The 57,671-nt window shown below is 62.2% G+C and carries 50 protein-coding genes and 1 tRNA gene (1 of these 51 running past the window's edge); 20 read left to right on the plus strand and 31 right to left on the minus strand.

The features are described 5' to 3' along the window. Positions 1–263: 263 nt before the first annotated feature. The 3 genes from H7A13_10355 to H7A13_10365 all read right to left on the minus strand — a co-directional run bounded on the left by H7A13_10355 (position 264) and on the right by H7A13_10365 (position 2,204). Positions 264–653 (minus strand): hypothetical protein, encoded by a 390-nt coding sequence (locus tag H7A13_10355; GenBank protein MCP5333736.1) that lies wholly within the window; start codon positions 651–653, stop codon positions 264–266. 147 nt (positions 654–800) lie between these two features. Further along, a complete protein-coding gene (locus H7A13_10360) occupies positions 801–1,091 on the minus strand; it encodes a hypothetical protein (GenBank protein ID MCP5333737.1) in 291 nt (96 codons plus the stop codon). A gap of 414 nt (positions 1,092–1,505) precedes the next feature. Then, on the minus strand, positions 1,506–2,204 hold the full coding sequence (locus H7A13_10365) for a nucleotide-binding protein (GenBank protein MCP5333738.1): 699 nt from the start codon (positions 2,202–2,204) through the stop codon (positions 1,506–1,508). A 117-nt stretch (positions 2,205–2,321) separates the two neighbouring features. On the opposite strand from H7A13_10365, the gene H7A13_10370 reads away from it, so the two are divergent. Next, positions 2,322–3,332, plus strand: a complete 1,011-nt coding sequence (locus H7A13_10370; protein MCP5333739.1) for an integron integrase — start codon at positions 2,322–2,324, stop codon at positions 3,330–3,332. A gap of 217 nt (positions 3,333–3,549) precedes the next feature. Here the strand turns inward: H7A13_10370 and H7A13_10375 are convergent. Together H7A13_10375 and H7A13_10380 are read right to left on the minus strand one after the other, a co-directional pair. Continuing rightward, positions 3,550–3,640: transfer RNA gene (locus tag H7A13_10375), tRNA-Ser, on the minus strand. Between the two features lie 41 nt (positions 3,641–3,681). Continuing rightward, a complete protein-coding gene (locus tag H7A13_10380) occupies positions 3,682–4,272 on the minus strand; it encodes a nitroreductase (GenBank protein ID MCP5333740.1) in 591 nt (196 codons plus the stop codon). 141 nt (positions 4,273–4,413) lie between these two features. On the opposite strand from H7A13_10380, the gene H7A13_10385 reads away from it, so the two are divergent. Next, on the plus strand, positions 4,414–5,400 hold the full coding sequence (locus H7A13_10385; GenBank protein MCP5333741.1) for a hypothetical protein: 987 nt from the start codon (positions 4,414–4,416) through the stop codon (positions 5,398–5,400). A 30-nt stretch (positions 5,401–5,430) separates the two neighbouring features. Here H7A13_10385 and H7A13_10390 read toward each other — a convergent pair whose 3' ends face one another. From H7A13_10390 to H7A13_10415, 6 genes are all read right to left on the minus strand, one after another. Next, positions 5,431–6,399: a DUF58 domain-containing protein gene (locus H7A13_10390; protein ID MCP5333742.1), complete on the minus strand. Its 969-nt coding sequence runs from the start codon at positions 6,397–6,399 to the stop codon at positions 5,431–5,433. Between the two features lie 6 nt (positions 6,400–6,405). Continuing rightward, positions 6,406–7,341 (minus strand): AAA family ATPase, encoded by a 936-nt coding sequence (locus H7A13_10395; GenBank protein MCP5333743.1) that lies wholly within the window; start codon positions 7,339–7,341, stop codon positions 6,406–6,408. A 52-nt stretch (positions 7,342–7,393) separates the two neighbouring features. Then, on the minus strand, positions 7,394–8,608 hold the full coding sequence (locus tag H7A13_10400; protein MCP5333744.1) for an O-succinylhomoserine sulfhydrylase: 1,215 nt from the start codon (positions 8,606–8,608) through the stop codon (positions 7,394–7,396). A gap of 41 nt (positions 8,609–8,649) precedes the next feature. After that, positions 8,650–10,164: an amidophosphoribosyltransferase gene (gene purF, locus H7A13_10405; GenBank protein MCP5333745.1), complete on the minus strand. Its 1,515-nt coding sequence runs from the start codon at positions 10,162–10,164 to the stop codon at positions 8,650–8,652. An 80-nt stretch (positions 10,165–10,244) separates the two neighbouring features. Beyond that, positions 10,245–10,751 carry a CvpA family protein gene (locus H7A13_10410; protein ID MCP5333746.1) on the minus strand — a complete coding sequence of 169 codons (507 nt, stop codon included), beginning with the start codon at positions 10,749–10,751 and terminating at the stop codon, positions 10,245–10,247. A 76-nt stretch (positions 10,752–10,827) separates the two neighbouring features. Then, entirely contained in the window at positions 10,828–12,270 is a 1,443-nt protein-coding gene (locus tag H7A13_10415) for a glyceraldehyde-3-phosphate dehydrogenase (GenBank protein MCP5333747.1), read from the minus strand. A 336-nt stretch (positions 12,271–12,606) separates the two neighbouring features. Between H7A13_10415 and acnB the strand changes: the two genes are divergently transcribed. Continuing rightward, on the plus strand, positions 12,607–15,186 hold the full coding sequence (gene acnB / locus H7A13_10420) for a bifunctional aconitate hydratase 2/2-methylisocitrate dehydratase (GenBank protein MCP5333748.1): 2,580 nt from the start codon (positions 12,607–12,609) through the stop codon (positions 15,184–15,186). Positions 15,187–15,263: 77 nt separating this feature from the next. Here the strand turns inward: acnB and fnr are convergent, their stop codons facing one another. The 17 genes from fnr to H7A13_10505 form a co-directional block, all read right to left on the minus strand. Then, positions 15,264–16,049, minus strand: a complete 786-nt coding sequence (gene fnr, locus H7A13_10425) for a fumarate/nitrate reduction transcriptional regulator Fnr (GenBank protein ID MCP5333749.1) — start codon at positions 16,047–16,049, stop codon at positions 15,264–15,266. Between the two features lie 113 nt (positions 16,050–16,162). After that, positions 16,163–16,837: a sulfite exporter TauE/SafE family protein gene (locus H7A13_10430; protein ID MCP5333750.1), complete on the minus strand. Its 675-nt coding sequence runs from the start codon at positions 16,835–16,837 to the stop codon at positions 16,163–16,165. After that, complete coding sequence (gene ccoS / locus H7A13_10435) at positions 16,830–17,036, minus strand: cbb3-type cytochrome oxidase assembly protein CcoS (protein MCP5333751.1); 207 nt, start codon at positions 17,034–17,036, stop codon at positions 16,830–16,832. The genes H7A13_10430 and ccoS overlap by 8 nt, the downstream gene beginning before the upstream one ends. A 4-nt stretch (positions 17,037–17,040) precedes the next feature. Then, positions 17,041–19,542, minus strand: a complete 2,502-nt coding sequence (locus H7A13_10440) for a heavy metal translocating P-type ATPase (GenBank protein MCP5333752.1) — start codon at positions 19,540–19,542, stop codon at positions 17,041–17,043. Further along, entirely contained in the window at positions 19,539–20,063 is a 525-nt protein-coding gene (locus tag H7A13_10445) for a FixH family protein (GenBank protein ID MCP5333753.1), read from the minus strand. The genes H7A13_10440 and H7A13_10445 overlap by 4 nt, the downstream gene beginning before the upstream one ends. Positions 20,064–20,078: 15 nt before the next feature. Continuing rightward, complete coding sequence (gene ccoG, locus H7A13_10450; GenBank protein ID MCP5333754.1) at positions 20,079–21,503, minus strand: cytochrome c oxidase accessory protein CcoG; 1,425 nt, start codon at positions 21,501–21,503, stop codon at positions 20,079–20,081. A gap of 127 nt (positions 21,504–21,630) precedes the next feature. Next, a complete protein-coding gene (gene ccoP / locus H7A13_10455; protein ID MCP5333755.1) occupies positions 21,631–22,515 on the minus strand; it encodes a cytochrome-c oxidase, cbb3-type subunit III in 885 nt (294 codons plus the stop codon). Further along, a complete protein-coding gene (locus H7A13_10460) occupies positions 22,512–22,685 on the minus strand; it encodes a cbb3-type cytochrome c oxidase subunit 3 (GenBank protein MCP5333756.1) in 174 nt (57 codons plus the stop codon). Before H7A13_10460 ends, ccoP begins: the two co-directional genes overlap by 4 nt. 3 nt (positions 22,686–22,688) lie before the next feature. Next, positions 22,689–23,297, minus strand: coding sequence for a cytochrome-c oxidase, cbb3-type subunit II (gene ccoO / locus H7A13_10465; protein MCP5333757.1), 609 nt, complete (start codon positions 23,295–23,297; stop codon positions 22,689–22,691). A 13-nt stretch (positions 23,298–23,310) separates the two neighbouring features. Next, positions 23,311–24,744 (minus strand): cytochrome-c oxidase, cbb3-type subunit I, encoded by a 1,434-nt coding sequence (gene ccoN / locus H7A13_10470; GenBank protein MCP5333758.1) that lies wholly within the window; start codon positions 24,742–24,744, stop codon positions 23,311–23,313. 266 nt (positions 24,745–25,010) lie between these two features. After that, positions 25,011–26,276, minus strand: a complete 1,266-nt coding sequence (locus H7A13_10475; GenBank protein MCP5333759.1) for a cytochrome P450 — start codon at positions 26,274–26,276, stop codon at positions 25,011–25,013. A gap of 183 nt (positions 26,277–26,459) precedes the next feature. Then, positions 26,460–27,764 (minus strand): 2-oxo acid dehydrogenase subunit E2, encoded by a 1,305-nt coding sequence (locus H7A13_10480; protein ID MCP5333760.1) that lies wholly within the window; start codon positions 27,762–27,764, stop codon positions 26,460–26,462. A 41-nt stretch (positions 27,765–27,805) separates the two neighbouring features. Next, positions 27,806–30,466 (minus strand): pyruvate dehydrogenase (acetyl-transferring), homodimeric type, encoded by a 2,661-nt coding sequence (gene aceE / locus H7A13_10485; GenBank protein ID MCP5333761.1) that lies wholly within the window; start codon positions 30,464–30,466, stop codon positions 27,806–27,808. 73 nt (positions 30,467–30,539) lie between these two features. Further along, the gene (locus H7A13_10490) at positions 30,540–31,487 is read right to left on the minus strand and encodes an ROK family protein (protein ID MCP5333762.1); all 948 of its coding nucleotides are present in this window, start codon (positions 31,485–31,487) and stop codon (positions 30,540–30,542) included. Between the two features lie 32 nt (positions 31,488–31,519). Continuing rightward, complete coding sequence (ampE, locus tag H7A13_10495) at positions 31,520–32,425, minus strand: regulatory signaling modulator protein AmpE (GenBank protein ID MCP5333763.1); 906 nt, start codon at positions 32,423–32,425, stop codon at positions 31,520–31,522. Beyond that, the gene (gene ampD, locus H7A13_10500; protein ID MCP5333764.1) at positions 32,422–33,033 is read right to left on the minus strand and encodes a 1,6-anhydro-N-acetylmuramyl-L-alanine amidase AmpD; all 612 of its coding nucleotides are present in this window, start codon (positions 33,031–33,033) and stop codon (positions 32,422–32,424) included. Before ampD ends, ampE begins: the two co-directional genes overlap by 4 nt. An 81-nt stretch (positions 33,034–33,114) precedes the next feature. Then, entirely contained in the window at positions 33,115–35,406 is a 2,292-nt protein-coding gene (locus H7A13_10505; GenBank protein ID MCP5333765.1) for a DUF1631 domain-containing protein, read from the minus strand. Between the two features lie 266 nt (positions 35,407–35,672). Between H7A13_10505 and H7A13_10510 the strand changes: the two genes are divergently transcribed. Together H7A13_10510 and ppa are read left to right on the plus strand one after the other, a co-directional pair. Continuing rightward, the gene (locus H7A13_10510; GenBank protein ID MCP5333766.1) at positions 35,673–36,518 is read left to right on the plus strand and encodes a carboxylating nicotinate-nucleotide diphosphorylase; all 846 of its coding nucleotides are present in this window, start codon (positions 35,673–35,675) and stop codon (positions 36,516–36,518) included. Between the two features lie 71 nt (positions 36,519–36,589). Further along, a complete protein-coding gene (gene ppa, locus H7A13_10515; GenBank protein MCP5333767.1) occupies positions 36,590–37,120 on the plus strand; it encodes an inorganic diphosphatase in 531 nt (176 codons plus the stop codon). Positions 37,121–37,210: 90 nt separating this feature from the next. On the opposite strand, the gene H7A13_10520 is transcribed toward ppa, so the two are convergent. Continuing rightward, positions 37,211–37,975 carry a glucose 1-dehydrogenase gene (locus H7A13_10520; protein MCP5333768.1) on the minus strand — a complete coding sequence of 255 codons (765 nt, stop codon included), beginning with the start codon at positions 37,973–37,975 and terminating at the stop codon, positions 37,211–37,213. Positions 37,976–38,102: 127 nt separating this feature from the next. Between H7A13_10520 and H7A13_10525 the strand changes: the two genes are divergently transcribed. After that, positions 38,103–38,783 carry a dienelactone hydrolase family protein gene (locus H7A13_10525; GenBank protein ID MCP5333769.1) on the plus strand — a complete coding sequence of 227 codons (681 nt, stop codon included), beginning with the start codon at positions 38,103–38,105 and terminating at the stop codon, positions 38,781–38,783. A 2-nt stretch (positions 38,784–38,785) separates the two neighbouring features. On the opposite strand, the gene H7A13_10530 is transcribed toward H7A13_10525, so the two are convergent. Beyond that, on the minus strand, positions 38,786–39,682 hold the full coding sequence (locus H7A13_10530; protein MCP5333770.1) for an energy transducer TonB: 897 nt from the start codon (positions 39,680–39,682) through the stop codon (positions 38,786–38,788). A 2-nt stretch (positions 39,683–39,684) separates the two neighbouring features. After that, positions 39,685–40,641: a glutathione synthase gene (gshB, locus tag H7A13_10535; protein MCP5333771.1), complete on the minus strand. Its 957-nt coding sequence runs from the start codon at positions 40,639–40,641 to the stop codon at positions 39,685–39,687. A gap of 245 nt (positions 40,642–40,886) precedes the next feature. Between gshB and pilG the strand changes: the two genes are divergently transcribed. The 14 genes from pilG to H7A13_10605 form a co-directional block, all read left to right on the plus strand. After that, positions 40,887–41,276, plus strand: coding sequence for a twitching motility response regulator PilG (gene pilG, locus H7A13_10540; GenBank protein ID MCP5333772.1), 390 nt, complete (start codon positions 40,887–40,889; stop codon positions 41,274–41,276). Positions 41,277–41,287: 11 nt separating this feature from the next. Continuing rightward, positions 41,288–41,701, plus strand: a complete 414-nt coding sequence (locus H7A13_10545; protein ID MCP5333773.1) for a response regulator — start codon at positions 41,288–41,290, stop codon at positions 41,699–41,701. Positions 41,702–41,718: 17 nt separating this feature from the next. Beyond that, the gene (locus H7A13_10550; protein ID MCP5333774.1) at positions 41,719–42,267 is read left to right on the plus strand and encodes a chemotaxis protein CheW; all 549 of its coding nucleotides are present in this window, start codon (positions 41,719–41,721) and stop codon (positions 42,265–42,267) included. A 59-nt stretch (positions 42,268–42,326) separates the two neighbouring features. Beyond that, positions 42,327–43,610 carry a methyl-accepting chemotaxis protein gene (locus H7A13_10555; protein MCP5333775.1) on the plus strand — a complete coding sequence of 428 codons (1,284 nt, stop codon included), beginning with the start codon at positions 42,327–42,329 and terminating at the stop codon, positions 43,608–43,610. A 13-nt stretch (positions 43,611–43,623) separates the two neighbouring features. Further along, on the plus strand, positions 43,624–48,699 hold the full coding sequence (locus H7A13_10560) for an Hpt domain-containing protein (protein ID MCP5333776.1): 5,076 nt from the start codon (positions 43,624–43,626) through the stop codon (positions 48,697–48,699). Further along, complete coding sequence (locus H7A13_10565; protein MCP5333777.1) at positions 48,696–49,202, plus strand: chemotaxis protein CheW; 507 nt, start codon at positions 48,696–48,698, stop codon at positions 49,200–49,202. The genes H7A13_10560 and H7A13_10565 overlap by 4 nt, the downstream gene beginning before the upstream one ends. A gap of 75 nt (positions 49,203–49,277) precedes the next feature. After that, the gene (locus H7A13_10570; GenBank protein MCP5333778.1) at positions 49,278–50,528 is read left to right on the plus strand and encodes a flagellar hook-length control protein FliK; all 1,251 of its coding nucleotides are present in this window, start codon (positions 49,278–49,280) and stop codon (positions 50,526–50,528) included. Positions 50,529–50,909: 381 nt separating this feature from the next. Continuing rightward, a complete protein-coding gene (locus H7A13_10575) occupies positions 50,910–51,404 on the plus strand; it encodes an FMN-binding protein (GenBank protein MCP5333779.1) in 495 nt (164 codons plus the stop codon). After that, positions 51,401–52,321 carry an FAD:protein FMN transferase gene (locus H7A13_10580; protein MCP5333780.1) on the plus strand — a complete coding sequence of 307 codons (921 nt, stop codon included), beginning with the start codon at positions 51,401–51,403 and terminating at the stop codon, positions 52,319–52,321. Before H7A13_10575 ends, H7A13_10580 begins: the two co-directional genes overlap by 4 nt. A 12-nt stretch (positions 52,322–52,333) precedes the next feature. After that, positions 52,334–53,542 (plus strand): porin, encoded by a 1,209-nt coding sequence (locus H7A13_10585; GenBank protein MCP5333781.1) that lies wholly within the window; start codon positions 52,334–52,336, stop codon positions 53,540–53,542. A 29-nt stretch (positions 53,543–53,571) separates the two neighbouring features. Further along, a complete protein-coding gene (locus H7A13_10590) occupies positions 53,572–54,102 on the plus strand; it encodes a hypothetical protein (protein MCP5333782.1) in 531 nt (176 codons plus the stop codon). 278 nt (positions 54,103–54,380) lie between these two features. Further along, positions 54,381–55,289, plus strand: coding sequence for an outer membrane lipoprotein-sorting protein (locus tag H7A13_10595; GenBank protein MCP5333783.1), 909 nt, complete (start codon positions 54,381–54,383; stop codon positions 55,287–55,289). 22 nt (positions 55,290–55,311) lie between these two features. Further along, complete coding sequence (locus H7A13_10600; GenBank protein MCP5333784.1) at positions 55,312–56,637, plus strand: energy transducer TonB; 1,326 nt, start codon at positions 55,312–55,314, stop codon at positions 56,635–56,637. Between the two features lie 141 nt (positions 56,638–56,778). Continuing rightward, positions 56,779–57,671, plus strand: partial view of a thiolase gene (locus H7A13_10605; GenBank protein ID MCP5333785.1) — the 5' portion only. It continues 364 nt past the right edge of the window; 893 of the gene's 1,257 nt are visible here — the first part of the coding sequence; it begins with the start codon at positions 56,779–56,781; its stop codon lies beyond the right edge, outside the window.

The following is a 57,671-nucleotide window of genomic DNA, read 5'->3' on the forward strand; positions in this document are numbered from 1 at the left end:
CCCGCTTGATGAACGGGTGCGGCGTCCCTTGCCGACTGGCGATATCCCTCAGAGCGTTGTACGCGGCGGAGGCAAGCGTATGAGTTGCTATCGCGTTGTCCGACACGAAGTACATCTCGATAGCCGCGTCGAGTTGTGAGCGGATAGCGTCAAACTTGGTTACCGTAATCTTCGCCATGTCTACGTAGGGGTCCAACGTGCGAATTCAGCGGACGGCAAAAAGCGCAGCTTTTTGACGGTCCGCTGGAATGACTTGTTGGGCGTCATTTCTCGACCCTCTTACAAGCACCATCAAATGACCAAGCAGAAGTAGTAACGGCGAGCGTTTTACTTAAAGAAGAAAAATGCCCTTTGATGTTTCGTTGAGAGTCATAAATCTGAAGTTGATCGCCAACTTCAACAACGTGCTCAAAATATTCAAATGTTCTGTTTGGCACCTCCAGCCATACAGAGCCGTCAGAGTCACTCCACAAGCCTACCCACCACCTGTACTCGTGCAATTTCATGAAGACCGTGGCTTGCTGCGAATTGTTCTGAGCGGAAATTTCACCGGAGCATTGAAGGCGCGTTTCCACAGAAGAGAAATTAGCAACAAATAGAAATAGGCCGAGGGCTGCGACTAAGAATGCGCCCAAGTATTTCAGTAGCTTCATGATCGCTCCATTGACGCCCAACGCCAAGTTAACCGGCAGAACGGAGCCGGCTTGCCGGCGGAGTGGTTTGCAGTGGGGCGTAAAATTTTGCGGAGCAAAATGCCCCGCTGCAAACTGTCCGCGTTGAACGTATGGTTAGGTGCGGCGCTACAGAGTGCAATATGAGAACGCAATAGAGGCTCCCCGGTCAGTCTCGCAAATCATCTTCCCCGGCTGCGATACGCTATCGCATAGCATTTCTGACCATTTCTTGTGGCTCTCACAACCATCAAGATCCTTAAATCTTGCGGCGACAAAGCAGTTTGTTTCAGCGGCGCCGCATATCACATACTTGACCTGCGTCTCGCCTTTTGCGCCTTTAACACCTTCTGTATCGTCGCCAAGATTGCACCCACTGAAGAGCAGCAACAACGGAAGTATGAGAATGTAGCGATTCATCAAAGCACCTAACGTTTGCCATCAACCGGCCTGCCGAAGGCAGGTCCGGTTGATGGCGGGGTTGGGCAGCCCGCACTCGGCCGACCGGTGGGCGAGCGCACCGAACCGCCGAGTCGCCCGCGCCAGCGGGGACGGCTGGATGCATGGCCACACCGAGCGGTGCACCGAGCAGACGCCGCTGGCGCCCGGTGGAGCGGCACCGCGAGTGCGCCGCCCGCCAGCGGACGGGCGGCCCGCGCTGGCGGTCGTGCTGCACTTGTTCGATGCGCTCATGCGGTGGTTATCGACTTGGCGCTTCGATAGAAACCAGACACCGCGCATTACGCCCAACGTTCGCCATAACCGGCAGTGAAAAGCGGTGCGACGAAGGAGCGCCGCTTTTCACTGTCCGCGTTGATGGCGTTGTTATGTGGGTTACAGCTTGGCAACATCAATGTGATACCCCTGGGCTGCCATTTCTTTAGCGAGTAGAGTGCCTGCTTCTTTCTGAAGGTCGTCCTTGAATGGGATGTATATCAAGCCTTGGATATCTGAAGGCCGTTCCATATTGGCTTGTTGTTTGAGAAGGATGGCCACTCGACTTCGGCCTAACCGCGACAGAAGCATGCCCAGTTCAAGAACAACATTTTGACGGGCCCGGTATGCTTTCTCGTCGTCACGGCCTGCGCGATGGCCTTCGTCGTCAGGCGTTGCAAGGACCACAGCAAAGTGAATTTCTGCTGTGTACTTTTCCAGCTTCTCGATGATTGTTTGTCCTTCAGATGGGAGTTGATCAAGGATTAATGGTTCAAGCCCCCAACGACGCAACATAGCCTCAAGATGGTTCCGTGCAGTTTCGTCGTGGCCATAAACCACAAATACCTTTTTGTTCCCACCTGCCACAACAGGGGTGCCTGCTGTTGTTGCGGCGGTGGAAACAACTGGTGCGCCTAGAGCGGCTTTGATTTCAGGCTGGCACTTACCTTGAACATTGAAATTGCCTGTGTCGAAGATATTGACGATACCGCCATTCGCGAGCCTAAGCTGCCAACCCGTGTCGTTGTTCAATCGCTGTTCAGATGTAATCGCAAGGCCAGCAGCGGTAAGCAATCCCTTTGCTTGACTAATGTCCACGATGGCTATCTCCTGGAAAGCACATAACTATAAATGGACACCCCAAAAGGTGGCTTGTTTTACACCTTGCGGGTGTCTAATATTTTGCCGGGCAAGGCTATACCGAGGTTAAGCGTCATGTCAAACGTGGTAGTACACCCCAAAACGATTGTCGACCACGCCTCCGGCGGGGCATCCAAGCCGAAGCTGCTGGATGAGGTACGCGCCCACATCCAGCGGTTGAACTACAGCATCCGCACCGAGGATGCGTACGTCGATTGGGTACGCCGGTTCGTGCTGTTTCACGACAAACGCCACCCGCGGGAGATGGGTGCAGCCGAAATCGAGGCGTTTCTGACCCACCTCGCGGTGGTGGGCAAGGTGTCGGCGTCCACCCAGAACCAGGCCAAGAGCGCGCTGCTGTTTCTTTATCGGGCTGTATTGAATGTCGACTTGCCGTGGCTGGGCGACATCGCATCGGCCCGGCAGGGCAAGCGCTTGCCGGTGGTGCTGACAGTGGCCGAAGTACAGGCGACGCTGGCGCGGGTAACCGGCACGACCGGCCTGATGGTGCGGCTCTTGTACGGCAGCGGGCTGCGGTTGATGGAGTGCGCGCGGCTGCGGGTGAAGGATGTGGATTTCGGACAGATGCAGATCGTGGTGCGCGATGGCAAGGGCGACAAGGACCGCGTGACAATGCTGCCGCGATCCCTGGTGGAACCTCTGCAAGCGCATCTGGAGCGCGTGAAGGCGCTGCACGAGAGCGATATCGAAGCGGGCTACGGCGAGGTATACCTGCCCCATGCGCTCGATCGCAAATACCCCCGGGCCGGCCGGGAATGGGGCTGGCAGTATGTGTTTCCGTCCACCAGGCGGTCGGTCGATCCCCGCTCCGGGGCCATCCGGCGTCACCATGCGGATGAAAAAGTACTGCAGCGGGCGATGAAGCGAGCCGTGCGCGAGGCCGGCATCGTCAAACCCGCCACCCCGCACACGCTGCGCCACAGCTTCGCCACGCACTTGTTACAGGCCGGCTATGACATCCGCACCGTGCAGGAGCTGCTCGGTCACACCCACGTAGAAACCACGATGCTCTACACCCACGTCCTGAATCGGGGTGGGCGAGGAGTGGTCAGTCCGCTCGACTGAGCGGACTGAGGCGAAGCACTGCTTTGCCAGCGACGAGCGGGCGAGCGATGCCACGCGAGCCCTGGATCGAGGAGTGGTCAGTCCGCTCGATCAGTCAGTTGTAGACCGATCACCTGGTTGGCGGATGGAGACTCGTGTGGCGTTGCCGAGACACTCGGGCGCCCAGGACTGGCGGGATTCGGCCGATCAGAGCATGAGATCGCATCGGCATGGAATGTGGCGGAGAGGGAGGGATTCGAACCCTCGATACGCTATTAACGTATACACACTTTCCAGGCGTGCTCCTTCAACCACTCGGACACCTCTCCGCAAACCTGGCTGACCCTGCGGGGTCAAAAGGCCGGCAAATCTACCCTGCCGAGGCCGCAAAAGCAATCGTGCCGGGCAGCCATTCGGCAAAATGGGTCGCATGATCGATGGGTTGCAGCGGTTTTGGCGGGGTGGCCGCGGTGCCGAGGTAGATGAAACCGACGATCCGGTCGCTCTGCTGCAACCCCAGTCCGGCACGCACTTCCGGGTCATGGGCCATCTCGCCGGTGCGCCAGATGGCACCAAAGCCGAGTGCATGGGCCGCCAGCAGCAGGTTCTGCACCGCTGCCGCCGTGCTAAGCAGTTGCTCGATCTCGGGCACCTTGGGGTGTGGCTGAAGGTGGCTGTAGGCCACCATGATCAGTGGCGCCCGCAGCGGTGCCTGACGCAATTTCTCGATCTGTGCCGCGCTCGCTGCCGGATCGCGCCTCTGGCGGGCACGCACGAACAGCTCACCCAACTGCTGACGCGCCGTGCCGCGCACCAGCAGAAAGCGCCAGGGCCGCAAGCCGGCATGATCGGGCGCGCGCAGGGCGGCGGCAAAGAGTTCGGCCAGTGCGGCCTCATCGGGTGCCGGGTCGATCAGTCTGGCCGCCGACTGCCGGCCTTGTAGTGCTTTCAGTGCATCCATCGAGCCGCTCCAGTCACTGCTGCCTGGCGCAGGCCGTGCAGCAAGGAAAATATGATCCATACTTGATCCAATACCTTTTGCACTGTTTTGCGGAACCACCGCACGAAGTCCGGAGCAAAGCCCTTTTTTGCGAGCAGGAACATGCAGGTCACCCAACTTCAATTGATCTACGCCGCAGAACTGGTCGGGTTTCTGCTGGTGCTGATTCTGATTCTGTCGCTCTACGGACACAACATCCGCAAGCACTATTTCAAGGCGGTGGGGATGCTGACCGAATGGGTGGCGCAAGAGCAGCAGACAGCCGTCCAGAGCATCAGCTATGACGACTATCTCAATCAGGCCATCGAGGAGACCGAAGCACATCTGCGCAACGTCGTCGGCCAGTCCAATGAGCTGTCGATGCCCATCGACACCATGGAAATGAAGCAGTTTACCGCGTTGCTGCGTGCCAAATTCCTTCGGGGAGAGCGCAGCGCAATTCAATCCAGCGCCTTGCACAACGAGGCTGACTGGAAGCAGGTCGAAGAGAACATGCTGCTGCTGGTGGATGAGATCGAGGCCCATCTGGCCAAGCGACGTCGTCAACAGGCCGTCAGTCAGGCTGCCGAGCCACCGCCGCCGAATCACATTTCAGCCAGCGGACTGGGCGAGGTGGAATGGGTGCATGAGGAAAAGGAGCGCAGCCCTGCGGCAGGTTCCAGCGCTGAAACCGACGCGGTTGCCGAAGAGCTCCACACTGGCCTGATGGGGGAACTGACGCAGAAGTTCACTGCCCTGGAGGAGTCCAAAGAGCAGGCATTGTCACTGCAGGAGCGCATCATGGAGCAGCAGCGCAGCCTGTTGGATCCGGATTCAGCCAGCTCCTCCGAGGAGCTGTTGCAACTGCTGGCGCAGGATTCGCTCGACGGCCATCAGGCGCTGCTGCGCATGGAGCGGCAGATCGAGCAGGCCGAAAAGATCCTGTCGCGCGCCATTCTCGCGACCAAGGGGCGCGAGGAGATCGATGAACTGCAACAACGGCGTGACCGCCTCAACCGCGAGCGAATGGAGTTGAAGGAGCTGCAGAACTGCTTGGTCACGCTGGACCGGGAGACCGAGATGGCCAGCAAACGCAACGGCACTGCATAGTCGGCTGCGTCGGGCACCGGTTCCGAGAAATCAGCTGCTGTGCCGATAGAGCGCCAGCAGCGTCAGCGCTTCACGCTGCTGCTGCGCCCCCACTGCCGGTGGCAATGTGGCATTCGGCAGACGCAGGCCGTAGGGCACGCCTTCGGCTTCGCGTTGCAGCACCCAGCCGGCCAGCCGCGACAGCCGCCCTTCGATTGACCGATCGGGGCAGTGGTCGAAATCGAGCCACTGCGCCCCCTGCTCCGGCTGCTCCAGCCGCTTCACCAGCAACTCGCCGCGGCGGGCCCACTGCTTCCACGCCACCCTGCCCCAGCCATCGCCCAGGCGCCATGGGTCGAGTCCGGCAAAATCTTCATCGCCTGATTGCACGCCGTGCGGCAACGCCGCCGACGATTCGCCACTGACCGGCGGCATGGCATCGGCGGCAAAGGGGTGTGGATAGGCCAGCAGCTTCCAGTCGAGGCAGGGGTAGGACCAGACCCGGAACAGTCCCAGCGGAAAGCCTGACCTGACCTCCAGCCGGGGAATCGCCTGCCAACCGCGGCTTGCAAGCGGCAGCGTCAGGGTGATCGACCGCTCTTCACTGTCCGCGTCGCTCACCCACTCGCCGCCGCCCAGCCGCAGTTCGATGGCATGCCGCAGTGGCCGTTCGGCGCGCAGTTGCAGCCGCAGCTGTCCATGACCGCCGACGAAGCCTGCTGTGCTGCCCAGGGCGGTCAGTTCCAGTCCGAGCAGGTTGCGGTAGGCATGGATCAGCGCGATCGGCATCAGGCCAAGCAGCCAGAAACTGAGCGCAAAGGCGAGGCTGTTCTGGTAATTGATCGCCGCCAGCAGCATCGCAGCCAGCAGCAGCATGAAGAGTCCGCCGGAGAGCGACGGCACGATGAAGAGCTGCCGATGGCCCAGGCGGAGCCGTGACAGTGGCGGAAAGCGACGCGCCAGCCAGCGGTCGTAGCCTTTCTGCAGCCGGTCAGGCAGCCTGGGACGCCTCCAGCGCACGGCGCACTATGGCCTGAGCGCGCCACCGCGCTGCCGTGCCAGCGGGTCGACGGCTGCCACCATCAGCGCGCTGGGCAGTGCGGCGTCGCGCTCGATGGTCTGCAACCGGTGGTCGACCACGCTCGGCAGGATGGCCTGAATGTCTTCAGGCAGCAGATAGTCGCGTCCGGCCAGCAACGCCCAGGCGCGGGCGCTCTCCATCATGGCCTGGGCACCACGGGGCGACAGACCATTGACGAAATGGCCGGCATTGCGGCTGAAGGCGATCAGCGCCTGCACATAGTCCAGCAACGCATCACTGGCCTTGATCTGCCGCACCGCCTGACGCAATCGCAACAGGGTCGTCGCATCACCGAGTGGGGCCAGATGTTCCAGAAGCTGGCGCGGCATCTCGCCGGCCAGCATCCGGCGCTCGACCGCCGGGTGGGGATAGCCGATGTCGATGCGCATCAGGAAGCGGTCGAGCTGTGACTCCGGCAGGGCAAAGGTGCCAAGCTGGGTCACCGGATTCTGGGTGGCGATGACGAAGAACGGCTGCGGCAGCGGGTGACTCACACCATCGACGGTGGCCTGCTGCTCCTCCATCGCTTCGAGCAGCGCGCTCTGGGTCTTGGGTGTGGCGCGGTTGATCTCATCGGCCAGAACCAGCTGGGCAAACAGCGGACCCGGACGAAAGTTGAACTGCTGCGTCTGCGGCGAGAACAGCGAAACGCCCAGGATGTCCGCCGGCAACAGGTCACTGGTGAACTGGATGCGGGAGAACTCCAGCCCCAGCACCCGTGCCAGCGTCTGCGCCAGCGTGGTCTTGCCCATGCCGGGCAGATCCTCGATCAGCAGATGACCACCGGCGATCAGGCAGCCCAGTGCCAGACGCACCTGCCGCTCCTTGCCCAGCACCACCCGGCCGACCTCAGCGATGATCTGTTCCACCAACTTCTGCATGGTCGGACTGACTCCGGATCAGGACAGCGGAATGGGCGCGGTGGAGCGGTGGTCAGAGTGCGGCCAGGCCCCGCGCCAGATCGTCCTGCAGATCCTCGACCGCCTCCAGGCCGACCGCCAGACGGATCAGGTTGTCGCCAATGCCGGCGTTGGTGCGCTCCTCGGCACTCAGCCGCCCATGGGTGGTGGTGGCCGGGTGAATGATGGTGCTCTTGGCATCGCCGAGGTTGGCGGTGAGCGAGAAGATGCGGGTGGCATCGATGAAGCGCCACGCAGCCGCGCGGTCACCACTGACCGAAAAGGAGAAGACCCCGCCGAATCCGCGCTGCTGACGCAGCGCCAGCTGATGCTGCGGATGGGTCGGCAGACCACAGTGATAGACCTGCTCGATGCCGGGCTGGCTTTGCAGCCAGCGCGCCAGCGTCAGCGCGTTGGCACTGTGGGCATCCATGCGCAACCGCAGTGTCTCCAGACCCTTGAGAAAGACCCAGGCATTGAAGGGGCTCATGGTCGGTCCGGCAGTGCGCAGAAAGGCCACCACCTCGCTCATCACCGAGGCAGGACCGGCCACCACGCCGCCCACGCAACGCCCCTGACCATCCAGATATTTGGTGGCCGAATGCACCACGTAATCGGCGCCCAGTTCGAGCGGCCGTTGCAGTGCCGGAGAGCAGAAGCAGTTGTCCACCACCAGCTTGGCGCCGATCTGGCGTGCCAGCGTCGACAGCGCGGCCAGATCGGCCACCTCGCAGAGCGGGTTGGAGGGGGTTTCGAGAAACAGCAGCCGGGTGTTGGGCCGCACCGCCGCGCGCCAATCGTCGAGGTGGGTCAGGTGCACGAAGGTGGTCTCGACGCCGAACTTGCGCAGATAGCGGTTGAACAGCCCGACCGTGGTGCCGAACACGCTGGCCGAACAGATGACATGGTCACCGGCCTGCAACAGCGCCATCATCAGGCTCAGAATGGCCGCCATGCCAGAGGCCGTGCCGACCGCCTGCTCGGCTCCCTCCAGTGCCGCCAGCCGCTCCTCGAACATCCGCACCGTGGGATTGGTGTAGCGCGAATAGACGTTGCCAGGGGTGATGCCAGCAAAACGCTCCGCCGCATTTGAAGCGTTTTCAAAAAGATAGCTTGAAGTGGTGAAGATCGGCTCACCATGCTCGCCTTCGGCGGTGCGGGTCTGGCCCGCGCGCACCGCCAAGGTGTCGAAGCGGGTGCTCTCCAGTTGCACCGGGCCCTCGGCGCGTGAATGCAATTCATCGTTCATCGTGTCGGTTCCTGCTGGATCTGATCATGGTCGCATCGCCTTTACATCATTCTATCACCATAGGCCTGGCCGTTGGCCAATTCCGCCTCCATCCGGGCCTTCATGGCGTCGTTGCGGGTGGCCTGGATGCGGGCGAGATAGAGCTCATCGACATCGTCGGTCACATAGTTGCCGGTGAAGACCGCACACTCGAAGGTGTTGATCTTCGGATTGCCCTCTTCGGCGCAGGCGATCAGATCTTTCAGATCCTGATAGATCAACCGGTCGGCACCGATCAACCGCTGCACCTCGGCTTCGCTGCGGCCATGGGCAATCAGCTCGGTGGCGGCGGGCATGTCGATGCCATAGACATTGGGGTAGCGCACCGGCGGCGAGGCCGAGGCGAAATAGACCTTCCGCGCGCCGGCATCGCGTGCCATCTGCACGATCTGCTGGCAGGTGGTGCCACGCACGATGGAGTCATCGACCAGCAGCACATTCTTGCCGCGGAACTCCAGATCGATGGCGTTGAGTTTCTGCCTGACCGATTTCTTGCGCTGGCTCTGCCCCGGCATGATGAAGGTGCGACCGATGTAGCGGTTCTTGACGAACCCCTCGCGGAACTTGACGCCCAGGCGGTTGGCCAGCGGCAGCGCCGAAGTGCGGCTGGTGTCTGGAATCGGAATCACCACGTCGATGTCATGGTCGGGCCAGCTGCGCAGAATCTTTTCAGCCAGCTTCTCACCCATCCGCAGCCGTGCCTTGTAGACCGAGATGCCATCGATGATCGAATCGGGCCGGGCAAAGTAGACATGCTCGAAGATGCAGGGGCTGTAGTGGGTCTGGGTCGCACAGAGCTGACTGTGCAGTTCGCCATGCAGATCGATGAAGACCGCCTCGCCGGGCAGCACGTCGCGCAACAGCTTGAAGTCGAGCGCGTCGAGGGCGACGCTCTCGGAGGCGATCATGTGTTCGACCCCCTGCTCGGTCTCGCGCCGTCCCACCACCAGCGGCCGAATGCCGTTGGGGTCGCGAAAGCCGAGCACACCATGCCCCATCACCAGCGCCACCACGGCGAACCCCCCGCGACAGCGCCGCTGCACGCCGGCCACGGCACGAAAGAACACCTCGGGCGTCGGCGTGTGGGTGGCATGGGCCTGCAACTCATGGGCGAGCACATTGAGCAGCACCTCGGAGTCGGAATCGGTGTTGACGTGGCGCAGATCGTCCCGATAGAGCTCCTGACTCAGTTTGGCCGTGTTGGTCAGGTTGCCGTTGTGCGCCAGGCTGATGCCGTAGGGCGAGTTGACGTAGAACGGCTGCGCCAGCGCCACACTGGAGCTCCCCGCCGTGGGATAGCGGACATGACCGATGCCGACGTTGCCCAGCAGCATCTGCATGTCGCGCTCCTGGAACACATCACGCACCAGGCCATTGCCCTTGCGCAGGTGCATCCGGCCATCGGCGCTGGTCATGATGCCCGCTGCATCCTGACCACGGTGTTGCAGCACCGTCAGGGCATCGTAGAGCCCCTGGTTTACGTTGCTGTGTGCAACCATGCCAACTACGCCGCACATAGGACACCTCGGTCGTCGCCATCAGAGTTGAAGTTTGCTGTCGCTCGAACAGCCGTGTCGTCACGATCCATTCGGGTCGTTCAGCCGGTTGCGGCCGTTATCGTCCCTGTCACCAGGGGCAGCAGCGTATGACGCCCCCAATCGGCGAGCAACAGCAGATGGGGAAGCAGCCGGGAGCTGTGCCATGACTCGCTTGAGGTCGCTGGCGTCTGCTCGATGGCTGCCACCAGCAATACCACGATGATCAACCCGCGCACGACACCAAAGGCCATGCCCAACAGGCGATCGAACATACCCAATCCGCTGACCCGCAGCAAATGTCCCAGCAGGCGTCCCAGGATGCCACCCATCACCAGCACACCAAAGAACAGCAGCGCGAAGGCCGCGACGGTGCGCAGTGGCGCGGAGGCGATCCATCCGGCCAGCAGCAGCTCCATCTGCCCCGAAAAGAGCCGGGCGACCACCACGGCCACCAGCAGGGAGAGCAGCGAGACGGCCTCGCGCATGAAGCCACGGGTCAGGCTGAGCAGCGCGGAGAGAGTGATCACACCCAGGATTGTCCAATCGATCCAGACCAGGGCGCTCATCGATCATCCTCAGTCAGATCAGGGTGGCCGGCAGCAGCGAAGGCCATCCACTGCCACCGGACGCGCGCCAGCGCCGTCAATTCGACCCGGCTGGCAGAGTGATATAGGAGATGCCCGCCATGTGTTGCAGCACCCGCACCACCTGACAACTGTAACCGAACTCGTTGTCATACCAGACATAGAGCACACAGTGGTTGCCGCTGACGATCGTGGCCTTGGCATCGACCACACCGGCATGACGTGAACCGATGAAGTCGGTCGACACCACCTCCGATGAGTCGACATAGTCGATCTGCTTGCGCAGCGAAGAGTTGAGCGCGGCATCGTGCAACAGTGCGTTCACCGCTTCGACCGAACTCTCCTTGGCCAGGTTGAGGTTGATGACCGCCAGCGAGACGTTGGGCGTCGGCACGCGGATGGCGTTGCCGGTCAGCTTGCCGGCCAGCTCCGGCAATGCCTTGGCCACCGCCTTGGCGGCACCGGTTTCAGTGATCACCATGTTGACCGGCGCGCTGCGTCCACGGCGGCTGCCGCTGTGGTAGTTGTCGAGCAGATTCTGGTCGTTGGTGTAGGAGTGGACCGTCTCGATGTGACCACTTTCGACACCGAAGTTGTCGTTCATCACCTTCAGCACCGGCACGATCGCATTGGTGGTGCAGGAGGCGGCGGAGACGATCTGCTCCTTGCCGATCACATCCTGATTGATGCCAAAGACGACATTCTTGATCTCGCCCTTGCCGGGTGCCGTCAGCAGCACGCGGCCAACCCCGGGGCATTTGAGATGTTGCGACAGCCCCTCCTGGTCACGCCAGATACCGGTGTTGTCGACGACGATCGCGTTGCTAATGCCATAGGAAGCATAATCGACCTCGGCCGGCGAGCTGGCGTAGATCACCTGAATGAAGTTGCCGTTGACCAGCAGGCCACTGTTCTTTTCGTCGGGGACGATGCTGCCATTGAAAGGACCATGGATCGAATCACGGCGCAACAGGCTGGCGCGCTTCTCCAGATCGCCGCCCTTGCCCTTGCGCACCACGATCGCCCGCAACCGCAGCAGATCGCCACCGCCTGCCTTTTCGATCAGCAGCCTGGCCAGCAGTCGACCGATGCGACCAAAACCATAGAGCACCACATCCTGTGGCTGCGGAATCGGTGGCGCATTGCGCCCGATGATCGGTGCCATCTCGCGCCGTACGAACTGCTCCACCGGTTCGCTGCCGTTGTATTTGTCCAGCAGACGACCCAGGTCGATGCGGGCCGGGCCAAGGTCCAGCTCGGTCAGGACCTTCAGGATCGGAAAACTGTCGGCCACCGACAACGGGTTGCTGGTCACCCGCCGGGCAAAACGGTGCAGGCGCAAGACATCGATCACCGTCTTGTTGACCAGCGCCCGTCCATAGATCGACAGCACGATGTTGTTCTCGCGGTAGAGCCGGCCAATCAACGGAATCATCGCCTCGGCAATGGCCTCGCTGTTTTTCCATTCATCGAAGAGCGCTTCATGTTGGGGATTGATCACGGACGGACACCTGTTGGATGAAAATTGGGTTGGCACATCGCCACCTGGCTTGGCGACGCTGTCTGATTCGATCACGGCGGCGGCACAAAATTCCGTCCACCACACTCATTACCAGCATAGCCGGCAATTATCTTTGATCGACACCGACAGAGGCAATCCACAGCCTTGCAACCGGTCCAGGACACTCTCCCCTTGCTTAACAAAAATCGGGTGGTGCTTTACACTGAAAAACGGTGTTTACCCTGCAAAGAGCGCTTTGAATCATGCGCCACCCGTTCGCCTTCCACAGCCAAAATTGCCCATCAAATCTGAAATCATCTCAAGAGGTCTTCACAGGTGCTTGAATCCTACAGAAAACATGTCGAAGAGCGTGCGGCCGAAGGTGTCCCTCCAAAACCCCTGGATGCGCAACAGGTTGCCGCGCTGGTCGAACTGATGAAGTCGCCACCGCCGGGCGAAGGCGATTTTCTGCTGGAACTGCTCAGCCAACGGGTGCCACCCGGCGTCGATGAGGCTGCCTACGTCAAGGCCGGTTTTCTGGCAGCCATCGCCAAGGGCGAAACCAGCTCGCCGCTGATTGAGCCGGTGAAGGCGGTCGAGCTGCTCGGCACCATGCTGGGTGGCTACAACGTCGAGCCACTGATCCAGCTGCTCGATGATGCCAGGCTGGGGCCCACTGCGGCCAAGGCACTCTCTCACACCCTGCTGATCTTCGACTCGCTGCACGATGTGCTCGAAAAAGCCCGTGCCGGCAATGCCAATGCCCGCCAGGTGGTCGACAGCTGGGCCGCCGCTGACTGGTTCACTGCCCGTCCTGAGCTGGCACACAAGCTCACCATGACCGTTTTCAAGGTCGATGGCGAGACCAACACCGATGACCTCTCGCCGGCAGGCGATGCCTGGAGCCGTCCGGACATCCCGCTGCACGCCAAGGCGATGCTGGTCAAAAGAATGGAGAACCCGCTCGGCAAGATCGAGGAGCTGAAGCAGAAAGGCCATCCGCTGGTCTATGTCGGCGATGTGGTCGGCACTGGCTCCTCGCGCAAGTCGGCCACCAACTCGGTGCTGTGGCTGATGGGCAATGACATTCCCCATGTACCCAACAAGCGCGGCGGTGGCGTCTGCATCGGCGGCAAGATCGCCCCGATCTTTTTCAACACCATGGAAGATGCCGGCGCCCTGCCCTTCGAGTGCGATGTGACCGGTCTGAAGATGGGTGATGTGATCGACATCCATCCCTATGAAGGAGTGATCAAGGCCCATGACAGCGACAGGGTGATCACCCGTTTTGCGCTGAAGTCAGAGGTGCTGCTCGACGAAGTGCGTGCCGGAGGCAGAATCCCGCTGATCATCGGCCGCGGCCTCACCGACCGCGTCCGCCGTGAATTGGGCCTGCCGCCCAGCACGCTGTTCCGCCGTCCCACCGCGGCGGCCGACAGCGACAAGGGCTTCACGCTGGCACAGAAGATGGTCGGTCGCGCCTGTGGCATTGCCGGCGTGCGCCCCGGCGTCTATTGCGAACCGCACATGACCACGGTCGGTTCCCAGGACACCACCGGCCCGATGACCCGTGATGAGCTGAAGGATCTGGCCTGCCTCGGCTTTTCCGCCGACCTGGTGATGCAGTCGTTCTGTCACACCGCGGCCTATCCCCGGCCGGTCGACATCGAGACCCAGCACACCCTGCCCGACTTCATCATGAACCGCGGCGGTGTCTCGCTGCGTCCAGGCGATGGCATCATCCACTCCTGGCTCAACCGGATGCTGCTGCCCGACACCGTCGGCACCGGTGGCGACTCCCACACCCGCTTCCCGATCGGCATCTCCTTTCCAGCCGGCTCCGGTCTGGTCGCCTTTGCCGCCGCCACCGGGGTGATGCCACTCGACATGCCCGAGTCGGTGCTGGTGCGCTTCAAGGGCCAGATGCAGCCGGGCATCACGCTGCGTGATCTGGTCAATGCCATCCCCTACGCGGCCATCCAGCAGGGTCTGCTGACCGTACCGAAGGAGGGCAAGAAGAATGTCTTCTCCGGCCGCATTCTCGAAATCGAAGGTCTGCCGCAGCTCAAGGTCGAGCAGGCGTTCGAGATCTCCGATGCCTCAGCCGAGCGCTCCGCTGCCGGCTGCACGATCAAGCTCGACAAGGCGCCGATCATCGAGTACCTCAACTCCAACGTGGTGATGCTGAAGTGGATGCTGGCCAACGGCTATGGCGATGTCCGCACCATCGAGCGGCGCATTGCCGCGATGCAGGCCTGGATTGCCGATCCGCAACTGCTGTCGGCCGATGCCGATGCCGAGTATGCCGCGGTGATCGAGATCGATCTGAACCAGATCCGCGAGCCGCTGCTCGCCTGCCCCAACGACCCGGATGATGTGCGGCCGCTGTCGAGCGTGGCCGGCGCCAGGATCGACGAGGTGTTCATTGGCTCCTGCATGACCAACATCGGCCACTTCCGCGCGGCCGGCAAGATGCTGGAGAAGGCCTCGGCAATCCCGACGCGGCTGTGGATCTCGCCACCGACCAAGATGGATCAGCAGCAGTTGATGGAAGAGGGGTTCTACAACACCTTCGCCAAGGTGGGTGCGCGCACCGAGATGCCCGGCTGTTCACTCTGCATGGGCAACCAGGCACGGGTGGCCGCCAAGAGCAGCGTGGTCTCCACCTCGACCCGCAACTTCCCCAACCGTCTCGGCGATGGCGCCAATGTCTACCTCGCCTCGGCCGAACTGGCGGCAGTGGCGGCGATCCTCGGCGCACTGCCGACCGTCGAGCAGTACATGCAGTATGCCAACACGCTGAACAGCATGGCGCCCGAGATCTACCGCTATCTGAACTTCGATCAGCTCGACAACTTCGTCAAGGCGGCCAACCAGGTGAAGATTCCGGCCGTCAACGTCTCGGTCGCGGGCTGACCCTCCGGCCCAAAGCGAAAACCCCGCCAGATGGCGGGGTTTTCATTTCTGTATCTGATAAAACTGCCCGCGCCACATCAATGGCTGGCACGCTGCTCCTGCATCGTGCTGGCACTGCTGCCAGCCATCGTCGAGAGTGCGGCGGGCTGCAGAATCTCGACATCCTTGCCCTCGACCCGCAGCAGTCCCTGCTTTTGAAAACGGGTGAAGACCCGGCTGACGGTCTCGACGGCCATCCCCAGATAGTTGCCCATCTCATTGCGTGACATGCTGAGCCGGAAATGGTGTGCCGAGAAGCCACGCCGTTTGAACCGCATCGAGAGGTTCACCAGCAAGGTGGCGATGCGCGCTTCGGCACTCTTCTGGCCCATGACCAGCATCATGTCCTGGTAGTCGCGCAGCTCCTTGCTCATCGAGTGCATCACCTGTTGGCGCAGGGCTGGCAGTTCGTCAAACAGCTTTTCGAGACGGATGTAGGGAATCGCGCAGACCGAGGTGGTTTCGAGCGCCACCACCGAAACCGGGTAGGTGAAGCAGTTGAGCCCCGACAGTCCGGCCAGTTCGGTGGGCAGATAGAAGCCGGTGATCTGCTCTTGGCCACTGTCAGTGATGGTATAGCTCTTGATCGAGCCGGTACGAATCGCGAAGACCGAATCGAAGATGTCGCCCTGGTGAAACAGGTAGTCACCCTTTTGCAGTGGGCGGCTGCGCTGGATGATCGAGTCGAGTTTGCTGACACCTTCATCGGTCAACGAAAGTGGCAGGCAGAGCGGCGCCAGTCCGCATTCATGACAGGCAACCCGGCTGATCTTGCCGGGTTGATGGTGACAGGAGATGGCGGCGAGATTGCGTGACTCTGACATGGATCCTGCTCATGGTGGACTGCTGGGCGTCTCGTCTGATCATGCTGCGTGCGGATCAGATCGACAACGTACTTGAGAAGTATAACGAAAAGCACCACCTCAAGAAAAAACTGTCAGCCTGCCAGCAATCGACTCAGGTTCCACAGCCCAAAGAGCGCCACCAGCAATCCGTTGAGGCTGCGCAAATAGGGATGAGCCAGGAGCAAACGAAATCTGAAAAAAGCCAGACCACTGACGAACATCAGCGGCAAGGTGCCAAGACCGAATGCAAGCATGGTGAGCGCGCTCTGCCAGGCACTCTCGGCGGTGGCTGCCCAGCCTAGGGTGGCATAGACCAGACCACAGGGCAGCCATCCCCATATGAGCCCCGCCAGCAGAGCAGTCCGGAACCGTCGCACCGGCAACATCTGGTTGGCAACCGGCGCCACCCTTCGCCAGAGCTGCTGACCGATCCGCTCGATCGGCAGCAGCAACCGCTGGAAACCGGCCAGATAGCCCCCCATTGCGATCAACAGCAGTGCTGCCATGACCTGAACCAATGTGGCGAAGAGAAAAAACCGCGCCTGCAGCCAGCTCGACAGCAGCCCGACCAGCAATCCGGCCACCGCATAACTGAAGATGCGACCAAGGTTGTAGCCCAGGATCAGCAGCATGCGCTCGATGGGCCGCACGGAGCTGGAGGAGAACATGCCGAGCGCCCCCATGATGCCACCGCACATGCCGAGACAGTGGCTGCTGCCGAGCAGCCCGAACATGAAGGCCGCGCCATAACCCAGGCTCTCAAACATCGGCAGGCGGCCGCTCGCGCTGTATCGGATCGCCCTCTTCGGTCGCCTGCTGGCCGGGCGGCTCGTCGTCGAACATCAGGTCATGGCCATGTCGCTGCAGATCATCGAATTGGCCTGTGCGAACCGACCAGGCAAAGGCCCACAGCATCACGGCCACCAGCAGCAGCGACAGCGGAATCAGAATGAACAGAATCTCCATGCCGCTACTCCACCGTTTGCGAGAGCGGAACGGCGCGCGGAGGGCCCGGCAGCGCCGATGACAGCGTGAGTGGTGCTTCCGTCAGCCCGGTTGCAACCGGTCGCAGCAGCCGCAGGGCATTGGCCACCACCAGCAGCGAGCTGAGGCTCATCCCGAGCGCCGCCAGATAGGGCGACACCCAGCCGGCCGCGGCAAACGGAATCGCCAGCAGGTTGTAGCCAAAGGCCCAGAGCAGATTCTGTCGGATCACCCGACTGCTTCGGTCGGCCACCACGAAGGCGGCCACCAGCGACGACAGTCGGCCGTTCAGGATGATGGCGTCGGCCGAACTCTTGGCGAGGTCGCTGCCTTCATCGATGGCCACCGCCAAGTTGGCGCCGGCAAGCACTGGCGCATCATTGACGCCATCGCCCACCATCAACACCTTGGCACCACTCTGCTGGCGCGCTCTGACGGCCGCCAGCTTGGCCTCCGGCGTCATGCTGGCCTGCCAGTCGACCAGATTCAGTGAGGCGGCCAGGGGTGCAACCGCAGCCGGGACATCGCCACTCATCAAGGCGAGATGCAAGCCCCGTGAGGCCAGTTGCCGCAGACTTGCGGCCGCATCACGGCGTTGCGGCTCTTCCAGTTCGAACCAGGCCAGCAGTTGCGACTCGCTGGCCAACGCAAGCCACTTGCCATCCGCCGAAGGCGGCGTCACCGGCTGCTCTGACCGCAACAGAGCCCGGATGAACTCCGGCGTGCCGATGCGAACGCTCTCGCCCCGCCATACACCTTCAACGCCCTGCCCGGCACTCGAGCACAGCTCAATCACCCGTGAAACCGGCAACGCACGGCTGGCCGCTGCATCGATCAGGGTGGCGGCAATCGGATGTCGCGATGCACCTTCCAGGGCCGCGGCCAATGCCAGGCAGCCATCGGCATCGAGTCCGGCAGCAGGCAGGGTCCTGAGCAACCGCAGGCGTTGCTCGGTCAGGGTGCCGGTCTTGTCGAAAACCACCTGATCGATCTGATTCAGGCTCTCGATCACATGACCCTTGATCGCCAGAAAACCCTGCTTCTGCAGAGCAAGGGTCGCTGCCGTCAACACGGTCGGCGTGGCCAGAGACAGCGCACAGGGACAGGTGATCACCAGCACCGAAAGCGTGATCCAGAAAGCATCCGCCGACCCCTGCCACCACCAGAAGAGATAGACCGATGCGGCGCAACCGAGCATGACGGTGACGAAGTGGCTGGCGATGCGATCGGTCAACTGGATGATGTGCGGCTTGTCAGCCTGCGCCTGCTGCAGCAGTCGTTCGATCATCGCCAGGCGGGAGTGCTCGACCCCGCAACTGACGCTGATCCACAGCGCCTGCTCCAGATTGATCGAACCACCGAGCAGCCGATCACCCACTTCGCGAAGCACCGGCAGACGTTCACCAGTCAACAGCGATTCATCGACACTGCTGCGGCCGTTTTGCACCACGCCATCGGTCGGGATCACCTCACCGGGCCGAATCAGCAGCAGATCGCCCACTTGCAGCCGTCGCAGTGGCACGGACTCTTCACCTTTCTCGCACACCCGGGTTGCCAACCGTGGCAGGCGACTGCGCAGATCGAGCGCCGCCAGACCCGCACGCTCACGCACGGTGCGCTCCAGAAAGCGGCCCAGCAGCAGAAAAAAGACGAACATCACCACCGAGTCGAAGTAGACCGCCGGCCCCTGAGTGAAGGTGGCCCAGACACTGACCAGAAAAGCCAGTGCGATGGCCAGTGCGACCGGCACATCCATGCCGGGGCGACGCTGGCGCAGATCACGCCAGGCACCGCTGAAAAAGGGCCGGGAAGAGATCGCCACCACCGGCAGGGTCAGCAGCAGGCTGGCCCAGCGCAGTAACGTCTGATAGTTGCGCTCGAATTCAAGAAAATCGTCGAGATAGAGCGCGCCGCTGTACATCATCACCTGCATCATGCCGATGCCGGCAAAACCCAGCCCGATCAGCAGATCGCGACGCTCCCGCTGCAGCAACTGCTCTTTTGCGGTGACAGTGAAAGGTTCGGCACGATAGCCCAGCCGATGCAGCGTGGCGACGATCTCGCCAAGCCGAATCTGGTCAGCCTGCCAGTTCACCTCGGCGCGTCGCTGGTCAAAATTGACGCTGATACTGCGGATGCCGGATTGCGCCTTCAGACCGGATTCGATCAGCCAGACGCAGGCGGCGCAATTCATTCCCGCCAGCAGCAATGAAACATGGTGGCTGCCATCCTCCGCCACCTGTACCAGTTCAGCCGCCACCGCCGGGTGGTCATACTCGCTGAAGTCGGGCAGGCCGGACAGCGCGGGATCATCGGGATTCAGGGCTGGTCGGTCTCGCAACCGGTAGAAGCGGTCCAACCCTCCTTCGACAATGCTGCGCGCAACCGCGGCGCAGCCGGGACAGCACATTGGCCGCAATGTGCCCTCGATCTCCACCTGCAGCGGATCGGGCTGCGCAATCGGCAGGTCACAGTGGTAGCACTTCATCCCGGCTTGAATGCAGCCCGCAATTCAACCGGTCGAGGCAGCTCGGCCTCCCCTTTGAGTCGCCAGTCACCCCTGTCCAAGGTTGCCGGGGCAACAGAGAGGTGAAAACGGCCATGGGGTGGCCGCTCGAGCAGGGTGCGATAGTGACGCGGCGCCACCTGTACCAGCGTGAAGCGCTGATCCTGTTCGGCCAGCGTGGGATGGTCCAGTTCGAGCGTCAATGCACTCGGCCAGTCGGTGAGTTCACCCTCCAGGACCACCAGAAGTTCCCTCGCATCGGCGGACAGCTCGATGCGGGCTGACAACCGGGCGGCGGCCGCGGCCTGATCGCGCCGGATCGACTGGTTGATCATCATCCCCTCTTTGTAATAGTCGTCCCGCACCAGGCTGTCACGGCTGTCGAGCGCGAAGCCGAGCAGGATCAGCCCCGCCACCACCGACAGCAGCGGCAGCGCGATGAGGAACCAGGGCCAGAACTGACGATACCATGGAGCAGGAAGGGTTGACGTGGCAGACGACATGATGGACACCCTCCTTCAGCGTTGCGCAGGGCCAATGAATCGACTCTCCTGAGTGATTCGATAATCATCACGGTCGATGGCCTCCAGCGAGAAGAGAATCTTGCGCGAGCCCTGACCCAGCTGCTGCGCCGGCACTGTGAGTCGCAGCGGCAGTGAGAGCACCTCTGATCCATTCACCTCGGCTTCGGTGGCGCCCTGGATTTTCAAGCCATCGATGCCGGTGGCCGTGATCCGGTAGCGGTGCGGGGCACTGTCCATGTTGAGAATCTTGAGGGTATAGCTGTTCTCGATGCCGCCATCACTGCTCATGGTGAACAGTTGATTGCGGTCACGGATGATGTCGAGTTCGAGCGGGATGCGCTGATAGAGCCGGTAACCGAACAGCCCGATCATCACCAGGATCGCCACGCCATAGCCGACCAACCGTGGCCGCAGGATATGCCTTTTGCCGGTTTCGAGTTCGGCCAGCGTCGTGTAGCGGATCAACCCGCGCGGGTAGCCCATCTTGTCCATCACTTCATTGCAGCCATCGATGCAGAGTGCACAGCCGATGCACTCATACTGCAGGCCATCGCGGATATCGATGCCGGTCGGACAGACCTGCACGCAGACCGTGCAGTTGATGCAGTCCCCAAGTTCCTGTTTTTCGGCTGCGTCACCGCGCTTGCGCGAACCACGCGGTTCGCCCCGTGCCGCATCGTAGGAAATGATCAGGGTGTCCCGGTCGAACATCGCCGACTGGAAGCGTGCATAGGGACACATGTATTTGCAGACCTGCTCGCGCATCCAGCCGGCATTGACATAGGTGGCCAGCATGAAAAACAGCGTCCAGAAGGCCGCCACCGGATGGGCCTGCAATAGCACCAGATCGGGCAGCAGTTCACGAATCGGCGTGAAGTAGCCGACAAAGGTCAGGCCGGTCCAGAAGCCGAAGCCGAGCCACATGGCATGCTTGAGGCCCTTCTTGAACAGCTTTTCGGCTGACCAGGGGGCCTGATCCAGCTTGATACGCTGGTTGCGTGAACCTTCGGCAAACTGCTCCATCCACATGTAGATGGCAGTCCAGACCGTCTGCGGACAGGTATAGCCACACCAGACCCGCCCAAGCCAGTTGGTGACGAAAAACAGGCCAAAGGCACAGATGATCAGCAGCCAGGCCAGAAAGACGAAATCCTGCGGCCAGAAGGTCCAGTTCAGGATGTAGAACTTGCGCTCGGGCAGACTCCACAGCAGCGACTGATGCCCATTCCAGTTGATCCATGGCAGCAGGAAGTAACCCAGCAGCAGCGGCCAGCCGGTGTAAAGCCGAATGCGCTGAAAGAAACCTTCGATCTTGCGGGTGTAGATCTTCTCGCGTTTCTCATACAGGTCGAGCTCCCGGGAATCGGTCACCGGAGGCTGTTTCGGATCAATCTCGCGAACCGGAAGACGTTGAGGCATGACTGTCCCGCGGCAGGGTGAGGTCAGAGTGTACAACAGTACGATTTGTTCGAGTCATCCCGGTGATGGTGACCATGCGGCCATCCTCACCGGGATGTCGAACTCAGATTGAAGTCGCTTTAAACCGCTACTTCTTCGGTTGGGAGAGCGAGTAGACATAAGCAGCGACGATGCGGACCTTCTGCGCACCCAGCGTCTGCTCGAAGGTCGGCATCTGTCCGGCCCGGCCGGCAGCGATGCTGTGCTCGATCTGCCCCGGCGCGCCGCCATAAAGCCAGATGGCATTGGTCAGATCAGGAGCACCGATCAGCTGATTGCCCTTGCCATCCATGCCGTGACAGGCCGTGCAGGTCGAAGCGAAGAGCGCTTTGCCCGCCTCTGCCAGTTTCGGATCGGCAGTGCCACCGCTGAGATTGACCACATGCGCGGTCACCTGCTTGACCTTTTCATCGCCCAATATGGGCCCCCACGGCGGCATCTGACCACGGCGGCCGCTCAGAATCGTGGTCTCGATCGCCTCGGCAGTGCCACCATAAAGCCACTCGCTGTCGGTCAGATTGGGAAAACCGAAGCTGCCGGTTGCCGATGAACCGTGACAGACCGAGCAGTTGGTGGCGAAGATGCGCTGTCCCATCTTCAGCGCCTGCGGCTCCTGCTGCAACTGCTCGACCGACATCGCACCGTAACGGACAAACAGCGGACCAAACTCCTTCTCGGCCTCCTGCACCTCTTTCTGCCAGGCACCCGTGGAACTCCAGTTCAGCACACCGGGAAAGTTGCCAAACCCCGGGTAGAGCACCAGATAGGCCACCAGAAACAGCAGCGAGAGAATGAACATCATGTACCACCAGTACGGCAGCGGATTGTTCAGCTCTTCGATGCCATCCCACTCATGACCGGTCGTTGCCCCCTCGCCCGGCGGCACCTTGCGGTTGGATTGCAGCAACCACCAGCTCCCCACCGCGGTCACCGCGACCAGCACCATCACCCACAGGCTCCAGAAGGTACTCATTGACCCTTACCTCTTGAATTCGGAGTTGTTTCAGCTTCATCGTCGAACGGCAGTTGCGCCGCTTCGTCGAAGGCAGATTTGCGTTTGCTGCTGTAAGCCCACAGACAGATGGCGACAAACAGCAGCATGACCACCACCGTGCTGACGGCACGGACCGTATTGATCTCCATGCGCTATTTCACCGATTGCATCACTGTGCCGAGTTGCTGCAGGTACGCGACCATGGCATCGGCTTCCGATCTGCTCTGCAGGGCCTGCGGCGCCGCCTCGATCTCGGCATCGCTGTAAGGAACACCCACGGTGCGCAACGCCCGCATCTTGGCCTGGATCTGACTGGCATCGACCTCGCTGTCGAACAGCCAAGTGAAGGCAGGCATGTTCGACTCGGGCACGACATCACGCGGGTTGTAGAGGTGTGCCCGGTGCCAGTCATCGCTGTAGCGACCACCGACGCGGGCAAGGTCCGGTCCGGTTCGCTTCGATCCCCACAGGAAGGGATGCTCATAGACCTGTTCACCGGCCACCGTATAGTGACCATAGCGCTCGGTCTCGCTGCGGAAAGGGCGCACCATCTGGGTGTGGCAGACATGACAGCCTTCACGGATGTAGATGTCGCGCCCTGCCAGCTCCAGCGGCTTCAGCGGTGTCAGGCCGGCCACTGGCTGGGTGTTGCCCTGTATGAAAAAAAGAGGGGGAATCTCCGCCAACCCACCAAAACTGATGACGATCGCAACCAGCACGATCATCACTCCCAGGTTTTTCTCGATCAGGTCATGTTTCATGATGCGGCTCCCGTCAACCGGCTTGGGGAATGGCGTGGGCAATGGATGCATCGGCAGGGCGCGCAGTCTTCCAGACGTTGTAGGCCATCACCAACATCCCGAAGAAGAAGATCGCACCACCGACGAAACGCACCACATAGCCGGGATAACTCGCCTCGACCGCTTCAGCGAAGCTGTAAGTGAGGGTGCCATCGGTGTTGACCGCACGCCACATCAGCCCCTGCATGATGCCGTTCACCCACATCGAGGCGATGTAGAGCACGGTGCCGATGGTCGAGAGCCAGAAGTGGAAGTTGATCAGCGGAATGCTGAACATCTCGCCCTGCTTCTTGCCGAACATGATCGGAATCATGTGGTAGAGCGAGCCGATCGAGATCATCGCCACCCAGCCCAGCGCACCCGAGTGGACATGGCCGATGGTCCAGTCGGTGTTGTGCGACAGCGCATTGACGGTCTTGATCGACATCATCGGTCCTTCGAAGGTCGACATGCCATAGAAAGAGAGCGAGACGATCAGGAACTTGATGATCGGGTCGGTACGCAGCTTCTCCCACGCGCCCGAGAGGGTCATGATGCCGTTGATCATGCCCCCCCATGACGGTGCCAACAGCACCAGTGACATCACCATGCCGACGCTCTGCGCCCAGTCAGGCAGGGCGCTGTAGTGCAGGTGGTGGGGCCCCGCCCACATGTAGACGCAGATCAGCGCCCAGAAATGCACGATCGACAGCCGATAGGAGTAGACCGGACGCTCGGCCTGCTTGGGAATGAAGTAGTACATCATCCCAAGAAAACCGGCCGTCAGATAAAAGCCGACCGCATTGTGGCCATACCACCACTGCACCATCGCATCGATGGTGCCGGAGTAGACCGAATAGGATTTGAACAGCGAGACCGGAATCGCCACGCTGTTGACCACATGCAGCAGCGCCACCGCGATGATGAAGGCCCCCAGAAACCAGTTGGCCACATAGATGTGCGGTGTCTTGCGCTTGATCAGGGTGCCGAAGAAGACCACTGCGTAGGAGATCCAGACGACGGCGATCAGGATGTCGATCGGCCACTCCAGCTCGGCATACTCCTTGGCCGTGGTCAGCCCCAGCGGCAGCGTGATGGCTGCGCTCAGGATCACCAGCTGCCAGCCCCAGAAGACGAAGCTGGCCAATCCATCCGAAAACAGCCGCGCCTTGCAGGTGCGCTGCACGATATAAAAGGAAGTGCCCATCAGGGCGCAGCCACCAAAGGCGAAGATCACCGCATTGGTGTGCAGCGGTCGCAAGCGGCCGAAATGGGTCCAGGGCAAGTCCAGATTGAGCGCCGGCCAGGCGAGCTGGGCCGCAAGCAGCACCCCGACGCCCATGCCGACAATGCCCCACACCACCGCCATGATGGCGAACTGGCGGACAACCTTGTAGTTGTAAAGCGGGTGATCGATCGCTGTGGTCATATCCTGTTTCCTGTGTGGAGACTTGAAGCGAATGTTAGCCGATCCAGCCGGGTGCAACCATGACTTGCGTCAATCGGTCGCAGCATGCTCTTCTCGATCAACATCTTGATCTTGGCTCTCTTTCTGATTCATGCCCGTCAATCGCCATGACCGAGGCAGTCTCATTCACGACAAAAAAGCCGGTCCGGAGCACGCCCGGGCCGGCTTCAGCGGATTCGCTACCACCCGGCATCGTCAGCAGACGGTGTCGGGCGCTCGGTGCTGATCTACAGCGGATGCACCTGCACCGGCAGGTGGGTGATGCCACGGATCAGCGACGAGAAGGCACGCTCTGGCTGGCCGACCATCTCCACCATCCGGAAGCGCTTCTGGATCTCTTCCCAGGTCACCCGCAGTTGCATCTCGGCCAGACGGTTGCCCATGCAGCGGTGGATGCCAAAACCGAACGAGAGGTGGTTGCGCGGATTGTCACGGTCGATCAGGAATTCGTAGGGACGCTCGATCACCTCTTCATCACGGTTGCCGGAGACATACCACATCACCACCTTGTCACCCTTGCGGATCTGCTTGCCGCCCAGCGTGGTGTCCTGCAGGGCGGTGCGGCGCATGCTGATGATCGGGGTCTGCCAGCGGATGATCTCGGGGACCATCTTCGGAATCAGTCCGGGGTTGTCGCGCAATTTCTGATACTGTTCCGGATTTTCATTCAGTGCGACCACACCGCCACTCAATGAGTTGCGGGTGGTGTCGTTGCCGCCGATGATCAGCAACAGCAGGTTGCCGAGGTACTCCATCGTGCTCATGTTGCGGGTGGCTTCGCCATGGGCCAGCATGGAGATGAAGTCGTCGCGCGGTTCACCCGCCGCCCGCTCCTTCCAGATCTGGGTGAAGCAGTTCAGACACTCCATCATCGCCGCCATCTTCTCTTCCTGGGTCTTGACGATGGCATCGGGTCCGGGAATGACCGTGGTAGCATCGGACCAGAAGGTGAGCTTGCGCCGCTCCTCGAACGGAAAATCAAACAGTGTCGCCAGCATCTGGGTGGTCAGTTCGATCGACACCCGATCGACCCAGTCGAAGGTCTCACCCACCGGCAGGTTGTCGAGAATGGTGCCGATGCGCTGACGGATCAGCGGTTCCATCTGCGCCAGCCGCTGCGGCGCGACACCCGGCTGCACCACCTTGCGTTGCGCCCCATGCCTGGGCTCATCCATCGCGATGAACATCTGGATCGGCATCTCGTCGGTGATGTCCTGCAGCTGGATGTTCGGTTCGGAAGAGTAGATGTGGTGTGCACCCTCGACCGCCATGATGTCCTTGTATCTGGTCACCGACCAATAGGGGCCGAACAGTGAGTCGGAGCAGCGGTTGACGGGATCTTCCTTGCGCAGACGGTCCAAAAATGGCCAGACAGTGTCGGTCTGATAAAGAGAAGGTTGTGACAGGTCGAACTGATCGAGTGGAATCGAGTAGGGATCCCGGCCTCGCAGTTTCAGAAAGGTGGGTTTTTCGGTCGCGTTGGCGGTGGACATGTTTACGGTTTCCTTGGATGAGGTGATGCAGATGAACCAGCATGAAGCATCGCCTCCGGCAGACGCATCCATGCCTGTGTCCCATGAGGCCCAGTCGTGACGATAACGAAACGCGGCGGGCCAACCGCGATTCCGCGCGAATCATATCCATCTCGGGTCAAGATGGATATGCCCGTTCGCACACTATAGCAACAGGCGACGCAGATCCTCGAGATTGGCCACCAACTGGTTGCAGAAACGCGCAGCATCGGCGCCATTGAGCACGCGGTGGTCATAGGAGAGTGACAGCGGCAGGCGGGTGCTCGGCACGAAACCAATACCATCGAAATGGGGCTTGATCTGCGCGCGGCAGACACCGAGGATGGCCACCTCTGGCGCGTTGATGATCGGCGTGAAACCGATGCCGCCCAGGCCACCCAGACTGGTGATGGTGAAGGTGGCACCCTGCATCTCGTCCGGCTTGAGACGCAACTGCCGCGCCCGCTCGGAGAGGTCGCGCAACTCTGCGGACAACTGCAACAGCCCCTTGTCCTGCGCATCACGCAGCACCGGCACCAGCAGCCCTTGCGGAGTGTCGACGGCGATGCCGAGGTGGTAGTGCTCCTTGATGATCAGCGCTTCGCCACTCGAATCGAGCGATGCGTTGAACCGCGGATGCAGGCGCAACGCCGCCACCGCTGCGCGGATGATGAACGGCAATATCGTCAGCGGCGCGGCATCGGCTGGCGCACGCTCCCGTTCGGCACGACGAAATTTCTCCAATTCACCGATGTCAGCCTCATCGAAGTGGGTGACATGGGGAATGGTGAGCCAACTGCGGCTGAGGTTGCGTGCCGCCACCCGCTGGATGCGCGACAGTGGCTCGCTGCGCACCGCGCCAAAGCGGGCCGCATCGGCCAGCGTCGGACCGAATACCGGCTCCAGCGGCAGGCCCGGCGTCGTCATCGGCGGCGCCGCCACCCGCTGCCGGATGAAACCGGTCAGATCCTCCTTGGTGATGCGCTGCCTGGGACCGGTCGGTTTGACCTGCTCCAGTGGCACACCCAGCTCCCGCGCCAGTTTGCGCACGGCGGGTCCGGCGTGGAGCAGTTTTTCACCTTCGGCCATGGCGGCCGCTGCTGGTTCAGTGCGAGCGGGGGAAGGCTCAGGCGCCTGCACGGCCGGCTCGACCGGTTTCGGCGGGGTTGGCGCTGGCGCCTCGGCAATGGCTGCGGCAGGCGGCTCCACCTCGATGTTGGCGGGAGCGGCTTGTACCGATTCGATCAGCGCGATCAGGGTGCCGGCGCGTACTTCATCTCCCAGCGCCACCTTGATCGCCATCACCTGCCCTGCCACCGGCGCCGGAATCTCCATTGCCGCCTTTTCCGATTCGACCACGACCAGCGTGGCGCCGGCCGCAATCTGCACGCCTGCTTCGACCGGAATCTCGATCACCTCGGCATGGTCTGCGCCACCCAGCTCCGGAACCACCACCTCGATCTTGTTCACCTTGATCTCCTTGCTCTGCTGCGCTCGAACGGCGGCACGGGTTACAGCCGGGTCGCGATCGGTCGGTCGGCATCGATCCCGAAGCGAACGATGGCTGCACTCACTTCGGCCGCCGCGACCACGCCCTCGTCGGCGAGGGCCTTGAGTGCGGTCACCACCACATGGTGGCGGTCGACCTCGAAGAAGCGCCGCAACTGCGCACGGCTGTCGCTGCGACCGAAACCATCGGTGCCCAGCGTGCGGTAACAGCCCGGCACGAACTCACGAATCTGGTCGGCCACGCTTTTGAGATAGTCGGTCGCGGCCACCACTGGCGCCTGCCACTGCCCCAGGAGCTGCTCGACATGGCTCTGCCGTGGCTCGGCTTCGGGATGCAGACGGTTCCAGCGTGACACCTCCAAGCCGTCACGCCGCAGTTCATTGAAGCTGGTCACGCTGAACAGTCTGACCGCCAACCGGTACTCTTCAGCCAAAATCGTCGCTGCCGCCTCGACCTCGCGCAGGATGGCACCACTGCCGAGCAGTTGGATCTCTCCGCGCGCCGGCTGTTGCGTCGGTTGCAGCTCTTTCAGCAGATAAATGCCGCGAATCACCCCCTCCTCGACACCCTCCGGCAGCGCCGGCTGTGGCAAGTTTTCGTTCAGCACCGTGAGGTAATAGAAACAGTTGCGCCCTTCGCCATACATCTGCTCGATGCCGTGGCGGATGATCAGCGCCAGTTCATAGGCATAGGCGGGATCGTAGGCGACACAGTTGGGCAGGGTCGACGCCAGCAGGTGGCTGTGGCCATCCTGATGCTGCAACCCCTCGCCGTTCAGGGTGGTGCGGCCGGAGGTGGCGCCGATCAGAAAGCCACGCGCCTGGATGTCTCCGGCCGCCCACACCAGATCCCCCACCCGCTGCAGGCCGAACATCGAATAGAAGATGAAGAACGGAATCATCGACAACCGGTTGCTGCTGTAGGAGGTGGCCGCGGCGATCCAGGCGGCCATCGCGCCGGCTTCAGTGATGCCCTCTTCCAGAATCTGTCCCTTCTGATCCTCGCGGTAGCCCATCGCCTGATCGGCATCGACCGGACGGTACAGCTGTCCCTGCGCCGCATAGATGCCGAACTGCGGGAACATCCCCTCCATGCCGAAGGTGCGCGCCTCGTCGGGCACGATCGGCACGATGCGTGCGCCGATCTCAGGGTCTTTCATCAGGCTGCCAAGCATTCGCACAAAGGCCATGGTGGTGGAGATCTCCCGCGTCCCACTGCCCTTGAGCTGCGTGGCAAAGAGCTCGAGTGCAGGCGTCGCCAACCGTTCGACCTCGGCATGGCGCTGGGGCAGGTGACCGCCCAATCGTTCGCGCTGCTGAGCCAAGTAGAGTGCCTCCTGACTGTCGGCCGATGGGCGGTAGAACGGAATCTCCTGCAACTGCTCATCGCTGAGCGGAATGTCGAAGCGGTCACGAAATGCCCGCATGTTCTCCTGATCGAGCTTCTTGACCGAATGGGTGTAGTTCTGCGACTCCACCGCAGTGCCAAAGCCGTAGCCCTTGATGGTCTTGGCCAGAATCACCGTCGGCTGCCCGGCATGGGCCACCGCCTGCGCATAGGCGGCATAGACCTTGCGCGGATCGTGGCCACCCCGATTGAGCCGGTAGATGTCGGCATCGCTCAGATGCTCGACCATCTTCAGCAGTTCCGGCGATTTGCCGAAGAAGTGCTCGCGCGTGTAGCCACCGCCCTTGGCCTTGTAGTTCTGGAACTCACCGTCGACCACCTCATCCATCCGCCGTTGCAGCAGGCCATCGCTGTCCTTGGCGAACAGCGGATCCCACAGGCTGCCCCAGACCACCTTGATCACATTCCAGTTGGCGCCGGTGAACTGCCCCTCCAGCTCCTGGATGATCTTGCCGTTGCCGCGCACCGGCCCATCGAGCCGCTGCAGATTGCAATTGATGACGAAGATGAGGTTGTCGAGTTTCTCCCGCCCCGCGAGTGCGATGGCTCCCAGCGCCTCGGGCTCGTCACACTCACCATCACCGAGAAAACACCACACCTTGCGCCCGCTGGCGGGCAGCAGACCCCGGTTTTCGAGATAGCGCAGAAAATGCGCCTGATAGATCGCCTGGATCGGTCCCAGCCCCATCGACACGGTCGGGAACTGCCAGTAGTCGGGCATCAGCCATGGATGCGGATAGGAGGAGAGTCCATGCCCCGCAACCTCCTGGCGGAAGTTGTCGAGACGGGTCTCATCCAGCCGCCCCTCCAGAAACGAGCGGGCATAGATACCGGGGGCGGAGTGGCCCTGAAAATAGATGAGGTCACCCAACTGCTGTGCGTTGGTGCCTCGAAAGAAGTAACCGAAACCGATCTCATAGAGGGTGGCGCTCGATGCAAAGCTGCTGATGTGGCCGCCCAGGTCATGGTCGGTCTGGTTGGCGCGCATCACCATCGCAAAGGCATTCCAGCGAATCAGCGAGCGAATCCGTCGATCCATGAAGATGTTGCCGGGAATGCGTGCCTCATCCTGCACCGCAATGGTGTTGCGATAGGGCGTGGTGACCGCCGAGGGGAGTTTGACCGCGCGGCGTCCGGCGCGCTCGATCAGCTGCTCGATCAGGAAGGCCGCTCGCTCGCGTCCCTCCTGCTGCATCACCGAATCGAGCGCCTGCAACCACTCCCCGGTTTCGAGCGGGTCGATGTCATCATGCATGGAGTCACTCATCGCCAGACCCTCCTTCGGGTCATCGATATTTTCACGGATAGCGCAGCAGTTCAGTCGATCCTCAGGGCCAGAGCCAGGCGGCACCGCGCACGCCGCTCGAATCGCCATGTTTGGCCTTCAGCAGTGGCGTGTCCACCCGATCCGAAAACACATGGGGCTGCCACAGCCGCGGCACTTCGTCATAGAGCGAATCGATGTTGGAGACCCCGCCGCCCAGCACAATGGCATCCGGATCGAGAATGTTGATCACGCTGGCCAATGCCCGCGCCAGCTGACGTTGATAAAGCTGCAAGGTGCGTTCCGCCAGCGGATCACCGTTGCGCGCCAGCTCGGCAATTTCGACTGCGGTGAGCGATTCCCCGCCCTGCTCCTGGTAACTCAACTGCAAGCCGCTGCCAGAGATGTAGGTCTCGTTGCAGTTGAGCCGGCCGCAGTTGCAGCGGCGGTTGCCATCGGGCAGCAGTTGTGCGCGCTCTGGGCGGTCCGCGCTGAACCAGTCGGCGGAGTTCTGATCCCGTGCGCTGAAGTAGAGCGGATTGTGACCCCACTCACCGGCAATGGCATTCGGGCCATTCACCAGCTGGCCGTTGACGACGATGCCACCTCCGGCGCCGGTGCCGAGGATGACGCCGAAGACCACCGCATGTCCGGTGCCGGCACCGTCACTGGCCTCGGAGAGTGCAAAACAGTCGGCATCGTTGGCGATGCGCACCTCGCGACCGAGTCTGCGGGTCAGATCCTCGCGCAGGAACTGTCCGTTCAGACAGGTGGAGTTGCTGTTCTTGATCTGTCCGCTCATCCGCGACACCGCCCCCGGTGTGCCGATGCCGAGGGTGCCGCTGCGACCGGTCTGACGTTCGATCTGGCATACCAGTTCAACGATGGCCTCCAGCGTCTCTTCGTAACTCCCGGCCGGGGTGGGCAGCCGCTTCCGACAGCAGATCTCGCCCGTCTCATCGAGGGCCACGCCCTCGATCTTGGTGCCGCCCAGATCAATGCCGAGTCGCATCAATGTCGCCCTCCCAATCAGATGCTGTTGGCTCAACCCAGCAGGGTCAGCAACGCAAAGAGTGTCACCCAGATGATCAGCCCACGCCGAAGCAGCGCGGTCATGGCTTCGATCTGCGCATTGCCCGTTTTCACCACGGCCGCACTGGCGCTCGGTTCACTGTCGAGCGACACAGCGTCGGACAGATCGAGTGGCTGATCGATGGCCGCCGCTGCCAGCGCCAACCGGCCAATCAGATCGGCTGCGCTGCTGTCGAAATCGGTCAGGCTACCGCTCCAGCAGGGCCAGGCGCGCCCCCAGTCACCCGCCAGCATGAAACAGCCCCCCAGCAATCGCATGGGCAACCACTGTGCCAATTCGAGCAGGCGCCCACTGGCACTGCCGGGCTCCAGTCGCTCCACCCCACTCTCGGCCGTTGGCAGTTGAATCAGCCGCAGAAAGAGCACGGCGGCAGGCCCCAGCAGAAAGAACCAGAAGAGCAGTGTGAACAGCCCGCTCAGTGCACGCACCGCGATACCCTGCGCAACCAGCCTGTTCAGTTCGATCGCAGTGGTCGGCGTGCATTCGGTCGGCAGCAGTCGAGTTTCGATGGCGATTCGCCAGGCCGCATGGGCATCGCCACGGCTCCAGGCCAGACGATAGCGCGACAGATCGGCCAGCAGATCCCGACGCTCGAGGCTGTAGAGCAGAATTGCACAACCCGCCACCAGCCCGACCAGCCCCAGCAGCCAGCCTTGCAGCAGCGCCAGCAGCAGCGCGATCAGCAGCGCCGGCAGCAGTGCGCCCAGCAGGATCGACAGGGTCGAACCCGGTTCGGACGGCGCATGGCGGGCCATCCAGTCGCGGAAAGCGATGAAGAACGCATCTCGATGCAACAGCGGACGAAACGGAAAGAGCATCGCGATCGCGAGCGTGATCAGCAGCGCCAGGAACTTCATTGCAGGACACCTGTGCCGGTTTGCCCAGTCCATCCGCCATCGGTCATGGCACCCAGACGCTCATGCAGTCGCTGACGGAATCCTGCCCAGTCAAAGGCCGGTCCCGGATCGCTCTTGCGCTGCGGTGCGATGTGCTGATGGCCGACGATGGCTTCGCGAGAGAGCGTTGGATAGCAGGCCATCAAATCCGAGACTATTTCGACTAACCGCTCATACTGGATTGATTCATAAGGGGTATGATCAGTCCCTTCAAGCTCGATTCCAATCGAAAAATCATTGCAGTCGACAACGCCGCGGTAGCAGGAGCGCCCAGCGTGCCAGGCCCGCCGATCGAAGGAGACATACTGGTGAACCGCACCATCGCGGCGGATCAGCAGATGCGAAGAGACGCGCAGGCCCGCCAAGGAGCTGAATGAGGGGTGGGCCGAGATGTCGAGTTGGTTGAGAAAGAGTGCATCAATGGCCGATCCACCAAACTCGCCCGCCGGCAGGGAGATGTTGTGGATGACGATCAGCGTGATCGCCGCAGCGGCGGGCCGCTCATTCTGATTGGGGGAAGGCAGGCGCTTGGCGCCATGCCACCAGTGCTGGTTCACACGCTGCTGCATCGACTTCCGTCTCCACTTGCGCAGAGTCTGGAAGATCGATGACCAAAAGTCCAATCCGGTCAGCCAGTGAGGCTCCTCACCTCAACTGTGCAGTTCCTGCACCGAAGCGTTGCGCAGCGTGCCAATCACTGCCGTCAGCGCCCGATCGAACAGTTGGGCATCGTCGAGAATCAGCAGTTCGCCGGCCGCCAGCGCCGCCAGCATCTCGCCGCGCTGTTTCTGCGCCACCTTGGCGCCAGCGCGGTTGACGAAGATGTACTTGTCCGCGCTCCGGATGAAGGCCACCAGCTTGCAGCGCAGCCGCTCCTGACCGCGGATGAACTCGACCCAACTGCCGGTCGCCAGGTTGTCGAGCAGTGCCTGTGTCTCGGCACTGGATGGAAGCAGCAGGCTCTCCGCGCCATCCTGCATGGCTGCCACTGGCTCTTCCACAGCATCCACCTTGGGGGAATCGGGCAACGAAGATGGAGTGACCGGTTCGATCATCGCCACGGCTTCGCCGGCCATGGGCAGATCGCTCTGCTTCGACTGGCAAATCTGCAGATGGAGCGTCTCCAGTTCGACAAAGAACTCATTGGTGAGGCAGGGATCGAAGGCAACCAGGTTGAGCCCGTCACGCAACCGCTGCAGCAGCCCGGGAAGCCGTTGCAGCAGCTGCATCCGCTCGGCCTGCCGCTGCGGCTGGATGCTCCAGACCAGCTCCTCAACGGTTTCGATACTCTGCCCCCAGGCGTTGCTGGCCTCACCCTCCTTGAGATGAATGATGGCCAGGTGATGGCTCCAGCCGTCGCGCAGCAGCGCGGAAATCTTCTGTGGAATCCGGTTGCCCTGATGCAGTCCATCGATGACCCGCTGCGCGGCTGCACGTGCCGACTCCATCTTCGCCCGGCCATCCTCCGCAGTGCGCAGACGGTGTTCGGCCAGCTCGGTACGCCGACGTTCTTCACGCATGAACAGTGTGAACTCATCGAGCAGCTTCTGGAACAGCGTGACATCGGTATCAAACTCGCTGGTCACACGCTCGATCACCTCATTGATCTTGAGGTAGAGCTGGTCGCGGCTGCCAGCGTTGTCTGCCAGCCCCACCGAGGCCGAGGCCAACTCATTCAACAGCCGGCGTGCCGGATGGTTGGCGCGGTTCAGAAAACCACGATCGAGCAGCGCTGCGCGCAGCAGTGGAATCTGCAACCGTCCCAACTGCGCCTTGATGGCCTCCGGAATGTTGTAGTCGTTGAGAATGAACTCGAACAGCATCGAAATCAGGTGGATGACATCCTGCTCCAGCGGTGCAATCGCCTGCTGCCCACCACTGTTCGTCTGGCCCAGCAGCCGTTGAATCAGCGGCCAGATCGCCGTTACACCCGCACCGGAGACGACTGGACTGCCCCCTGCCGAAAACCGGCTGTCAAAACCCCTGTGCTGCTGTCCATCAGAACTTTGAACAGTCTTGAGAATGTTTGCCAACTCACCGATTGAAATGCTGTTTTTGTAATCTGCATGCGCTTCATCAGAACTTCCGGCCCGACGCTGGCGTGCCAGCAGATCATGCAGTGACGCCAGCAGGTCTTCCGTCTCATCCCGCAGTGACGAATCCTCGCGGCGCGTTGTCGAAACCATTTCAGATGCTGGACGCCGCTGTGGCGATGCCGCAGTGCGTCCGCGCCCTTTCAGATCGGGCAGAATGCCGGCCTCGGCCAGAAACTGGTTGATCTGCTGATAGAGGCGTTCAAGCTGTTCGAGCATATTGCGCTCGAACAGCTTGAACAGCACCAGCTTGGCCTTCATGCCCGCCTCCAGCACCCGGGTGGCCGCGACAAAGGCTTCACACAGCGCATGAGGGGCAAAGGGATTCTCATCATGGCCCTGTCCAACCACCCCTGGCAGCAGGTGGTTCAGGCGCAATGAGAGATGATCAAGCGGTTGCAGCAGCCGGTCGCGGGCACGCACCGACATCGATTCGATGGCGACCCGTTCTTCGAGCTCATCCTCGCTCAGCAGGGTGAGGGTCTCCGCATCGATCTGCGCATGGATCTTCTCCTCCGCCAGTGCACCACTTCTGACCCCCAGCAGCCAGCCATTCAACCGTTCGGCCAGGCGTGAATGAAACAGCGCCTCGACGCTGCTGCGCTTGAGTCGCAGTTCGCGCATTGCCTCCAGATAGACATTCTGCTGCTCGGCATCACCGGCATGGTTGGCCATCTCGAAGAGCGCATCGTCGGTGAGATCGAAGCAGCACTTCAACTGCGCGCGCAACCCTTCGGCAAAGAGATCGCGCAGATTGGCCAGCAAAGGGGGCATTCTGGGGGGCGTCACCACGGTGGCGCGCGGCCGTGACCTGGGCAACTGATAGACATTGCTGGAATCTCTGGACATGACCGGCACCTCGCATTACCGCAGCCGCTGAGGTGGAACAGCGGACTCCCGTCAACATTGGACGAACTGATGCATGGTTCGAGTATAGGCAGCCATCTCCAGTACGGCAGCGACAAAATCCAATTCCGTGTGCGGGATCACATTCTGCCGGGCACAAGAGATAAATCAGTGCGAAGCCGGCGATGGAAGCGCCAGAAGCTGGGGGCAATGCGCATATAATCCGGCGACCCGGGCCTTTTCTTCGACCCCCATACCGAGCATTCATCATGCCCTACCGCTCCCTTCCGCCAATGACCGAAATCACCGCCAACGTCACCGCAGCGCTCAACGAAGACATCGGCAGCGGCGATCTGACCGCACAACTGATTCCTGCCACCCGGCAGGCCGAAGCCACCCTCCTCTGCCGCGATGCAGCCGTGGTGTGCGGTCGTCCCTGGGTCGATCGCTGTTTCGAACTGCTCGACCCCACAATCCGCATCGAATGGCTGGTTGAAGAGGGCGCCGAAGTGGCGCCCGACACCCTGCTCGCCCGTCTGCATGGACCGGCACGGGCACTGCTGACCGGGGAGCGCACTGCGCTCAACTTTCTGCAAACGCTCTCGGCGACCGCAACCCGCTCCCGACAATTTACCGATCTGGTGCGCGACTACCCGGTGCAACTGCTCGACACTCGCAAGACCCTGCCGGGCCTGCGACTGGCGCAGAAATATGCGGTGCGCTGTGGCGGTTGCCACAACCATCGTCTGGGCCTGTACGACGCCTTTCTGATCAAGGAGAACCACATTGCCAGCCTGGGAAGCATCACCGCTGTCATCACCCAGGCGCGTGGCATCGCACCCAATCGAAAGGTGGAGATCGAGGTGGAGAGTCTCGCGCAGTTGCAGGAGGCGATCGATGCGGGCGCCGACATCGTCATGCTCGACAACTTCAGCCTCGAACAGATGCACCAGGCCGTGCAACTCACTGCCGGGCGCCTCAAGCTCGAAGCCTCCGGTGGCATGACGGCCGAGCAGTTGCGTGCGGTTGCCGCGACCGGCGTCGACTACATTTCGCTGGGGACGCTGACCAAGGACATCAAGGCCATCGACCTCTCCATGCGGTTCACCCTCTAGAAGGTTGTCGCTATACTGCGCCGCTGACTTGGCCAGTTCACTCTTTTTGTCGCACAACAGGACCGTTATCCATGAGTCTCAACACCCTCTGCGCCGGGCGCGACGTGCCCAATGAAGTCCACGTCATCATCGAGATTCCCGCCCACAGCGGACCGGTCAAATATGAGGTGGACAAAGACTCCTCGGCACTCTTTGTCGACCGCTTCCTCTCGGCCCCGATGTTCTACCCCTGCAACTATGGCTACGTCCCGCAGACCCTCTGCGGCGACGGCGATCCGCTCGATGTGCTGGTGATCGCTCCCCACCCGCTGATCAGCGGCTCGGTGATTCGCTGCCGTCCGATCGGCATGATGAAGATGGTCGACGAAGCGGGAGAAGACACCAAACTGATCGCAGTGCCGATTCACAAACTGACCCCGCTCTACGACCATGTCGAGGAGATCGATCACGTCAGCCCGCAACTGATGGCGCAGATCGAGCATTTCTTCACCCACTACAAGGATCTCGAAACCGGCAAGTGGGTACGCATCGATGGCTGGGGCAACAGCGCCGAAGCCCGTGCCGAGATTCTCCAGTCGATCGAAAACTACAAAACCGCCTGATCACGCTTCGAAAAAAGCCAGCGCTGCCCTCATGGCGGCGCTGGCTTTTTCATTGGCCACCCGGCATGGAGCGAGCCTGACTGCCTGCTGCTACTGCGCGGTATAGCCGCCATCGATCACCAGTTCACTGCCGGTCATGAAGCTCGACTCATCCGAGGCGAGGTAGAGCACACCCCAGGCGATGTCGAGCGGTGCGCCGAGCCGGCCGATCGGATGCAGGGAAACCAGATGTTGCCGCACCAATTCGGCATGTTCGCCCTGCATCGCCCGTTCGACCATCGGTGTCAGGATGTAACCGGGATGGACCGAGTTGACGCGAATGCCGTAACCCGCCTTGGCACAGTGGAGCGCCGCCGACTTGGTGAGCAGTCGCACACCGCCCTTGCTGGCGTTGTAGGCGGCCAGATTGGGGTCGCCGACCAGCCCTTCGATCGATGAGATGTTGATGATCGAACCACCCCGCCCCTTCATCGCCCGAATGGCATGCTTGGTGCCAAGAAATACCGCATCGAGGTTGATGCTCATCAGGTGACGCCACTGCTCGAGTGTCGCCTCTTCGGCATTGCCGCCGACGCCGATGCCGGCATTGTTGACGACCACATCGAGCCTGCCGAAGCGGCCGAGCGTCGCGGACATTACCGCCTCCCACTCTGATTCATTGCGGACATCCTGGCGCAGAAACTGCGCCTCGCCACCGGCGGCAACGATCTCGTCCGCCACCGCCTGACCATCGCCCTCGTTGAGATCGGTCACCACCACCTTGGCCCCCTGCTGGGCCAGCAGCAACGCCTGCGCCTTGCCGAGCCCCGAGGCGCCGCCGGAAATCAGCGCCACCTTGCCTGCCACTCGATTCATTCTGCTCACTCCTGTTGGTTGTCATGGTCCTGTCGGACAACGCGCCCAGCATAACGCAGCGGTCCGCTTTCTTTTACAATCGGACCGGTTTCGATCGAACAACCTCTATCATCCAAGGAGAGCGACCATGTCGGGCACGATCATCGAATTCAGCACCGCGGCCGGCGGCAACTGCCAAGGTTATCTGAGCATTCCCGCAGCCGGTAAAGGCCCGGCAGTCATCGTCATTCAGGAGTGGTGGGGGTTGGTCGACCACATCAAACAGGTGGCCGACCGTTTCGCCGAGGCCGGCTTTGTCGCACTGGCACCCGATCTCTACCATGGCGTCCGAGCCCGCCAGCCCGACGAAGCCGGACGGCTGATGATGGCGCTCAACATCGACGGGGCCGCCAGCGACCTGAGCGGCGCGGCCGATTTTCTGCTCGAACACCCTGCCGTCACCAGCCGCAAGGTCGGCACTGTCGGTTTCTGTCTGGGCGGCCAGCTCTCGCTGATGGCCGCCTGTGTCGACACGCGGATTGGTGCCTGTGTCGACTATTACGGCGTTCATCCGCAGATTCAGCCCGATTTCAGCAAGTTGGCGAGCCCGGTGCTCGGCTTTTTCGGCGGTCTGGATGGCTTTGTCACACCCGACGCGGTCAGCGCACTCGAGCAGCAGATCCGCCAAGCCGGCAAGTCGGTGGAGTTTCATGTCTATCCGGATGCCGATCATGCCTTCTTCAATGACAGCCGGCCCGAGGTCTACCACCGGGCCCATGCCGAAGAGAGCTGGAAGCGGATGCTGGCGTTCTTTCACGCCAACCTGTAACGCTAGGGCGCGGAGGAGTAGCTGTTGCGAAAACGCCAGGTGCGAATGATCTGCAACACATCGGTTTCGCGGCTCAGCTCGGGTGGAAAGGGGGCAAAGGGCTCGGCCAGCCGGACGATGCGCACCGCCGCCTCATCGAGCAGCGGATGGCCGGAGGACTCAATGATCTGGATTCGATCGACCGAGCCATCGGGCAGCAGCCGCACCATCATGCGCAAACTGCCATAAATCTGCTGATCCCGCGCCTGCTGCGGATAGTTGAGGTTGCCGACCCGCTCGATCTTTTGCCGCCAGGCTTCGAGGTAGTAGGCATCGACCGACGACTGGGTCGAGGCGGCGCTGATGGTACGCACCCGCGGCCGACGTGCCTTGACCTGCTGCTGGCGGTCGAGCTCTGCCTCCAGACTGGCAATCTCGATGCTGCGCTCGAGCAGGGTCGAATCCTGCGCCGGAGCGGCCACCTCGGGCGTCGGTTCGGCGCGTTGCGGCACGGGCTTGGCAGTCTGGCTGGCGCGGGACACCGCCGGCGGTACACTCCTGGGCCTGGGCTGTGGCCGTGCTGGCGCCTGTTCGCTCTGGCTCAGTTGCTGTCGCGGACTCTGGGTGGTGGCTGGTTTGGGGCTGGTGAGGCGCTGTGCCTGCTCAGCCTCACCACTGCCCTGTTGATGCACCGGCGCGATGAAGTCGGCCTTGGGCGGTGGCCTGGCGCTCGCCTGCGTCGCCAGTGTCACCTCGATGGTCGGCTGGCTCTCGGGCGGTGGCTTGAGGTTGGCCTTGAAGCTGATCCCCAGCAGCAACACACCATGAATCGCCAGCGCCAGAAAGAGCGTGAAACCCAAACGATCGAGATCGGAGACCGCCGCCCCCCTCACCGCTGGCGAATCAGCCACGGCAGACAATGTCAGCGTCCGAGCCGCCGGGCGATTGCATCCATCAACTGTCCGGCGATGTCGATCGAGAACTGGTTCTGCAATTCGCGAATGCAGGTGGGGCTGGTGACGTTGATCTCGGTCAGGCAGTCACCGATCACATCGATGCCGACGAAGATCAAGCCCCGCTCCCGCAGGGCGGGACCAAGCTGGGCGCAAATCCAGCGGTCACGGCTGGTCAAGGGTCGGCCTTCGCCAGTCCCGCCGGCCGCAAGGTTGCCACGGCTCTCACCCGGTGCCGGAATGCGCGCCAGCGCGTAGGGCACCGGCTCGCCATCGATCAGCAGGATGCGTTTGTCGCCATTGCGAATCTCGGGCAGGTAGCGCTGCGCCATGATGTAACGCTGACCATGGTGGGTCAGGGTTTCGAGAATGACCGAGACATTGGGATCCTCGGGCGTCAGCCGAAAGACCGATGCGCCACCCATCCCCTCCAGCGGCTTGACGATGATGTCGCCATGGTGGCGGTGGAAATCGCGAATCTGCCCCGCCTGCCGGCTGACCAGCGTCGGCGGACCCAGTTCGGGGAAGGTGGCGGCAAACATCTTCTCATTGCAGTCGCGCAGCGACTGCGGCCGGTTGACCACCAGCACCCCTTCGCGCTCGGCCTGTTCGAGCAGGTAGGTGGTGTAGATGTATTCGGTGTCGAACGGCGGATCCTTGCGCATCAGGATCGCATCGAAGCGCGAAAGCGGGCCCTGTTGCGGCTCACCGCGGCTGAACCAGCGCTGCGGGTCGCGAAACACCTCGAGCGGACGGCTGGACGCCATTGCCCGCCCTTCGGTCAGACAGAGGTCTTTCTGCTCCATGTAGTGCAGCCGCCAGCCGCGCTCCTGTGCTGCCCACAGCATGGCCAGGGTGCTGTCTTTCTTGTAGCTGACGGCCTCGATCGGGTCCATGACCACGCCAATCTCAAGGGGTTTGGGCATGCTGCTCTCAGTGAAAATGAAAATGAAGTTGAACAAGGAAGAAAAGGCACGCGGTTAACTTACCCGGCCAGCTCCATTGCAGCAAGAGGCGCAGTGTCGCGCCATCTCCGCCGGAAAGTGCGATCCAGGTCGCTCTTCTGCACACTGCCGCTGGCGACACCAGGGGGCAGCGCTAGGATTAACTCTGAGGGCGATGACAGGGCGCCCGATCACGAACTCTCCGCAGTCAAATCGAGTGCACGCCAATGGATGAAAGCAATTTTTCTGGCCTCAAGGTGATGGTGATCGACGACAGCAAGACCATCCGCCGCACCGCCGAAAGCCTGCTGGCCAAGGTGGGTTGCGAGGTGATCACCGCCACCGACGGCTTCGAAGCGCTGGCGAAAATCGCCGACGGCCGCCCCGACATCATCTTTGTCGATGTGATGATGCCGCGTCTGGATGGCTATCAGACCTGCGCGCTGATCAAGAACAACCGCGAGTTCCGCGCCACGCCGGTGATCATGCTGTCGAGCAAGGATGGCCTGTTCGACAAGGCCAAGGGCCGCATCGTCGGCTCGGATGAGTACCTGACCAAGCCCTTCAGCAAGGAGGAGCTGATGGGTGCAATCGAACAACACGTCGTGCGGCACTGAAGGAGCGCAACATGGGTGCTTTGGCTTATCGTCCCTCGGGCAATGACCAGTCGGCCATCGCAGCGCGGGTTCTGATCGTCGACGACTCTCCCACCGAAACTCTGGCCATCTCGACCATGCTGCGGCGGCACGGCTATCAGGTCTTGGCCGCCACCTCCGGCGAGGAGGGCATCGAGACTGCCCGCCGTGAGCAGCCCGATCTGGTGCTGATGGATGTGGTGATGCCGGGAATCAGCGGTTTTCAGGCCACCCGTCAGCTGACGCGTGAACAGGCAACCGGCCACATTCCGGTGGTGATCATCAGCACCAAGGACCAACCCACCGACCGGGTGTGGGGATTGCGTCAGGGTGCGCGGGAGTATCTCTGCAAGCCGGTGCTCGAACAGCGGCTGTTGCAGACCATCGAGCAGATTCTGACCCATTGATGACAGGAGCAGGCGCCATGCATCCACCCGCCGATCCAGCCGATCTGCTGCTCGACATCGAGCGGCGCTGCCAGCGACATGCCGCCGCACTGCCGCAGCCGACCCGCCCGGAACGCACCATCGACACCGGCATCGGTTTTCTGTTCGCCGGCCTCGAAATGGTGGCGGCCATGAGTGAGATCAGCGAAATTCTGGCGGTGCCACGCCTCTCCAAGGTGCCTGGTGTCAAGCCCTGGGTCTGCGGCATTGCCAATCTGCGCGGCCGGCTGTTGCCGATCTATGACATCGATCTGCTCTGTGGTCACGAACGCGATCGCACGGTGCAGCAACGCGAACAGCGCGTGTTGGTGACCGAATGCAGTGGCCAATACAGCGGTTTCATGGTCAGCAGGATCTTCGGCATGAAACCGATGGATCCGGACCGCTTCGAATCGAACACGCCCGCCGCACCCAGCGTGCTCTCCTCCTGCATTGAAGGGTTTTACCGCAATGGTGAACAGACGTGGCTGCGCCTGAGTCTGCACCGGCTGGCCGCTGCACCAGCCCTGCAACAGCTCGCCCGCTGAGCGGTCGCCCTCCTCTTCCACGCACCGCGCGCCCGTCACTCTTGAACTAGACTCGATTCATGATCAACCCGTTCCCACCAGCGAGCATCGTCATGTCCAATTCAGCCTCCAACCCCATCTCCTCTGGATCGACGTGGACGGTGACGGCGCCACTGCTGCTCTGCGCCCTGTCGATCGTGCTGCTGCTGGGCAACACCCTGTTGCCGGAAAGCCCGATTCCACCGCTCGGCAGTCTGCTGCTCGGCGCAGGCGGCCTGCTGACGCTGCTCTGGGCAGCGCTGGCGATGCGGCGCGCGCACAGCCGGCAACTGCAACACAGTGCCGCCATCGAACAGCAGAATCAGGAGGCCATCCTGCGTCTGCTGGATGAACTCGAAGGGCTGTCGCGGGGTGATCTGACCACCCAGGTCACGGTCTCCGAAGCCTTTACCGGCGCCATCGCCGATTCGATCAACTTCACCATCGAGCAGCTGCGGCAACTGGTCATTTCGATTCATGCCGCCTCCAGGGAGATCCTGCAGGGCAGCGAAAACTCCCACGCCACCGCCCTGCAACTGGCCGAGGCTGCCCAGCGACAGGCCAGCGAGATCGGCACGGCTTCGGCCTCGATCAGCCAGATCGCCACCAGCATCGAACAGGTCTCGAGCCATGCCGCCGAATCGAGTCAGGTGGCGGAACGTTCGGTCACCATCGCCAACTCTGGTGCCGAGGCGGTGACCCGCACCATCCATGGCATGACGATGATCCGCGAGCAGATTCAGAGCTCGGCCAAACGCGTCAAGCGGCTGGGCGAAAGTTCGCAGGAGATCGGTGATTTTCTGGCACTGATCAACGACATCGCCGATCAGACCAACATCCTTGCCCTCAACGCCGCCATTCAGGCATCGATGGCCGGCGAAGCGGGCCGCGGCTTTGCCGTGGTCGCCGACGAGGTGCAGCGGCTGGCGGAGCGTTCCAGCGCCGCCACCCGCCAGATCGAGGCCTTGGTCCGGACCATCCAGAGCGACACCAACGAAGCGGTGCTGTCGATGGAAGAGACCACCAGCGAGGTGGTGCGGGGCAGTCAATTGGCCCAGGAGGCGGGCGTGGCGCTGGACGGCATCAAGGAGGTGTCAGCCAGTCTGGCACAACTGATCAGTCACATCTCGCGCGCCGCCCAGAGTCAATCCTGCTCTGCCACCGAAGTGGCCAGAACCATGGGATCGATTCAGGAGATCACCACCCAGACCGCGGCCGGTGCTGCTGCGTCGGGCAATGCAGTCGGCGACCTCTCGGCACTGGCCCACCGTCTGCGCCAGTCGGTGGATGGCTTCACCCTGCCTGCCGCCCCGTCCAACCGCTGATGAGGAGCGCCTGGTGAACATCGCCTCTTCACAGCCCGGCGTCACCTCCAGTCTCATGGCGGCGCGCTGGCTGCTGCCAGAGATTCAGGTCGAACTCCATGCGATCCAGGTGCTGCTCGATCAGGCAGCCACCGATTCGCAGAGCGAAAGTGAGGTGGCCGACCGCCTGCGCCAACTCGGCAACCTGCTCACCGTCGCCGAACTGACACTGCCGGCCACGCTCTGCCATGAGCTGCGTCAGGCGTTGCAGACGACACGATTTTCACTCCCTGCCCGCGAACTGGCACTGGAGATTCTGCTGCGGCTGCCGGATCTGATTGGTGAGCTGGCCCGCGATGAGCCTGACGCCCTCGCCCTCACCTGGGTTCTGCGCGCCGAGCTGCAGCAGTTGCTCGGCCGCCCTCTTCCGGAACCACTCTCCCGGTCGACCGGACAGCCAGCAGCCGTGGCACTCTCGGCCGAACAGCTCGCTCACTACCCAGCCGAACGCTTTCTGCCGCTGGCGGCCAAACTTCACGCCACCTACCGCGATGGTCTGCTCCAATACCGGCAGACGAACATGGCCGCTGCACTGCAGGGCATGCAGCGGGTGGTGGGCAAACTGCTTGAAATTGCACCACAAAGTCCCTCCAGTCCGCTGTTGCAGGCCCTGCTGCGGATCCTTGCAGCGATGGAGCGGGCACGGCTCGGGCCGCGCGCTGCCCTGCTCGATCTGCTGAGCGAATTGGAACCTTGGCTGGCCCGACTCGTCACGACCGGCGCGGCGCTGCTCAATCAGCCACCCACGCTGTTGGCGGCACTGCAACCCTATGCCCAGTTGGCCGGCCCGATGGATGGGCATGACGACACCACTTCGCCCTTGCTGCCGATCAGCGGTACCGGAGCCGCACGCGAGGTGTTGCTCAATGAGCTGGCCATCGAAATCGACCACCTCAAGACCCGACTCGAAGAGAATCTCGATCTGCCCGCACTGCGCCAGGAGTGTGAGCGGCTGCGATCGACCATCCGGCTGCTCGCCCTGCCCGATCTGACCCGAGCCATGCAGCGGGTGATCGAACTGCTCTCGGCAACGCCGGAACGGCTCGACCGACTGCAACTGGCCGAAGCAGTGCTCGAACTCGAAGCGGCAGTGATGAACCCGGACAGTCAGGTCGCCGCCACGACGCAACGGAACAGCGGACTGCGTCAGGCACAACAGCAGTTCATGCAGCAGTGCGCGCAGGAGCTGGAAGAGCTGCGCCAACGGCTCGATGACCATCTGACCCTGCCGGGCGATAACCCTTTGCCGCCACAGGTCGAGCAGGGGCTTCAGCAGCTGCAGGGGGGCTTCAACCTGATGGAGTGGCCGGAACTGGCTACGGCCATCGGTGTCGCCCGGACACAATTGCTCGCTCCCCAGCGGCCAGCGCCCGCGGATTTGGCACTGATCGTCGACCTGCTGATCGGCACCGAGTTCTATCTTCAGCAGTGGCTGGCCGGCGAACGCGACGCTCCATCCGCCAACCTGATCAATCTGTGCAACCGCCTCATCCGCGCCCCACAGGAGGAGAGCCAAGCCACCCCTGCCCCGGCGCCCGCCGAGGATGCCAGCGACAGCGGCTTCGATGCCGAGATCGCGGCCGTCTTCGTCGAAGAGGCGCAGGAGGTGCTGGCAGCACTGGATAAACAGTGGCCCGCCTTCGCCGCAGGCGCGCAGGGTGCCCTCATCGAGGTGCGCCGCGGCTTCCACACCCTGAAGGGCAGTGGCCGGATGGTGGCCGCCGATACGGTTGCGGCACTGGCCTGGGCCGTCGAGCAGCGCCTCAACCAGCTGATCGATCTGGGCCATGGCCTCAGCGGTGAATTGATCGAACTGATCGATCAGACCCGCAATCTTCTGCCGGAACTGCTCGACTGTTTTGCCAACGGACAGGCCGCCGCACCCGGCTGGCAACAGCTGCTGCAACGGATCGAAGCCTCTGACGATGCCGAGGAGACGAAGCCAGAACCGCAGGCTCGGCCAGAGTCGGCCACGACCACTGCAACAGCGGCCGAAGAGAGTCTCGATGCGGTCTTCAGCCGCGAAGCGGCACTCCATCTTCAGCGAATCGAGCAGATTCTGGCCCATCCCGACAGTCCGCAGGGCGACTGGCGGCTGCTGGAACGCACGCTGCACACCCTCAAGGGCAGCGCCAATGCCGCTGGCCGCCGGCCACTGGCCCAACTGACTGGCGCGATGCTCGATACGGTACAGCGCCATCTGCAGGAGGGTGAGGCGGCACCGACCCTCGCCTGCCGTGCCGGCGCGGAGCTGCTGCCGATGCTGGTGCTCCATGCGGGCGATGACGCAACCCTGCCACCGCAATTCCATGCGGCAGTCGAATTGCTGCAGCAACCGCTTTGCGAACCAGAGGCGTTGTCCACCCGCTGGCTCGACGCTGCCGACACGCTGGTGGCAGCACTCGAGCAGCTCGGCAGCGCTCCGCAGCAAGCACAGGCGCGGCAGCAGATCGAGCAGGCAATCAGCGCCGCCCTGGGCGAACAGTTGCCCGCGGCCATCCGCAACTGGATCGACCACCTGCATCTCTGGATGGCGCAGCACTTCCATGCCGACCGCATCGAAGCCCGTGCCCGGCTGGCACTGTGCCGCCAGGCCCTGATCGAATCGATCGAAGCCGAGGTGCTGAATCAGCCCGCCAGCGACTGGAGTGAGCTGTGGCAGCCACTGCCGGAGCCTCAACGACCACCCTCGACCCCGGAGCGCGCCTTCGCCACGCCCCAACCAGAGGAGAAAAGTGCGGCTGCCGCGCCCATGTCGGCAGCCACCCGCGAAGCGGATGAAGAGCTGCTGGCAATTTTCATGGGCGAGGCCGAAGAGCTGCTCGAGGAGATTCAGGCGATTCAGCGCCACTGGCCCGATCGGCCGGCCGCCACGTCGGAACAGGTTGCGGCATTGGCGCGGGCGCTGCATACACTCAAGGGCGGAGCCCGTCTGGTGGGTCAGCGCATGCTGGCCGACATCTGTCATGAGTTTGAAACCCGGCTCGACTCGCTCCGCGTCGCTGAGGTCGGTCCTGACGAACTGAGTGGACTGGTCAGGCAACTGCAAGCAGTGATTTCGGCCGAGCAGTCGACAGATGTCGACATCGACTCCCCCTCCACCCGGCTCGAAACACCTGAGGTCGCGCTCTCAGTACTGCCTCCTGAGACATCGACCGTCCAAGCCACTGGAGCCGAACCGGCCGAGATCACCGATCCAATCAGGAGTCCGGCACGCGGCGAGACGCTGCGGCTGTCGGCCAGTCTGCTGTCACACCTGCTCGATCTGACCAATGAATCGACCCTGCTGCAGGAGCGGCTCGAACGGCAGAGCCGGGAGTTCGGCCAGGCCGTCGATGAAATGGAGCTGACCATAGACCGGCTGCGCGACCAGGTGCGACGGCTGGACATCGAGGCCGAAAGCGAACTCCGACTGCGCCACCGCCAAGGCAGCAGCGAGCGACAGGATTTCGATCCGCTGGAGCTCGACCGCTATTCACAGTTGCAGCAGTTGAGCCGTGGACTCGTGGAGAGCGCCTCCGACATCAAGGATCTGCGTGACGCCATGGCCGGCCGCCTGCAACAGATGCGTGGTCAATTGTTGCAGCAGTCGCACCTGCACACCGAACTGCGCGAAGGGCTGGCGCGGGCGCAGATGGTGCCCTTCTCGCGGCTGGTTCCACGACTTGGCAAGATGGTGCGCCAGTTGGCCACCGAATTGGGCAAGGATGTCGGACTGCGGGTGATCAACCCCGAGGTCGAGATCGACCGCACGGTGCTCGAACGGCTGATCACACCGCTGGAGCACATGCTGCGCAATGCGCTGGACCATGGCATCGAAAGCCCGGCGCAACGCCTGGCACTGGGCAAGAGCGCCCGCGCCAGCATCACTCTCCAACTGCAACCGCAGGGCAGCAATCTGCTGCTGAGCGTCAGCGACGATGGTGCCGGCATCAACGTCGAACAGGTGCTCCACAAGGCGCGCAGTCGCGGGCTGATCGACCCTCAACGGCAATTGAGTCCGAACGAAGCACTGCAACTGATCTTCCTGCCCGGTTTCTCGACTGCCTCTGTCGTCACGCAGATCTCCGGTCGCGGGGTCGGCATGGATGTGGTGCGCAATGAGGTCCAGGCGCTGGGTGGCACCATTGACGCCAGCAGTCGCCCCGGCGAAGGCACCTGCTTTGAACTGCGGCTGCCCTACACGCTGTCGGCCAATCGGGCCTTGATGGTGCGCGTGGGCGGTGAGCTCTATGCCCTGCCGCTGGAGACCATCGAAGGGGTGGTGCGGGTCAGCCCCTACGAGCTCGAGCACCACTATCAGCAACCCGACAGCCGCTATGCCTACGCCGGGCGTGACTACCGGCTGCGCCACCTTGGCACGCTGCTGTTCGGCTGGAATCCGCCGACACTGGACGGCGTCACCCGCCCGCTGCCGGTGATCCTGTTGCGCAGTCAGGATGATGCGGTGGCGTTGCAGGTCGATGCGCTCGAAGGCAGCAGCGAAATCGTCGCCAAGGCGCTCGCGCCGCAGTTCAATCAGGTTCCGGGCATTGCCGGTGCCTCCTTGCAGGGCGATGAGGGCGCGGTGATCATTCTCGACCTGCCCGCCCTGCTGCGCGCCAAGCCTGAAGGCCATGCCACCTCCAGCAGTCTGGCCAGCATTCACGGCCACGATGCGCAAACCTGCCTGGTGGTGGATGATTCGGTCACCATGCGCAAGGTGACCTCACGCCTGCTCGAACGACAGGGCTATCGGGTGTTGATGGCACGTGACGGTGTCGAGGCCCTGGCGATGCTGAATGAGAGCCGTCCGGATGTCATGCTGCTCGATGTCGAGATGCCGCGGATGGATGGCTTCGAACTGGTCAGCCGCATTCGTCACCAGAGTGGTCTGGAAGATCTGCCGATCATCATGATCACCTCCCGCACCGGCGCCAAACACCGCGAACGGGCCCGCGAACTCGGCATCACCCACTATCTGGGCAAGCCTTACGCTGAACAGGCGCTGCTGCTCGCCATCGATACAGTGACCACAACAGCGGCCTATCCGGAACAGCGCTGCTCATGACGACACGGCCCAGTCCCAACGTCACGCTGCTCGATCTGGTGGTGTTGCCACTGACGCAGCGCCAACTGCTGCTGCCGGCCAGCGCGCTGGCCGAAGTGTTGCCCAAGTGGCAAAGCCGTCCCCTGCCTGAAACGCCGCAGTGGTGCGCGGGGGAGCTCGAATGGCGCCAACGCCGACTGCCACTGATCGACTTCGAACGCTGGTCGGGCGGGCCGGACACACCGGGCAGATGGCTGGTCGTCTGCAACCGCAGTCAGGACGATCTGCCGTTCAGCCATTATGGAGTGCTGCTCGCCGGACGCCCCCGGCTATTGCGGCTGCGCAGCAATCAGCTCCGGGGCATTCCCACGCCATCCGATGCCGGAATCGGTGCCATGACACTGGTGGAGGGTGAACGCTATGCCATCCCCGATCTGATGGCACTCGAGCGACAGATCGACCAGGCGATGCGTGGTACCCGGCTGCGCGAGGCCGCCGGTCAGTCACCCGTCAAACCGGATTGAGCCGAGCGCCGCGCACTCCCGATTTCTGGCAATGATCTTGCTGTGTACGTCCAATCGTCACTGCAGGGAGTCGAGATGAATCTGCCCACCATCGACCTGTCCACCATGCCGGCGGTGCAGGCCACTGCACAAAGCACCGTCATGATCAGCTCAGAGTCGCCGAATGCCGCCCCGACTGGCGATGGCCGCAGCGCAACGGCTGATTTTCAGGCCCTGATGGCTGCATTGCAGGGTCAGCTCGGCCCGATGAACGCGGCTGGCGCCACCCAATCTGGGGCCATGACAACGAAACAGGGCACAGTCCAACCGCAGCAGCCAAGCTCGGAACCGCTGCTGACGCTGGTGGAAGAGACCCTCACTGAAGCCACTGCGGGTGGCACAGTCGCCTCCGAAGAGAACATACAACCTGCGCAGAGCGACAAGGAGCCGTCGGGCGACGGTCTGAGCTTGCCGTTCATCGGCACACTCTTGCCGCCGACAACGCCGCTGACAACCACAGCATTGGCCGTTGAACGCCAAGCCAATGAAAATGAAGCAAGCACGGCCACCGATCCGGCCTCTCTGTTACGATTTGAAAGCGGAATGCAGAAGACCTCCGAGCCGACTCATTCGAGCGGTCTGCTGAGCGAAACCAGTCAAAGTGGGGCCGAACGGCAATTCATGGACGAACTGAAAAACCTGTTGGCGATGATGCCCGGCGCCGGTCATGAAGACCCGGCACCGACCGCCGATGCCCAGGCTGTCACACCGCTGGCGCAATCCATCGGCTCCGCCAGCCCTGATGGGACGGCCAATCTGACTGGAACGGCCATGACGTCGCTGGCACCGCCCTTCCTGCACAATTCACCTGGCGACACCGCAATGACAGGCAAGGCTGAGTTGCCACCCGCCAGGCTCCTGATGGAGCAGCCGCTCAACCTCGATGGCGATACCTGGGTCGATGGGTTTGCCGAGCGCATTCTCTGGGCAAGCAAGAACCAGTTCCACTATGCAGAGATTCAGCTCGACCCGCCCGAGCTGGGCGCACTGCAGGTGCGCATTCAGATCCATCAGGATCAGGCGCAGGTGCAGTTCATCAGCCCCCACCACCAGGTGCGCGAAGCCATCGAAGGCAGCCTCGACCGACTGCGCGATCTGTTTCAGCAGCAAGGGATGCAACTGGCCCACAGCCAGGTCGACGATGGGGGTGGCCGCGGCAGCGCCCAACAGGAGTCACGCCGTGAAGGTTGGCATCCCATTGCAGGTGAAAACCCAGCCACCACCGAAGAGCCCATGCTTCAGTCACGCTCACTGCGCGAAGGCGCACTGATCGACCGTTATGCCTGAGGGGCAATGAACTTGCCCGCCATCGCCGGATACATTGCCAAGCGGCTTTGGCCGCCTCGAACGCTTCCGGGCTGAGATAGCCGTTGGCGCTGTGCCGGCGGATTCGATTGCAATCAACCTCGATGTACTCGAACACGGTCGCGCGCAGCTGCCTGCGCTTGGCAAACCGCTCGCCGTGGACTCGAAAGGAGGTTTTCCATCCATTTCAATGACAGCCCATGGCTGAGATTGCCATGCATATAAGAACAGATTTTATTTGTATTCAAGAATGATTCTTGTTTATATTAACGGCAAGCAAACGGCAAAACAGCTTTTGAGGCAGATCACGTCGTGTCGCAAACTCCAAACTGGCTGATTTTTTCCGCTGCCTGCGTGCCGCTCATGGCGCCGGTGCCTGCGCTTGCCGTGCAGTACATGACGACGGAGGCAGCGCAAAAGCTGATGTTTCCGAAAGCAAACCTGTTCATCCCGCATTTCGTGCGACTCGACGATGCGCAAAAGGAAGCGGTTGAGAGCGCCACCGGCGTGAAGATGCGCCACGCCGAGCAGCCGGTCTGGCAGGTGATGGTGGGTGGCAAACCCGCCGGCTGGTTCGTGCGGGACGAGGTGTACGGCAAGCACGAGTTCATCACCTACGCCGTTGCGCTCGATGCCAGCGGCGCGGTGCGTGGCGTCGAGATTCTCGACTACCGCGAGACCCATGGCCGCGAAATCATCAACCCGAAATGGCGCGCGCAGTTCACCGGAAAACGTCATGGCGCGACGCTGAAGCTCGGTGACGACGTCCAGAACATCAGTGGCGCCACGCTCTCGTGCAAACACATCACCGAGGGTGTGCGCCGCGTGCTGGCGATTCATCAGGCGGTGCTGAAGTGAAGGTGCGCCGCGCACAGCCCTGGCTCGGCACGCTGGTTGATATCCAGGTCGAAGGCGATGACGCAATGCGACTGCGCAGCGCGTGTGATGACGCCTTCGGGCGCATTGCCGAAATCCACGCGGCGCTGAGCTTTCAGTCGCCCGACTCCGAGTTGACCCACGTCAACCGCATGGCACAAACCGACTGGGTGGGTCTGTCACCCGACTTCGCCGCCGTGCTCGCAGCCGCACTCGACTTCGCCCGGCTTGGCGACGGCAATTTCGACCCCTGCGTCGGTGGGCGGCTGGTTGCAGCAGGCCGGCTGCCACGCCACGCCGGATTTCCTGAAAAGACCAATGGCAACTGGCGCGCGATCGAATTCGATGGCGAACGTGTGCGGTTTCAGGTTCCGCTGCTGCTCGATTTTTCGGGCATCGCCAAGGGCCATGCGGTCGATCAGGCGCTCGCCGCGCTCCGCAGCACCGGCGTCGCCGCCGCCACCGTCAACGCCGGTGGCGATCTTGCACATTTCGGCCACACGCCGATTCCACTCGAGCTGCGCGATCCCACACAACCTACCCGCCTGCTGCGGCTCGCGCAGATCACATGCGGTGCCGCTGCGACCTCGGCCGATTACTTCCAACCCGGCCAGCTGATTGATCCGGCGGATGGCACACCGCTGTGCCGCGCATCAAGCGTCACCGTGCTCGCTGCCGACTGCCTCACCGCCGACGCCCTGACCAAGATCGTTGCCGCAGACCCGAAACACGCGCCCGCACGGCTCGCCCACCATGGCGCACAAGCGATCCTGTTCGATGCCGAGGGTCTGCACCTCGGCGATGCGAAGGGCTGGCGAACTGTGTATGCCGCCGTTCGTTCTGCCACTCCAATCGCCGGCCACGGGCAACGTCCCCAGCCGGTCACCGCTCTCAACTGACCTGGAGTTCTGATGAAAACCCACCTTGCCCCCACCCTGCTCGCGGCTTCGCTTGCCGCCACATTGGCGCTGCCCACGCTGGCCGCCGACGCGGACACCGAAGCACGGTTGAAAGCACTGGAAGCGCGCCTCAATGCGCTCGAGGCCGAAAATCAGCTGCTGAAGCGTCAGCAAAAGGCCACCGAGCAGCGAGTCGACACCGTTCAGGAAGAGGCCAAACCTTCCGGAAGCGCCGGCTGGGCGGAAAACAGCCGCATCGGCGGTTATGGTGAGTTGCACTACAACAACCTCGACGGCGAAGGCGGGGCGTCCGACAAGGAAGAGATCGACCTGCACCGCTTTGTGCTGTTCTTCGGCCACCAATTCAACGAACGCACGCGTTTCTTCTCTGAACTCGAACTCGAACACAGCATCTCCGGGGAGGGCGAGAAAGGCGAGATCGAACTCGAACAGGCCTACGTCGAGTTCGACCTCAACACCCATCACCGCGCCAAGGCCGGTCTGTTCCTGCTCCCGATCGGCCTCATCAATGAAACGCATGAGCCACCGGTGTTTTATGGCACCGAGCGCAATCCGATCGAGAGAGAGATCATCCCCGCCACTTGGTGGGCCGGCGGCACCGGCCTGTCAGGCGACCTCGGCTCCGGTTTCGGCTACGACATCGCCATTCACGAGGGGCTTGCCACCACGGCGGCGAAGGGCTACAAGCCACGCGATGGCCGCCAGAAGACCAGCGAGGCGCGTGCCGAGGAGATCGCCTACACTGCACGCCTGAAGTGGAGCGGCCTGCCCGGGCTGTCACTGGCTGCCGCCTTCCAGCATCAGAGCGACATCACCCAGAACCTGGACGCAACCGCCGGCAGCGCCAACCTGTTTGAAGTGGATGGTGTGTTCAACCACGGCCCCTTCACCCTCAAGGCGCTGTACGCGCGCTGGACTCTCGAAGGCAGCGGTCCGGCCGCGATCGGCGCGGATGAGCAGTTCGGCGGCTACATCGAACCCTCATTCAAGCTCAACGAACAGTGGGGCCTGTTCGCACGCTACAACCTGTGGGACAACGCGGCTGGCGCCGGGACGGCCAGCGAAAAACGGCAGACCGATGCCGGGGTGAACTACTGGCCACACCCCGATGTGGTGCTCAAGGCTGACTACCAGTGGCAGGATAACGACGACGACAAAAACCAGAACGGTTTCAACCTCGGTGTCGGCTACCAGTTCTGATCCATCTGCCCAGCCCAAAAGACGCAGCCATGAGCCAGCCGGTCATCCGCCTTTCCAGCACGCACAAGCGACTGATCTACCTGGTCTTTGCGCTGCTGTGGATGAGCGGTGCGCTCTGGCTGCTGTCGCACTACTTCTTCGCCATCGAAGGCGACTTCGGTCCAACGCCGCACCCGCTGGAAAAGTGGGCGTTGCGCCTGCATGGCTTCACCGCGATGCTCGCGCTGATCGCCGTCGGCTCGCTCGCAACCCATCACATGCGACTGGCTTGGAGCCGCAAGCAGAATCACCGCAGCGGAATGGCGATGTTCACCCTGAACGCCTGGCTCGCCGCCACCGGTTATGCGCTGTACTACTTCGCCACCGACGACAACGCCGCCTGGCTGCCGCTGCTGCACTGGGTCGTCGGTCTGGCACTGCCGCCCGCGCTGGTTGCGCATGTCGTTGTCGGTCGCCGCCGCACTTCCCATGGACGACTCCAGCCAAAGAAACAGCCTCGCGTCGCCGGTCGTCCTGGCAACACCAGCGCCTCCCGCATCGGCCCGAAAAGCAACCTGTGAACGCCTCTTCCATCACGTCCGGGCATTCGACCGGTTCCAACTCGTAGCCATCGAGAGGGTGCGTCGGCCTGACAGGCGACCAAATGGCATGAGGACGCATGGACTGGGCTTCACGGCGGGCGAGAAAGCAAGCCGCTGTGCACGCCAAAGTCTGAAGCGAAACCGGCCATTGACGCTGTCCGCACCACGTCGACAAGCCGCTGTGATCGACCTATGCTTTCATGGCAACGTCGACCTCTCCCCCATCTCGACCCGACCGATCGATAAAGGATTGAACAATGCAGCGGATCTCCCGGCTGACCTGCGCCCCACTCGTCTCATTCGCACTCTGCTGTGCGCTGCTGTCGCTGCCGGTGATGGCGGCTGAGCGGCAGTGCGAAGTGGTCGAAGGCACCATCGTCTGTCAGACGCAGAAGGATCTGACCGCCGGGCTCGATCCGACCGCCAAGGGTCTGGTGGTCTACTCCGAGATGGACAACCGCAATGGCGCAACACTGGGGTTTGGTGGCCGCGGCTATGTCGATGGCGTCTCCGAGCTCGAGGCCACCATCCGCACGGCTGACGGCAGCGAGCATGTAAGACGGGTCCACATGCGGTTTCTGGAGCGTGAGAACAGCAGTGACCGGCGCATGATGATCATGGAGAACCCCGATGATCAGAAAGGCATGGCGCTGCTGACCATCTCCAATCCCACCGGACTGGATGACCAGTGGCTGTTCGACACCACGCAAAAACAGGTCCGGCGGGTCAGTCAGAACCACATCGGCACACCCTTCGCCGGCACCGATCTCAACTTCGAAGACCTGAGCCTGCAGAACATCGACCGTTATGACTACGGCTTTCTTGGCGAAGAGAAGCTCTCCGGACATGACTGTTACATCGTGGTGCGTCGCCCAAAATACCCCTATTCCAGCAACGGCAAGCTGGTCACCTGGGTCGACAAGGCGCACTACTATCCGGTCAAGATCGACTACTACGACCGCCATGACACCCTGGTCAAGACTCTGACGCTGTTCGACTACCAGCAGTACGACGACCGCTTCTGGCGTGCCGGGCGCATGGAGCTGGTGAACCATCTGACCGCCGTGCGCACCACACTGCAGTGGAGCGGCTATCGCTTCAACGTCGGGCTCTCCGAGCACGACTTCGACCTCAACGCACTGCAACGGCCGCGCACCTTGCGTTGACTGGAGCATTTCGTCACCGGTGATGGCCGATCCTCAATATCTGCTGCTGTTCCAGGGTGAGCTGGCACCGGGCTGTCGACGGCGCGAGGTGCTCGATCGACTCACCCAACTGACCAACCGCGATGCCGACAGCCTGATCGACCAGCTGTTCGCCATCAAACCGCTGATCATCAAGCGCGGTGGCGACCTTGCCTTTCTTGAGCACTTTCGCCAGACCCTGATCTGCGCGGGGCTGTCGATCGATCTGCGGCAGGACGATGCAAAGAGTGCCGAGATCGACGAGATCGACTTCGTCTTTGCCCACTACGCACCGATCGAGGAGGCTGCGCCGCAGCTGAGTCAGGCGGTGCTGATGCAGAACCCGGCTGCACCCCGGAGGCAACTTGGACGTCATGCCCTGCTGTTCGAGGGGCAACTGGCCGACGGCCTGAACCAGCGACAGGTGATCCGCAATCTCGCCAGCCTGTGCAACTGCAGTGAGCGGCGGGTCAGCGATGAGCTCTTCTCGGTGGTCCCGCTGCTGCTCGCCACGGCGGATCAGCGCGTTGAACTGGAGCAGATGCTGGAGGAGTACCAGCATGCCGGGCTGCTGCTTTCGCTTGTCAAAACAGAAAATTGTGATGAAACCTTGCCGCTGGCCGCGCTGTCGATCCGCCATGATCGACCTGAGGTGACGCTTCCCCATTTCAAACGCTGGCCATTCCCGGCCCTGGTGGGCACCTTCTGCCTGTCGATCAGTCTGCTGTGGCTGCAGGGGATGTTGACCCAACCACCCAAACCGGTGACCCCATCGCCGCCATCGCCCCGTCTGGAGATTGTGCTGAATGCACCGCCCGATCCGGTGGTGAAGCCAGCCTTCCTGCCCAGCCTCGCCGAAGCCGTTGCCAAGACCGCAGCCCCACCCGCGCCTGCAGTGGCGGCAGCGAAACCCCCACCGCCCGCCGCAAAAGCCAGGCGCGTGGCAACGTCACCACCTGCTCCACCGCCCGAGCAGGCCGCGCCCACCGCAAGCGAACCGCCGCCGGCGGCACCCGTTGCCACGGGCATCGACATTGCCCGATTGAGCGAAGCCTATGACAACCGCGTCCGATTGTGGCTTGCCGAGCATCAGAGCAAGCAGAGCACCCAAGGCAGTATCGGTGCGGGCCGGGTGACACTGGCTGTCGAGCTGAACCGTGAAGGAAGATTGCTGTCAGGGCGGGTCAGTGAATCAAGCGGCCATGCCGCGCTCGATGCGCAGGCGTTGGCCGACCTCAAGGCGGCCAGCCCGTTTCCGGCCATGCCGGTGGAGCTCACGGCAGCCACCCATGCCCTGACCATCCGAATTCTCTATCGCGAGACCCAGTGACGAGGCGCCACGAATGGCAGCCTGTCCCATGGCTGGACATCAGCCGGCCATTGCAAATTTTTTGTGCCATGTCGCCATGACAAACCGGGCATCGCCGCGTTAAGCTGCGCCAACAATAATCACACAAGGAGAGGAGAGACCATGGTGCAATCCACCATCGACGCCAGCAGCGAAAAATACCTGCGTGGCAAATATGCGATCGTTGGCGTGGGTGAGACTGGTTACACCCGTGGCTCCGGCCGCACCACCCGCTCGCTGGGCACCCATGCAATCAGAAATGCCATCGTCGATGCCGGACTCAAGCCGAGCGACATCGACGGCATGCTCTCGTATGGCTTCAACGACTCGACCCCCTCACCCACGCTGGCCGGAGATCTGGGCATCCGGCTCAACTTCTACATGGACGTGATCGGTGGCGGCTCCAGCATCGAGGCGCTGATCGGCATCGCCATCGGCGTGATCGAGGCGGGCATGTGCAAGACGGTGGCGATCTTCCGCGCCATGAATGGCTTCAGCCAGGTGCGCATCGGTGGCACCAACCGGCAAGGCACGGTGGCGCCACTCGGGGGTGAAGATCTGTTCAGCCGCGGCAATGGCTGGATGAGCGCCGGGCAGATGTTCGCCCCTTCGTTCATGCGCCACATGCATGAATATGGCACCACGCCCGAACAGGTGGCGATGGTCAAGGTGATCCACGCCGAAAACGCCAGCAACAACCCCAAGGCCTACTACAAGCAGCGGGTGACGGTGGATGATGTGCTGTCGAGCCGGATGATCGTCAAGCCGCTGCATCTGCTCGACTGCTGTGTCGAGACCGACAACGGCACCGCCATCATCGTCACCCGCATCGACCGCGCCCGCGACTGCCGTCACACCCCGGCCAAGATCCTCTCGGTGGTCGGCCGCTGCTGCAAACCGCGTGGTGACAACCACTTCCAGCACGGACCGATCAGCCGGGTGGCCGGTTATTACGCCAAGGAGATTCTCTTCCCCAATGCCGGCGTCACGCCGGAAGAGATCGACGTCACCGGCTC

The sequence above is a fragment of the Pseudomonadales bacterium genome (genome assembly GCA_024234215.1).
In the GTDB taxonomy this organism is placed as follows: Bacteria; Pseudomonadota; Gammaproteobacteria; order Pseudomonadales; family UBA5862; genus JACKOQ01.

Bases quoted from the DNA above. Each gene is read 5' to 3' on its own strand.
- H7A13_10355 (MCP5333736.1), bottom strand. From the start codon at position 653: ATGAAGCTACTGAAATACTTGGGCGCATTCTTAGTCGCAGCCCTCGGC.
- H7A13_10360 (MCP5333737.1), bottom strand. From the start codon at position 1,091: ATGAATCGCTACATTCTCATACTTCCGTTGTTGCTGCTCTTCAGTGGG.
- H7A13_10370 (MCP5333739.1), top strand. From the start codon at position 2,322: ATGTCAAACGTGGTAGTACACCCCAAAACGATTGTCGACCACGCCTCC.
- H7A13_10380 (MCP5333740.1), bottom strand. From the start codon at position 4,272: ATGGATGCACTGAAAGCACTACAAGGCCGGCAGTCGGCGGCCAGACTG.
- H7A13_10385 (MCP5333741.1), top strand. From the start codon at position 4,414: ATGCAGGTCACCCAACTTCAATTGATCTACGCCGCAGAACTGGTCGGG.
- H7A13_10395 (MCP5333743.1), bottom strand. From the start codon at position 7,341: ATGCAGAAGTTGGTGGAACAGATCATCGCTGAGGTCGGCCGGGTGGTG.
- H7A13_10400 (MCP5333744.1), bottom strand. From the start codon at position 8,608: ATGAACGATGAATTGCATTCACGCGCCGAGGGCCCGGTGCAACTGGAG.
- purF (MCP5333745.1), bottom strand. From the start codon at position 10,164: ATGTGCGGCGTAGTTGGCATGGTTGCACACAGCAACGTAAACCAGGGG.
- H7A13_10410 (MCP5333746.1), bottom strand. From the start codon at position 10,751: ATGAGCGCCCTGGTCTGGATCGATTGGACAATCCTGGGTGTGATCACT.
- fnr (MCP5333749.1), bottom strand. From the start codon at position 16,049: ATGTCAGAGTCACGCAATCTCGCCGCCATCTCCTGTCACCATCAACCC.
- H7A13_10430 (MCP5333750.1), bottom strand. From the start codon at position 16,837: ATGTTTGAGAGCCTGGGTTATGGCGCGGCCTTCATGTTCGGGCTGCTC.
- ccoS (MCP5333751.1), bottom strand. From the start codon at position 17,036: ATGGAGATTCTGTTCATTCTGATTCCGCTGTCGCTGCTGCTGGTGGCC.
- H7A13_10440 (MCP5333752.1), bottom strand. From the start codon at position 19,542: ATGAAGTGCTACCACTGTGACCTGCCGATTGCGCAGCCCGATCCGCTG.
- H7A13_10445 (MCP5333753.1), bottom strand. From the start codon at position 20,063: ATGTCGTCTGCCACGTCAACCCTTCCTGCTCCATGGTATCGTCAGTTC.
- ccoG (MCP5333754.1), bottom strand. From the start codon at position 21,503: ATGCCTCAACGTCTTCCGGTTCGCGAGATTGATCCGAAACAGCCTCCG.
- ccoP (MCP5333755.1), bottom strand. From the start codon at position 22,515: ATGAGTACCTTCTGGAGCCTGTGGGTGATGGTGCTGGTCGCGGTGACC.
- H7A13_10460 (MCP5333756.1), bottom strand. From the start codon at position 22,685: ATGGAGATCAATACGGTCCGTGCCGTCAGCACGGTGGTGGTCATGCTG.
- ccoO (MCP5333757.1), bottom strand. From the start codon at position 23,297: ATGAAACATGACCTGATCGAGAAAAACCTGGGAGTGATGATCGTGCTG.
- ccoN (MCP5333758.1), bottom strand. From the start codon at position 24,744: ATGACCACAGCGATCGATCACCCGCTTTACAACTACAAGGTTGTCCGC.
- H7A13_10475 (MCP5333759.1), bottom strand. From the start codon at position 26,276: ATGTCCACCGCCAACGCGACCGAAAAACCCACCTTTCTGAAACTGCGA.
- aceE (MCP5333761.1), bottom strand. From the start codon at position 30,466: ATGCATGATGACATCGACCCGCTCGAAACCGGGGAGTGGTTGCAGGCG.
- H7A13_10490 (MCP5333762.1), bottom strand. From the start codon at position 31,487: ATGCGACTCGGCATTGATCTGGGCGGCACCAAGATCGAGGGCGTGGCC.
- ampE (MCP5333763.1), bottom strand. From the start codon at position 32,425: ATGAAGTTCCTGGCGCTGCTGATCACGCTCGCGATCGCGATGCTCTTT.
- ampD (MCP5333764.1), bottom strand. From the start codon at position 33,033: ATGCAGCAGCGTGTGAACCAGCACTGGTGGCATGGCGCCAAGCGCCTG.
- H7A13_10505 (MCP5333765.1), bottom strand. From the start codon at position 35,406: ATGTCCAGAGATTCCAGCAATGTCTATCAGTTGCCCAGGTCACGGCCG.
- H7A13_10510 (MCP5333766.1), top strand. From the start codon at position 35,673: ATGCCCTACCGCTCCCTTCCGCCAATGACCGAAATCACCGCCAACGTC.
- ppa (MCP5333767.1), top strand. From the start codon at position 36,590: ATGAGTCTCAACACCCTCTGCGCCGGGCGCGACGTGCCCAATGAAGTC.
- H7A13_10520 (MCP5333768.1), bottom strand. From the start codon at position 37,975: ATGAATCGAGTGGCAGGCAAGGTGGCGCTGATTTCCGGCGGCGCCTCG.
- H7A13_10525 (MCP5333769.1), top strand. From the start codon at position 38,103: ATGTCGGGCACGATCATCGAATTCAGCACCGCGGCCGGCGGCAACTGC.
- gshB (MCP5333771.1), bottom strand. From the start codon at position 40,641: ATGCCCAAACCCCTTGAGATTGGCGTGGTCATGGACCCGATCGAGGCC.
- pilG (MCP5333772.1), top strand. From the start codon at position 40,887: ATGGATGAAAGCAATTTTTCTGGCCTCAAGGTGATGGTGATCGACGAC.
- H7A13_10545 (MCP5333773.1), top strand. From the start codon at position 41,288: ATGGGTGCTTTGGCTTATCGTCCCTCGGGCAATGACCAGTCGGCCATC.
- H7A13_10550 (MCP5333774.1), top strand. From the start codon at position 41,719: ATGCATCCACCCGCCGATCCAGCCGATCTGCTGCTCGACATCGAGCGG.
- H7A13_10555 (MCP5333775.1), top strand. From the start codon at position 42,327: ATGATCAACCCGTTCCCACCAGCGAGCATCGTCATGTCCAATTCAGCC.
- H7A13_10565 (MCP5333777.1), top strand. From the start codon at position 48,696: ATGACGACACGGCCCAGTCCCAACGTCACGCTGCTCGATCTGGTGGTG.
- H7A13_10570 (MCP5333778.1), top strand. From the start codon at position 49,278: ATGAATCTGCCCACCATCGACCTGTCCACCATGCCGGCGGTGCAGGCC.
- H7A13_10575 (MCP5333779.1), top strand. From the start codon at position 50,910: ATGGCGCCGGTGCCTGCGCTTGCCGTGCAGTACATGACGACGGAGGCA.
- H7A13_10585 (MCP5333781.1), top strand. From the start codon at position 52,334: ATGAAAACCCACCTTGCCCCCACCCTGCTCGCGGCTTCGCTTGCCGCC.
- H7A13_10590 (MCP5333782.1), top strand. From the start codon at position 53,572: ATGAGCCAGCCGGTCATCCGCCTTTCCAGCACGCACAAGCGACTGATC.
- H7A13_10595 (MCP5333783.1), top strand. From the start codon at position 54,381: ATGCAGCGGATCTCCCGGCTGACCTGCGCCCCACTCGTCTCATTCGCA.
- H7A13_10600 (MCP5333784.1), top strand. From the start codon at position 55,312: ATGGCCGATCCTCAATATCTGCTGCTGTTCCAGGGTGAGCTGGCACCG.